Source organism: Streptantibioticus parmotrematis (genome assembly GCF_019890615.1).
GTDB classification, from domain to species: Bacteria; Actinomycetota; Actinomycetes; order Streptomycetales; family Streptomycetaceae; genus Streptantibioticus_D; species Streptantibioticus_D parmotrematis.
In genome coordinates this window covers 1-55118 of sequence record NZ_JAINVZ010000020.1, presented here as the reverse complement: position 1 = coordinate 55118, position 55118 = coordinate 1, and the positions used below count along the sequence as shown (strand labels likewise).

At 73.0% G+C, this 55118-nt stretch carries 56 protein-coding genes and 1 tRNA gene (1 of these 57 running past the window's edge); 37 read left to right on the top strand and 20 right to left on the bottom strand.

The window, feature by feature from the left end:
- Positions 1-990, top strand: partial view of a 4-hydroxyphenylpyruvate dioxygenase gene (hppD, locus tag K7472_RS24540; protein ID WP_222980721.1) — the 3' portion only. It extends 123 nt beyond the left edge of the window; 990 of the gene's 1113 nt are visible here — the last part of the coding sequence; its start codon lies off the left edge, out of view; the stop codon is at positions 988-990.
- A gap of 93 nt (positions 991-1083) precedes the next feature.
- Positions 1084-2451 (top strand): FAD-binding oxidoreductase, encoded by a 1368-nt coding sequence (locus K7472_RS24535; protein WP_222980720.1) that lies wholly within the window; start codon positions 1084-1086, stop codon positions 2449-2451.
- 21 nt (positions 2452-2472) lie between these two features.
- Here the strand turns inward: K7472_RS24535 and K7472_RS24530 are convergent, their stop codons facing one another.
- Positions 2473-2949, bottom strand: coding sequence for an SsgA family sporulation/cell division regulator (locus K7472_RS24530; protein WP_222980719.1), 477 nt, complete (start codon positions 2947-2949; stop codon positions 2473-2475).
- 295 nt (positions 2950-3244) lie between these two features.
- Between K7472_RS24530 and K7472_RS24525 the strand changes: the two genes are divergently transcribed.
- Positions 3245-4624, top strand: a complete 1380-nt coding sequence (locus K7472_RS24525; RefSeq protein ID WP_222980718.1) for an RDD family protein — start codon at positions 3245-3247, stop codon at positions 4622-4624.
- 65 nt (positions 4625-4689) lie between these two features.
- Positions 4690-5343, top strand: a complete 654-nt coding sequence (locus tag K7472_RS24520) for an RDD family protein (RefSeq protein ID WP_222980717.1) — start codon at positions 4690-4692, stop codon at positions 5341-5343.
- Positions 5344-5364: 21 nt separating this feature from the next.
- Here K7472_RS24520 and K7472_RS24515 read toward each other — a convergent pair whose 3' ends face one another.
- Positions 5365-5628, bottom strand: a complete 264-nt coding sequence (locus K7472_RS24515; protein WP_222980716.1) for a hypothetical protein — start codon at positions 5626-5628, stop codon at positions 5365-5367.
- A gap of 325 nt (positions 5629-5953) precedes the next feature.
- Here K7472_RS24515 and K7472_RS24510 point away from each other — a divergent pair, with 325 nt between their 5' ends.
- Positions 5954-6265, top strand: coding sequence for a hypothetical protein (locus tag K7472_RS24510; protein ID WP_222980715.1), 312 nt, complete (start codon positions 5954-5956; stop codon positions 6263-6265).
- Between the two features lie 19 nt (positions 6266-6284).
- Here K7472_RS24510 and K7472_RS24505 read toward each other — a convergent pair whose 3' ends face one another.
- Positions 6285-6875: an isochorismatase family protein gene (locus tag K7472_RS24505; protein WP_222980714.1), complete on the bottom strand. Its 591-nt coding sequence runs from the start codon at positions 6873-6875 to the stop codon at positions 6285-6287.
- A 55-nt stretch (positions 6876-6930) separates the two neighbouring features.
- Complete coding sequence (locus tag K7472_RS24500) at positions 6931-8280, bottom strand: nicotinate phosphoribosyltransferase (RefSeq protein ID WP_372458041.1); 1350 nt, start codon at positions 8278-8280, stop codon at positions 6931-6933.
- 125 nt (positions 8281-8405) lie between these two features.
- Here K7472_RS24500 and clpS point away from each other — a divergent pair, with 125 nt between their 5' ends.
- The 7 genes from clpS to K7472_RS24465 all read left to right on the top strand — a co-directional run bounded on the left by clpS (position 8406) and on the right by K7472_RS24465 (position 13259).
- Positions 8406-8717, top strand: coding sequence for an ATP-dependent Clp protease adapter ClpS (gene clpS, locus K7472_RS24495; protein WP_222980713.1), 312 nt, complete (start codon positions 8406-8408; stop codon positions 8715-8717).
- Positions 8718-8748: 31 nt separating this feature from the next.
- Complete coding sequence (locus K7472_RS24490) at positions 8749-9339, top strand: DUF2017 domain-containing protein (protein ID WP_222980712.1); 591 nt, start codon at positions 8749-8751, stop codon at positions 9337-9339.
- Positions 9340-9624: 285 nt separating this feature from the next.
- The gene (locus K7472_RS24485; RefSeq protein ID WP_222980711.1) at positions 9625-11145 is read left to right on the top strand and encodes an amino acid permease; all 1521 of its coding nucleotides are present in this window, start codon (positions 9625-9627) and stop codon (positions 11143-11145) included.
- An 89-nt stretch (positions 11146-11234) separates the two neighbouring features.
- Positions 11235-11660 carry a M67 family metallopeptidase gene (locus K7472_RS24480; RefSeq protein ID WP_222980710.1) on the top strand — a complete coding sequence of 142 codons (426 nt, stop codon included), beginning with the start codon at positions 11235-11237 and terminating at the stop codon, positions 11658-11660.
- 109 nt (positions 11661-11769) lie between these two features.
- The gene (locus tag K7472_RS24475) at positions 11770-11931 is read left to right on the top strand and encodes a putative leader peptide (RefSeq protein ID WP_358229851.1); all 162 of its coding nucleotides are present in this window, start codon (positions 11770-11772) and stop codon (positions 11929-11931) included.
- A gap of 93 nt (positions 11932-12024) precedes the next feature.
- The gene (locus tag K7472_RS24470; RefSeq protein WP_222980708.1) at positions 12025-12309 is read left to right on the top strand and encodes a MoaD/ThiS family protein; all 285 of its coding nucleotides are present in this window, start codon (positions 12025-12027) and stop codon (positions 12307-12309) included.
- Positions 12309-13259: a PLP-dependent cysteine synthase family protein gene (locus tag K7472_RS24465; RefSeq protein WP_222980707.1), complete on the top strand. Its 951-nt coding sequence runs from the start codon at positions 12309-12311 to the stop codon at positions 13257-13259. Before K7472_RS24470 ends, K7472_RS24465 begins: the two co-directional genes overlap by 1 nt.
- Positions 13260-13373: 114 nt before the next feature.
- Here the strand turns inward: K7472_RS24465 and K7472_RS24460 are convergent, their stop codons facing one another.
- On the bottom strand, positions 13374-13886 hold the full coding sequence (locus K7472_RS24460; protein WP_222980706.1) for a type II toxin-antitoxin system PemK/MazF family toxin: 513 nt from the start codon (positions 13884-13886) through the stop codon (positions 13374-13376).
- A 311-nt stretch (positions 13887-14197) separates the two neighbouring features.
- On the opposite strand from K7472_RS24460, the gene K7472_RS24455 reads away from it, so the two are divergent.
- On the top strand, positions 14198-14950 hold the full coding sequence (locus K7472_RS24455) for an MBL fold metallo-hydrolase (RefSeq protein WP_222980705.1): 753 nt from the start codon (positions 14198-14200) through the stop codon (positions 14948-14950).
- A gap of 98 nt (positions 14951-15048) precedes the next feature.
- Here K7472_RS24455 and K7472_RS24450 read toward each other — a convergent pair whose 3' ends face one another.
- Positions 15049-16350, bottom strand: coding sequence for a PTS transporter subunit EIIC (locus K7472_RS24450; protein ID WP_222980704.1), 1302 nt, complete (start codon positions 16348-16350; stop codon positions 15049-15051).
- A gap of 619 nt (positions 16351-16969) precedes the next feature.
- Between K7472_RS24450 and K7472_RS33275 the strand changes: the two genes are divergently transcribed.
- From K7472_RS33275 to K7472_RS24435, 3 genes are all read left to right on the top strand, one after another.
- Positions 16970-17233: a PTS sugar transporter subunit IIB gene (locus K7472_RS33275; protein WP_275124586.1), complete on the top strand. Its 264-nt coding sequence runs from the start codon at positions 16970-16972 to the stop codon at positions 17231-17233.
- A 108-nt stretch (positions 17234-17341) separates the two neighbouring features.
- Positions 17342-18076, top strand: coding sequence for a ribonuclease PH (gene rph / locus K7472_RS24440; protein ID WP_222980703.1), 735 nt, complete (start codon positions 17342-17344; stop codon positions 18074-18076).
- A gap of 2 nt (positions 18077-18078) precedes the next feature.
- Positions 18079-18465, top strand: coding sequence for a hypothetical protein (locus K7472_RS24435; protein ID WP_308014070.1), 387 nt, complete (start codon positions 18079-18081; stop codon positions 18463-18465).
- Positions 18466-18531: 66 nt separating this feature from the next.
- Here the strand turns inward: K7472_RS24435 and K7472_RS24430 are convergent, their stop codons facing one another.
- Positions 18532-20082 (bottom strand): MFS transporter, encoded by a 1551-nt coding sequence (locus K7472_RS24430; protein ID WP_222980702.1) that lies wholly within the window; start codon positions 20080-20082, stop codon positions 18532-18534.
- A gap of 112 nt (positions 20083-20194) precedes the next feature.
- Between K7472_RS24430 and K7472_RS24425 the strand changes: the two genes are divergently transcribed.
- Both K7472_RS24425 and rdgB read left to right on the top strand, forming a co-directional pair.
- On the top strand, positions 20195-20719 hold the full coding sequence (locus tag K7472_RS24425) for a winged helix-turn-helix transcriptional regulator (RefSeq protein WP_222980701.1): 525 nt from the start codon (positions 20195-20197) through the stop codon (positions 20717-20719).
- Between the two features lie 59 nt (positions 20720-20778).
- A complete protein-coding gene (rdgB, locus tag K7472_RS24420; RefSeq protein WP_222980700.1) occupies positions 20779-21381 on the top strand; it encodes an RdgB/HAM1 family non-canonical purine NTP pyrophosphatase in 603 nt (200 codons plus the stop codon).
- Positions 21382-21422: 41 nt separating this feature from the next.
- Here the strand turns inward: rdgB and K7472_RS24415 are convergent.
- The 5 genes from K7472_RS24415 to bcp all read right to left on the bottom strand — a co-directional run bounded on the left by K7472_RS24415 (position 21423) and on the right by bcp (position 25389).
- Positions 21423-21499: transfer RNA gene (locus K7472_RS24415), tRNA-Leu, on the bottom strand.
- Positions 21500-21525: 26 nt separating this feature from the next.
- Positions 21526-22365 (bottom strand): HNH endonuclease, encoded by an 840-nt coding sequence (locus K7472_RS24410; protein WP_222980699.1) that lies wholly within the window; start codon positions 22363-22365, stop codon positions 21526-21528.
- Positions 22362-23024 carry an HNH endonuclease gene (locus tag K7472_RS24405; protein ID WP_222980698.1) on the bottom strand — a complete coding sequence of 221 codons (663 nt, stop codon included), beginning with the start codon at positions 23022-23024 and terminating at the stop codon, positions 22362-22364. Before K7472_RS24405 ends, K7472_RS24410 begins: the two co-directional genes overlap by 4 nt.
- 113 nt (positions 23025-23137) lie before the next feature.
- A complete protein-coding gene (gene proP / locus K7472_RS24400; protein ID WP_308014069.1) occupies positions 23138-24631 on the bottom strand; it encodes a glycine betaine/L-proline transporter ProP in 1494 nt (497 codons plus the stop codon).
- 290 nt (positions 24632-24921) lie between these two features.
- A complete protein-coding gene (gene bcp, locus K7472_RS24395) occupies positions 24922-25389 on the bottom strand; it encodes a thioredoxin-dependent thiol peroxidase (RefSeq protein WP_222980696.1) in 468 nt (155 codons plus the stop codon).
- A gap of 150 nt (positions 25390-25539) precedes the next feature.
- Here bcp and K7472_RS24390 point away from each other — a divergent pair, with 150 nt between their 5' ends.
- A complete protein-coding gene (locus K7472_RS24390; protein WP_222980695.1) occupies positions 25540-25863 on the top strand; it encodes a DUF3618 domain-containing protein in 324 nt (107 codons plus the stop codon).
- 183 nt (positions 25864-26046) lie between these two features.
- Positions 26047-26349, top strand: a complete 303-nt coding sequence (locus tag K7472_RS24385) for a GroES family chaperonin (RefSeq protein ID WP_109447561.1) — start codon at positions 26047-26049, stop codon at positions 26347-26349.
- A 132-nt stretch (positions 26350-26481) separates the two neighbouring features.
- Here K7472_RS24385 and K7472_RS24380 read toward each other — a convergent pair whose 3' ends face one another.
- Positions 26482-28872 carry a transglycosylase domain-containing protein gene (locus K7472_RS24380; RefSeq protein WP_222980694.1) on the bottom strand — a complete coding sequence of 797 codons (2391 nt, stop codon included), beginning with the start codon at positions 28870-28872 and terminating at the stop codon, positions 26482-26484.
- Between the two features lie 329 nt (positions 28873-29201).
- On the opposite strand from K7472_RS24380, the gene K7472_RS24375 reads away from it, so the two are divergent.
- From K7472_RS24375 to K7472_RS24365, 3 genes are all read left to right on the top strand, one after another.
- Complete coding sequence (locus K7472_RS24375) at positions 29202-29999, top strand: ABC transporter permease (protein ID WP_222980693.1); 798 nt, start codon at positions 29202-29204, stop codon at positions 29997-29999.
- Between the two features lie 127 nt (positions 30000-30126).
- Positions 30127-30891: an ABC transporter permease gene (locus K7472_RS24370; RefSeq protein WP_222980765.1), complete on the top strand. Its 765-nt coding sequence runs from the start codon at positions 30127-30129 to the stop codon at positions 30889-30891.
- Between the two features lie 3 nt (positions 30892-30894).
- Positions 30895-31863: an ABC transporter ATP-binding protein gene (locus tag K7472_RS24365; protein WP_222980692.1), complete on the top strand. Its 969-nt coding sequence runs from the start codon at positions 30895-30897 to the stop codon at positions 31861-31863.
- Between the two features lie 57 nt (positions 31864-31920).
- Here the strand turns inward: K7472_RS24365 and K7472_RS24360 are convergent, their stop codons facing one another.
- Positions 31921-33237: an SGNH/GDSL hydrolase family protein gene (locus K7472_RS24360; RefSeq protein ID WP_222980691.1), complete on the bottom strand. Its 1317-nt coding sequence runs from the start codon at positions 33235-33237 to the stop codon at positions 31921-31923.
- A gap of 286 nt (positions 33238-33523) precedes the next feature.
- On the opposite strand from K7472_RS24360, the gene K7472_RS24355 reads away from it, so the two are divergent.
- The 4 genes from K7472_RS24355 (at position 33524) to K7472_RS24340 (ending at position 37755) form a co-directional block, all read left to right on the top strand.
- Complete coding sequence (locus K7472_RS24355) at positions 33524-35017, top strand: DUF445 domain-containing protein (RefSeq protein ID WP_222980690.1); 1494 nt, start codon at positions 33524-33526, stop codon at positions 35015-35017.
- Positions 35018-35388: 371 nt separating this feature from the next.
- The gene (locus K7472_RS32935) at positions 35389-35691 is read left to right on the top strand and encodes a DUF6412 domain-containing protein (RefSeq protein WP_372458049.1); all 303 of its coding nucleotides are present in this window, start codon (positions 35389-35391) and stop codon (positions 35689-35691) included.
- A gap of 347 nt (positions 35692-36038) precedes the next feature.
- Positions 36039-36797, top strand: coding sequence for a YidC/Oxa1 family membrane protein insertase (locus tag K7472_RS24345; protein ID WP_222980688.1), 759 nt, complete (start codon positions 36039-36041; stop codon positions 36795-36797).
- 100 nt (positions 36798-36897) lie between these two features.
- Complete coding sequence (locus K7472_RS24340) at positions 36898-37755, top strand: fumarylacetoacetate hydrolase family protein (protein ID WP_222980687.1); 858 nt, start codon at positions 36898-36900, stop codon at positions 37753-37755.
- A gap of 100 nt (positions 37756-37855) precedes the next feature.
- On the opposite strand, the gene K7472_RS24335 is transcribed toward K7472_RS24340, so the two are convergent.
- Positions 37856-38035 (bottom strand): hypothetical protein, encoded by a 180-nt coding sequence (locus K7472_RS24335; RefSeq protein ID WP_222980686.1) that lies wholly within the window; start codon positions 38033-38035, stop codon positions 37856-37858.
- 268 nt (positions 38036-38303) lie between these two features.
- Positions 38304-39389 (bottom strand): Gfo/Idh/MocA family oxidoreductase, encoded by a 1086-nt coding sequence (locus tag K7472_RS24330; protein ID WP_222980685.1) that lies wholly within the window; start codon positions 39387-39389, stop codon positions 38304-38306.
- Between the two features lie 56 nt (positions 39390-39445).
- On the opposite strand from K7472_RS24330, the gene K7472_RS24325 reads away from it, so the two are divergent.
- The 6 genes from K7472_RS24325 to K7472_RS24300 all read left to right on the top strand — a co-directional run bounded on the left by K7472_RS24325 (position 39446) and on the right by K7472_RS24300 (position 45561).
- Positions 39446-40582 (top strand): ROK family transcriptional regulator, encoded by a 1137-nt coding sequence (locus K7472_RS24325; protein ID WP_222980684.1) that lies wholly within the window; start codon positions 39446-39448, stop codon positions 40580-40582.
- Between the two features lie 271 nt (positions 40583-40853).
- Complete coding sequence (locus K7472_RS24320) at positions 40854-41615, top strand: hypothetical protein (protein ID WP_222980683.1); 762 nt, start codon at positions 40854-40856, stop codon at positions 41613-41615.
- A gap of 162 nt (positions 41616-41777) precedes the next feature.
- Positions 41778-42551 carry a GntR family transcriptional regulator gene (locus K7472_RS24315; RefSeq protein WP_222980682.1) on the top strand — a complete coding sequence of 258 codons (774 nt, stop codon included), beginning with the start codon at positions 41778-41780 and terminating at the stop codon, positions 42549-42551.
- A 232-nt stretch (positions 42552-42783) separates the two neighbouring features.
- Positions 42784-43893, top strand: a complete 1110-nt coding sequence (locus K7472_RS24310; protein WP_308014068.1) for a TIGR03364 family FAD-dependent oxidoreductase — start codon at positions 42784-42786, stop codon at positions 43891-43893.
- A 12-nt stretch (positions 43894-43905) separates the two neighbouring features.
- The gene (locus K7472_RS24305) at positions 43906-44601 is read left to right on the top strand and encodes a phosphonatase-like hydrolase (RefSeq protein ID WP_222980680.1); all 696 of its coding nucleotides are present in this window, start codon (positions 43906-43908) and stop codon (positions 44599-44601) included.
- Positions 44602-44760: 159 nt separating this feature from the next.
- Positions 44761-45561 carry an HAD-IIA family hydrolase gene (locus tag K7472_RS24300; protein WP_222980679.1) on the top strand — a complete coding sequence of 267 codons (801 nt, stop codon included), beginning with the start codon at positions 44761-44763 and terminating at the stop codon, positions 45559-45561.
- Positions 45562-45604: 43 nt separating this feature from the next.
- On the opposite strand, the gene K7472_RS24295 is transcribed toward K7472_RS24300, so the two are convergent.
- Positions 45605-46777: a PP2C family protein-serine/threonine phosphatase gene (locus K7472_RS24295; RefSeq protein WP_222980678.1), complete on the bottom strand. Its 1173-nt coding sequence runs from the start codon at positions 46775-46777 to the stop codon at positions 45605-45607.
- 175 nt (positions 46778-46952) lie between these two features.
- Here K7472_RS24295 and K7472_RS24290 point away from each other — a divergent pair, with 175 nt between their 5' ends.
- The 3 genes from K7472_RS24290 to K7472_RS24280 all read left to right on the top strand — a co-directional run bounded on the left by K7472_RS24290 (position 46953) and on the right by K7472_RS24280 (position 51494).
- Positions 46953-48404, top strand: coding sequence for a peptidoglycan D,D-transpeptidase FtsI family protein (locus K7472_RS24290; RefSeq protein WP_222980677.1), 1452 nt, complete (start codon positions 46953-46955; stop codon positions 48402-48404).
- A 271-nt stretch (positions 48405-48675) separates the two neighbouring features.
- Complete coding sequence (locus K7472_RS24285) at positions 48676-50175, top strand: M1 family metallopeptidase (protein ID WP_308014067.1); 1500 nt, start codon at positions 48676-48678, stop codon at positions 50173-50175.
- A gap of 197 nt (positions 50176-50372) precedes the next feature.
- Positions 50373-51494 carry a PLP-dependent cysteine synthase family protein gene (locus K7472_RS24280; RefSeq protein WP_222980763.1) on the top strand — a complete coding sequence of 374 codons (1122 nt, stop codon included), beginning with the start codon at positions 50373-50375 and terminating at the stop codon, positions 51492-51494.
- 16 nt (positions 51495-51510) lie between these two features.
- Here the strand turns inward: K7472_RS24280 and K7472_RS24275 are convergent, their stop codons facing one another.
- From K7472_RS24275 to K7472_RS24265, 3 genes are read right to left on the bottom strand one after another with little or no spacing between them, the layout of a single operon-like run.
- Positions 51511-52281 (bottom strand): sulfite exporter TauE/SafE family protein, encoded by a 771-nt coding sequence (locus K7472_RS24275; protein ID WP_308014066.1) that lies wholly within the window; start codon positions 52279-52281, stop codon positions 51511-51513.
- Positions 52278-52679, bottom strand: a complete 402-nt coding sequence (locus K7472_RS24270; RefSeq protein WP_222980676.1) for a rhodanese-like domain-containing protein — start codon at positions 52677-52679, stop codon at positions 52278-52280. Before K7472_RS24270 ends, K7472_RS24275 begins: the two co-directional genes overlap by 4 nt.
- The gene (locus tag K7472_RS24265; RefSeq protein WP_308014065.1) at positions 52676-53524 is read right to left on the bottom strand and encodes a GntR family transcriptional regulator; all 849 of its coding nucleotides are present in this window, start codon (positions 53522-53524) and stop codon (positions 52676-52678) included. The genes K7472_RS24270 and K7472_RS24265 overlap by 4 nt, the downstream gene beginning before the upstream one ends.
- 107 nt (positions 53525-53631) lie before the next feature.
- On the opposite strand from K7472_RS24265, the gene K7472_RS24260 reads away from it, so the two are divergent.
- Positions 53632-54972 carry an MBL fold metallo-hydrolase gene (locus K7472_RS24260; protein ID WP_308014064.1) on the top strand — a complete coding sequence of 447 codons (1341 nt, stop codon included), beginning with the start codon at positions 53632-53634 and terminating at the stop codon, positions 54970-54972.
- Positions 54973-55118 lie beyond the last annotated feature (146 nt).

Sequence of the window (55118 nt, the reverse complement as noted above, 5' to 3'; positions counted from 1 at the left end):
TCGGGACCGGAGAACGGCAGCCGCGAGACCGCCAGTTACGTCCTGGAGTCGGGCAACGCCCGCTTCGTGTTCACCTCCGTCATCAAGGCCGACAGCGACCGGGCCCGCTTCCTGGAGCGCCACGTCGCCGCCCACGGTGACGGCGCGATCGACCTGGCCATCGAGGTGCCCGACGCCCGCGCCGCCTACGAGTACGCCCTCGCGCACGGTGCCACCGGCCTTGAGGAGCCGTACGAGCTCAAGGACGAGCACGGCACCGTGGTGATCGCCTCGATCGCCACCTACGGCGAGACCCGCCACAGCCTGGTGGAGCGCACCGGCTACGACGGCCCGTACCTGCCCGGTTACGTGGCCCGTGAGCCGATCGTGGAGCCCGGCGCGCGCCGCTTCCAGGCCATCGACCACTGCGTCGGCAACGTCGAACTCGGCAAGATGAACGAGTGGGTGGCGTTCTACAACAACGTCATGGGCTTCACCAACATGAAGGAGTTCGTGGGCGACGACATCGCCACCGAGTACTCCGCGCTGATGTCCAAGGTCGTGGCGGACGGCACCCGCAAGGTGAAGTTCCCGCTCAACGAGCCGGCCATCGCCAAGAAGAAGTCCCAGATCGACGAGTACCTGGAGTTCTACGGCGGCCCTGGCATGCAGCACATCGCCCTGGCCACCAACGACATCGTCGCAACGGTGCGCGCGATGCGGGCGGCGGGCGTGGAGTTCCTCAACACCCCCGACTCCTACTACGACACCCTCGGCGAGTGGGCCGGCGAGACCCGGGTGCCGGTCGAGACGCTGCGCGAGCTGAAGATCCTGGTCGACCGCGACGAGGACGGCTACCTGCTGCAGATCTTCACCAAGCCGGTCCAGGACCGCCCGACCGTCTTCTTCGAGATGATCGAGCGCCACGGCTCCATGGGCTTCGGCAAGGGCAACTTCAAGGCGCTGTTCGAGGCCATCGAGCGCGAGCAGGAGCGCCGCGGCAACCTGTGACGCGCCCCGCGCGCCCGGCCCGCCCGACGTGCCGCATCCGGCGCGGGCCTGGGAGTCCTTCCCTGACAGGGCGCACGGTGACACGCTGATCCCATGGGCGATCTGATCTCACTGCTGCGCACCGGACTCCCGGACGAGGCGGTGATGGCCGACCCGGACGTCACCGCCTCGTACGCCACCGACATGGCCAGCTTCTGCGACAGCGGCGCCCCGGCCGTCGTGGTGCTGCCGCGCACCGTGGAACAGGTCCAGCACGTGATGCGGGTCGCCACCGAGCTGCGCGTCCCCGTCGTCCCGCAGGGCGCGCGCACCGGCCTGTCGGGGGCCGCCAACGCCTCCGACGGCTGCGTGGTGCTGTCGCTCACCCGGATGAACCGCATCCTGGAGATCGACACCGTCGACCGGATCGCCGTCGTCGAACCCGGCGTCGTCAACGCCGAGTTGTCCCGCGCGGCCGCCGCCGAGGGCCTGTACTACCCGCCGGATCCCTCCAGTTGGGAGCAGTGCACCATCGGCGGCAACATCGGCACCGGCGCCGGCGGGCTGTGCTGCGTGAAGTACGGGGTCACCAGCGAGTACGTGATCGGGCTCGACGTCGTGCTGGCCGACGGGCGGCTGCTGCGCACCGGGCGGCGCACCGCCAAGGGCGTCGCGGGCTACGACCTGACCCGGCTGTTCGTGGGATCCGAGGGCAGCCTGGGCATCGTGGTGCGCGCGGTGCTCTCCCTCAAGCCCGCCCCACCCGCGCAGCTCGCGCTGGCCGCCGAGTTCCCCTCGGTCGCCGCGGCCTGCGACGCGGTGTGCGCGATCTCGCAAGGGGGCCACGTCCCCTCGCTGCTGGAACTCATGGACCGCACGACCGTGCGGGCCGTCAACGACATGACGCGCATGGGCCTGCCGGAGACCACCGAGGCCCTGCTGCTCGCCGCCTTCGACACCCCCGACCCCGCGGCCGACCTCGGCGCCGTCGCCGCCCTGTGCACCGCGGCCGGGGCGAGCGCCGTGGTGCCCGCCGAGGACGCGGCGGAGTCCGAACTGCTGCTCCAGGCACGGCGCTCCGCGCTGCCCGCGCTGGAACGCGCCACCGGCACCACGATGATCGACGACGTCGCGGTGCCGCGTTCCCGGCTCGCCGAGATGCTGGACGGCGTGGCCGCCATCGCCGACCGCTACGACCTGGTCATCGGGGTGTGCGCGCACGCGGGCGACGGCAACACCCACCCGGTGGTCTGCTTCGACCCGGCCGACGCCGACCAGGCCCGGCGGGCCCGCGCGTCCTTCGACGAGATCATGGCGCTCGGCCTCGAACTCGGCGGCACCATCACCGGCGAACACGGCGTCGGCGTCCTGAAGAAGGACTGGCTGGCCCGCGAACTCGGCCCGGTGGGTCTTGAGTTGCAACGCGGCGTCAAGCAGGTCTTCGACCCGCTCGGGCTGCTCAACCCGGGCAAGCTCTTCTGACATCCGCTTCCCGGCCCGCCGTCAGGCACCCCCCTCCGGCGCGTCGTCACCCGGCCATGGGTCGCGCAACCACAGCTCGTCGCGCGTGGTCGGCGCCAGCAGCCGGCTCAGGCCGTCCTCCATCCCCAGCTGCTCGTGCTCGGAGCCGGGCGGCACGACGCGCAACGTCCGCTCCAGCCAGGCGGCCACCGGCGAGGACGCCGCCTCCAGCAGCGCGTTGCCGTCCGGGGAGCTGAGCGCGAGACACACCACGCTGCGGCCCTCCACCTTCGTCGGCCAGATCCGCACGTCCCCGTGCCCGCACGGCCGGAACACCCCTTCGACCAGCAGCTCCCTGGCGAACGTCCAGTTCACCGGCGAGTCGGAGCCGATGTGGAAGGTGATGTGCACGGCGAACGGGTCGTCGGCCCGGTAGACCAGCCGGGCGGGCACCGGCACGCTGCGCTCGGGGGAGAGCACCAGGTTCAGTTCGAGTTCGCGTTCCACCACGGTGTGCATGAAGAGACGTCCTTTCCTCGGCGACCCCTGGCGGAGTGACGCAGCGGGCGCTGCGGGGGCCGCACCGGGAGAGAGCGCATACTCCCCACACCATTACGCGACTTGCGCGGACTGTGTTGGGTTTTTCCGAACGTCTCCCGGGTCCGGGCCCCAGCGGCTAAAGGGGCGCCCGGCCCGGACGCGCGCCGGGCGCGCGCGTTCGGTGGGCGAACGTCCGATTGATCCGGCTTCCGGGGCGCCCGTTCTTCGTTAGTGTCTTCCCCCGGGTACTTGGCACAGAGGGGAGTTGGGGGCATTGTCGACCTCCGGTGGGGGCGCGGAATCACCTCGCGAGGGGTACTACCCCGACCCGTCGATCCCGGGTTACGTCCGGTACTGGAACGGCTCGGCCTGGGTGCCCGGCACCAGTCGCCCGCAGCCCGCGCCGGGCGAGGTGCTGACCCCGCCGCCCGCGGCGGTCTCCGCGGCCTCTTCCGCTCCCGGTCCCGCGCCCGTGCCTGTCAGGCCGCCCGCGTCGGTCGAGGAGTCCGGCCCGATGTTCCTGGACGAGGACCCCGCCGCGCCGGTCGCCCAGCGCGGCGAGCGGGCCGCGGGGGAGTCGGGCTGGAAGGCGGACCCGGCACGGCAGTCCGGCGTCGGCGAGGACGCGCGGCGGGTGGCGTGGGGCTCGGAGGACGCCAAGGAGGCGGGCGGGGGCGGGAGTCCGGAGGCGGGAGCGGAGACGCCCGCCGGGACCGCGTCGGCCCCGCCTGCCTCGGCCTCCGCCGCGCCCGCGTCGGCCCCGGCCGCCTCCGGGCCCCGGCCCGCCTCCGCCCTGCCCGCGGGCTCTGCGCCTCCGCTCGCGCTGCCCGCGCCCGCCGCGCCGTCGTCCGGAGCCGCGTCCGTCGCGCCCGCCTCCGGTGCGGGGGTCGCTCGTGAGGGTGGTTACGGGTACCCGCGCACCGCGCCGCCCGCCGCGCCCGCCGGAGGCTACGGCTATCCGCAGGGCAACGCCCCGGCCGCGCCCGGCAGTTACGGCTACCCGCAGCCGCAGAGCGCCTCCGGGGACGCCGCCGTGCCGTGGCAGCGCCAGGTGCAGCGGCTGGCGACACCGGCGCAGGACGCGGCGGGCGAGGCCGCCGAGGCGCACCCGGTGCCCTGGCGCCCGCCGGCCGCCCCGAGCAACCCCTTCCTCGCCGCCCAGGAGCCGGACCGCCCCGCGAGCCCCGGCCGCCGCCTGCTCGCCGGGATCGTGGACACCGTCGTGCTCGGCGCGGTCGTCGGCGCCGCCACGTTCCCGCTGGTGACCGCGTCCGTCCAGCACCTCCAGCACAAGATCGACGCCGCCCGGCTCAGCGGTGAGAACGTCCAGATCTGGCTGATCGACGGCACGACCGGCCTCTGCCTCGGCACCGTGCTGGCCGTCCTGCTGGTCGCCGGACTGCTCTACGAGGCGCTGCCGACCGCCCGCTGGGGCCGCACGCTGGGCAAGAAGCTGCTGGGCGTGCGGGTACTGGACATCGAGTCGCAGCTGACGCCGGGCTTCGGCCGGTCGCTGCGCCGGACGCTGGTGCGCCTCGTACTGCACCTGCTGGTGATCGGCGTGGTCAACGACGTGTGGTGCCTGTTCGACCGCCCCTGGCGGCAGTGCTGGCACGACAAGGCCGCCCGTACCTTCGTCGCCGCCGGCAAGTGACCGTCCGTCCCCCGAACGGGCCAGGAGCGCGGGCGGCGGCGCGGCGGCCGGGTTTGACTCGGTGCATGAGCACCGATCAGCCGCCGCCCGGCTCGGGCGACCAGCCGCCCGAGGACCCGTTCCGGAAGCGGCCGGAAGGCGGTGAGGACACGCCCTACGGCTCCGGCGGGCCGTACGGAGCCCCGCCCCCCGGCCCGGCCGACCAGCCCTTCGGCGGCGGCACCGGCACCCCGCCGCCGTACGACCCCTCGTACGGCGCGCAGACCCCGGACCCGCTGGCCGGGATGCCGCCGCTGGCCGCCCGGCCGCGCCGACTGCTGGCCCGGATCATCGACGCGTTGATCGTCGGCATCCCGCTCGGCATCATCCTGGGCTTCGGCTTCGGCGGCTACAACTACAACAACACCGCGCGCAGCTTCTGGGAGGAGCTGATCTACGCCGTCGTCTACTTCCTGTACGACGGCTACATGCTCACCACCCGGGGCCAGACCTTCGGCAAGATGGCGATGAAGATCCGCGTGGCGATGCTGGAGAACGGCACCACCCCGGCCGGTCAGCCCGGCTGGACGCGCGCGGCCGTCTACGCGCTGCCGCCGATCGTGCCGTGCTGCGGCTCGCTCTTCTGGCTGGTGAACGTCCTGTGGTGCCTGTGGGACAAGCCGTACCACCAGTGCCTGCACGACAAGTCGGCGAAGACGGTCGTGGTCTCGACGACCTGAGCGCGCACCCGCGGTCAGGTCTCAGCGGCGCAGCGACACCGGGGTGCGGGCGGTCGGGCGGGACGGCGGGGCCGGTTCGGGGGCCGCGCCCGGCGGCTCGGGGGCCCGCACGCCGCGGGGTGTCGCCACCGTGAGGGCGACGAGCAGGCCGAGCGCCAGCCCGGCCAGCGCTATGACGATCACACCGGGGCCTTCGTGCACTCCGGACAAGAGCAGCATCGCCAGGGTCGACAGGACGACGGTGGCCGAACCAGAGGCGCACTGGGCGCGGGTCGGACGCGGCATGGCGGAATCCGTCCTCGATACGGGGGTGTGGTGCGTACGTCGGTCAGAGCGTGGCGGTGCCGCCCTGAAGACTCTACGAGTCCGCATGCCCGATGGGAACGCCCGGTAAGCGTGAGCTCACTCATGGTGCGATGCACAAGGGGCGCACGGATTCACACAGCCCCGCGCGCCCCAGCCGTCACGGCGGGAGGTGACCGGAACGCGCCCCCCGCCGCCCGGCCGACCGCCCGTCCGGCCGCCCTCCCCTGGCGCGCCCGGGGCGTCCGGCCTGATCATCGAACCGGGGGAAGCGTCGGGGGAACCGGGGGAGAGAGCGGGACGGGCCGTGGCACCTGGTGGATTCAGCAGACTTCCGAGCGGCAGCGTGGTGGTCGCGCTGACGCTGCCGCACCCCGACGCGGCCCGGCACGGCGGAACCGGCACGATACGCGTCCTGGTCCACGCCGCCAACCGCCAGCGCGCCCTGACCCGGGTACGGAACCTGGGCTTCCGCTCGGTCCGCCTCACCGGCAACGCCGAGCCGCCCACCCCTGACGAGATCTCGGCCGTCCTGCACCATCCGGACGGCATGGTCTGGCGCCGCAAGGAGGCGTGCGACACCGACCTGTGGCAGCCGCTGAGCGCCCTGCGCGCGTAGCCGCGGGTCCCCGGAGGCGCTACCCGCCCACCACGGGCTCGCCCACCAGCGTCACCCCGGCCCCGCGCATCTCCTCCAGCGCCCGCGCCGTGGTCCGCGCCGCCACCCCCGCGGTCAGCTCCAGCAGCACCCGCACCGTGAAGCCCTCGCGCACCGCGTCCAGCGCGGTGGCCCGCACGCAGTGGTCGGTCGCGATGCCCACGACGTCGACCTCCGCGACCTCCCGCTCCCGCAGCCACTCCGCGAGACCGGTGCCGTGCTCGTCGGCGCCCTCGAAGCCGCTGTACGCCGCCGCGTACGCGCCCTTGTCGAAGACCGCCTCGATCCCGCCGGACGCCACCGCGGGCGCGAAGTTCGGGTGGAACCCGGCGCCCTCGGTCCCGGCCACGCAGTGCCGCGGCCAGGTGTCCACGTAGTCCGGACGGGCGGAGAAGTGCGCGCCGGGATCCACGTGGTGGTCGCGGGTCGCCACCACGTGCCGGTAGCCCGGCTGCGCCTGGGCGACCAGGTCGGTGACGGCGGCGGCCACGTCCGCGCCGCCCGCGACGGCCAGGCTGCCGCCCTCGCAGAAGTCGTTCTGCACGTCCACCACGATCAGTGCCCGCTGCATGACGCCCGCCCTTCCCCGGTCGTACTCCCGTTCACGCGCCCGTTCATGCCGACGCTCACACGAATTCCGTGGGGATGACCGGCTCACCGCGCGACAGCTGGGTCGCCGACAGCGGCAGCCCGGCCCGCGCCTCGAGATGCCGGGTGCGCGCCGCCTCCAGCGGCTCGCGCCCCACGACCTCGCCGCGCACCACCAGCGGCACCAGCAACCGCCGGTCCTCCAGGTCGGCCGGGACCGGCCCGGTGCCGATCACCTCGGCCTCCGCCACGCCGTCCTCGTCCAGCCTGCGGGCCGCCCACTTGCGGCCGCCCACCGAGGTCTTCGCGCCCATCGACTTCTTGGCGACCGGCACCAGCCCGTCGCCCTCCTCACCGGCCCTGGCGACCAGCTTGTAGACCATCGAGCAGGTCGGGTGCCCGCTGCCGGTGACCAGCGAGGTGCCCACCCCGTACGCGTCCACCGGCGCCGCCGCGAGCGAGGCGATGGCGTACTCGTCCAGGTCGGAGGTGACCACGATGCGGGTCTTGGCCGCGCCCAGGTCGTCCAGCTGCTGGCGGACCCGGTGGGCGAGCAGCAGCAGGTCACCGGAGTCGATGCGCACCGCGCCCAGCTCGGGCCCGGCGACCTCGACCGCGGCCCGCACCGCCTCGGCCACGTCGTAGGTGTCGACCAGCAGCGTCGTGTCGCTGCCCATGGACTGCACCTGGGCGCGGAAGGCGTCGCGCTCGGTGTCGTGCAGCAGGGTGAAGGCGTGCGCGCTGGTGCCGACGGTCGGGATGCCGTAGCGGAAGCCCGCGGCCAGGTCGGAGGTGGTGGTGAAGCCGCCGACGTAGGCGGCGCGCGAGGAGGCGACCGCCCCGAGTTCGTGGGTGCGCCGGGCGCCCATCTCCATCAGCGGGCGCCCCCCGGCGGCCACCGCCATCCGGGACGCGGCCGCGGCGACCGCCGAGTCGTGGTTGAGGATCGACAGCACCACCGTCTCCAGCAGCACCCCCTCGGCGAACGTGCCCTCGACCCGCATGATCGGCGAGCCGGGGAAGTACACCTCGCCCTCGGGGTAGCCGTGGATGTCGCCGCGGAAGCGGAAACCGGCCAGCCAGTCGAGCGTCGCGGTGTCCACGACCTTCTCGCGGGCCAGGAAGCCCAGGACGTCGTCGTCGAACCGGAAGTTCTCCACCGCGTCCAGCACCCGCCCGGTCCCGGCGGCGACCCCGTAGCGGCGGCCCTCCGGCAGGCGGCGGGTGAAGACCTCGAAGACCGAGCGCCGGTGCGCCGCGCCGCTGTGCAGGGCGGCCTGCAACATGGTCAGCTCGTACCGGTCGGTGAACAGCGCCGTGGACGGCACGGCCACCGGCAGTCCCAGGGCGGAGCCGGTCAGCCGGTCGGGCCCGTCTGGAGAGTTCATGGCCGGATCCTACCCCCACTAGTCGTCAGAGTGACGATTTCCCTTCCTGTGATGATCGTACGGCGCGTCGGGCGGTGGGCGCCAAGGCCCCCGCGCGATCGCAACGGCCGCACCGAAGTGGCAGCATGGGGAACGTGAGTGTCGCCCCCGCGGAAATCGAGCAGACCGAGTCGAGCGAAGCGCCTTTCGAGGCGCCTTCCCCCGATGTCCCCTGGGTGACGGTCGTCCACAACGACCCGGTCAACCTGATGAGCTACGTCACCTACGTCTTCCAGGCCTACTTCGGCTACCCGAAGGACAAGGCCAAGAAGCTGATGATGGACGTGCACCACAAGGGCCGCGCCGCCGTCTCGACAGGCACCCGCGAGGAGATGGAACGGGACGTGCAGGCCATGCACGGCTACGGTCTGTGGGCCACGCTCACCCAGGACCGCTGACCCGACCCAGCTGGGAGACTTGACGGGCCTCATGGCCGGATACTTCGAAACCGCCCCCGACGGCGGCGCCGCGATCGCGCTGGACGAGGTGGAGATCTCCATCCTGCGCAGCCTCGCCGTCCAGTTCCTCGAACTCGTCGGCCCCGGCCCCGCCGGGCCCGAGCCGGGCGACGACCCGCTCGCCGAGCTGTTCGCCGAGGGACCCACCGAACGCCCCGCGGACCCCGCGCTGGCCCGGCTCTTCCCGGACGCCTACGTCGACCCCGAGGGCAAGGCCGACGACGAGGCGCTGGCCGCGTCCTCGGAGTTCCGCCGCTACACCGAGAACGACCTGCGCGCCCGCAAGCGCGACGACGCGCTCGCGGTGGTCCGCTCGCTCGACGCCCTCGACCCGGCCCGGGACCGCGCCGCGGTGCTCACCCTGTCCGACCAGGAGTCGCGCCGCTGGCTCGGCACGCTCAACGACCTGCGGCTGACCATAGGCACCCGGCTGGACGTCGACGAGGACCCGGACGGCGACCTGTACCGGCTGCCGGACGAGGACCCGCGCAAGCCGCTGATGATGGCGTACATGTGGCTCGGCGGCCTCCAGGAGACGCTGATCGAGACGCTGACGCCCTGACACCGACGCGGGGGAGTGGGCGTTCGCTCAGCGGACGCTCAACTCCGTATAACGATCGCGTCACTCACGCTGTCCGCCTTTGGTGGCATGCGCCCTTTTCGTCCCACGTGTGGTGTGGTGTCCGCCACCACCACGCTCCGTGGTGACCGAAAAGCCCGTGATAGGACTTCACGACCAGCCGCCAGGACGCCACCCCTGTCCCACGGTGGCGGGCGCTGGGCCGGCCGATCGCCGGCGCGCACTCCATCGGGGGCAGGACAGACGTGGAGAAAGGCGCAGCACACCATGACCTCGAAGCAGGTCACCTCGGCGATCGAAGATGCCGACGACGCCCGCAGCCGTGAGAGCGGCGACACCGACCGGACCGAGGCTCCGGCGGAGGGCTACCAACGCGGCCTGGGCAACCGGCAGATCCAGATGATCGCCATCGGCGGCGCCATCGGCACCGGCCTGTTCCTGGGCGCGGGCAAGGCCATCTCGAAGGCCGGACCCAGTCTCATCCTCGCCTACGCGGTCGTGGGCGTCGTCATCTTCCTCATCATGCGGGCGCTGGGCGAACTGCTCATGTACCGCCCGGTGTCGGGGAGTTTCTCGGAGTACGCGCGCGAGTTCCTCGGCCCGTTCTTCGGCTACGCGACGGGCTGGACGTACTGGCTGTTCTGGGTGGTCACCGGCATCACCGAGGTGACGGCCGCCGCCAACTACGTGGACTACTGGTGGCACGGCGTGCCGCAGTGGATCTCGGCCCTGGTCTTCACCGTCGTGCTCTACCTGGTCAACTTGATCAGCGTGAAGCTCTTCGGCGAGCTGGAGTTCTGGTTCTCCATGGTGAAGGTGACCGCGATCGTCGGCATGATCCTCATCGGGATCGGCGTGCTGACGCTCGGCTTCTCCAAGGCCGGTGACACCGCCTCGGTGAGCAACCTGTGGCAGTTCCACGGGTTCTTCCCGCACGGCGTCGGCGGCACGCTGATGACCCTGCAGATCGTGATGTTCGCCTTCCTCGCCGTCGAACTCGTCGGCGTCACCGCGGGCGAGTCCAAGGACCCGAAGACGACGCTGCCGAAGGCCATCAACACCGTCCCGTGGCGCATCGGCCTGTTCTACATCGGCTCGCTGATCATCATCCTGTCCGTCGTGCCGTGGACCGAGTTCTCGCCCGGCGTGAGCCCGTTCGTGGCCGCGTTCGGCAAGATCGGGCTGCCGCTGGGCGCGGGCATCGTCAACTTCGTCGTGCTGACCGCCGCGTTGTCGTCCTGCAACTCCGGCATGTACTCCACCGGCCGCATGCTGCGCGACCTGGCGCTCAACGGGCAGGGCCCGAAGGCGTTCGCGAAGCTCACCCGCAGCGGCACGCCCCTGCTCGGCACCAGCGCCTCGGCCGCCTTCATGCTCGTCGGCGTCTGGATCAACTACGAGTGGCCGTCGGACGCGTTCACCTACGTCGTCTCCTTCGCGACCATCTCCGGCATGTGGGCGTGGATCATGATCCTCGCCGCCCAGATCCGCTACCGCGCCAAGGCCGACCGCGGCGAGCTGCCGCGCTCCGGGTTCCGGATGCCGGGCGCGCCCTGGACCAGCTGGATCGCGCTCGCCTTCATCGGCCTGGTCATCGTGCTGATGGGCGTCGACAAGGACACCCGCGTCTCGCTGTACGTAGCGCCGGTGTGGGCCGCGATCATGGTCGTGTCGTACTACGTGCTCAAGGCGCGCACGCCGGAGGTCTTCGCGACAGGGGCCGTCGCGGAGGCGCTGCCCACGACGCAGGCGACGGTGGCCGAGGCGGCGGCGGACGCCGAGGCGTGAGCCGCGTCAGCGCGGAGCGTCCCATTCCGCGTTCCGCCTGATGAGACCGCCCCCGGACGGCCGGGGGCGGTCTGCCTATTCTGTCGCCCATGCTGACCCTCACCCAGGCCCTGCGCGACGAGATCGTCGCCCACGCCCGCGCCGACCACCCCGACGAGGCGTGCGGGATCGTCGCGGGCCCGGTCGGCAGCGACCGGCCCGAGCGCTTCGTGCCGATGCTGAACGCGGCCCGCTCGCCCACGTTCTACGAGTTCGACTCTACCGACCTGCTCAAGCTCTACCGCGATCTCGACGACCGCGACGAGGAGCCGGTGATCGTCTACCACTCGCACACCGCGACCGAGGCGTACCCGTCGCGCACCGACATCAGCTACGCCAACGAGCCCGGCGCCCACTACGTGCTGGTCTCCACCGCCGACACCGACGGACTCGGCCCCTTCCAGTTCCGCTCGTTCCGCATCGTGGACGGCGTGGTCACCGAGGAGCAGGTCGAGGTCGTGGAGTCCTACGCCTGACCTGCGCGTTCCGCCCGCGGCCCGGCCTCCTCGCGCCACTGTCCGGCTCAGGTCCCGGATGCTGGGACGGGCGTCTCGGCCCGTTGAGGGGAATCGATACGATGACCCCATGGTTCTCCACGACGTGAGCGAAGAGACGCCGGGCACGCCGCTCGCCGCGTTCGCTCGCGCCCACTGCGCCTCGGCCCTGCTGGGCGCCTTCGGGGGCGGAGCGGCGCGGCTGCACGTCGATCTGTGCCGCCTCGCCAGCGCGGCCTGTCCGCGCGCCTGACCCTGGCGTGACGGAACCGCGCGCCGAGCCGCCGCACGCATCGCCCCTCACCCACGACGATCACCGACGTCACGCACTCACGGGAGCCCACCCATGGCCATCGAGGTCCGCATTCCGACCATCCTGCGCACGTACACCGACGGGCAGAAGTCCGTCGAGGGCAGCGGCGCCACCCTGGACGAGCTGTTCAAGGACCTCGACACGCGCCACGCGGGCATCCGCGACCGCGTGGTCGACGGCGGCGAACTGCGCCGTTTCGTCAACGTCTACCTCAACGACGAGGACGTCCGCTTCCTCGACGGCATCGCCACCAAGCTCGGCGACGGCGACAACGTGACGATCCTCCCGGCGGTGGCCGGCGGCTCCGGCGCCCGCTGATGCGGTACGACAACCCGCTCGCGGCAGTCGGGAACACCCCGCTGGTCCGGCTGCCGCGGCTGTCGCCCTCCGCCAGGGTGTCGCTGTGGGCCAAGCTGGAGGACCGCAACCCCACCGGCTCGGTCAAGGACCGCCCCGCGCTGCACATGATCGAACAGGCCGAGCGCGACGGCACGTTGACGCCCGGCTGCACCATCCTGGAGCCGACCTCGGGCAACACCGGCATCTCGCTGGCGATGGCCGCCCGCCTCAAGGGCTACCGCATCGTGTGCGTGATGCCGGAGAACACCTCAAGCGAGCGCCGCGAACTGCTCGCCATGTGGGGCGCCGAGATCATCTCCTCACCGGCCGCGGGCGGCTCCAACACCGCCGTGCGGGTCGCCAAGGAACTGAGCGCCGAGCACCCGGACTGGGTGATGCTCTACCAGTACGGCAACCCGGCCAACACCGGCGCGCACTACGCCACCACAGGACCGGAGATCCTCGCCGACCTGCCCACCATCACGCACTTCGTGGCGGGCCTCGGCACCACCGGCACCCTGATGGGCGTCGGCCGCTACCTGCGCGAGAAGGTCCCCGGCGTCACGATCGTCGCCGCCGAGCCGCGCTACGACGACGTGGTCTACGGGCTGCGCAACCTCGACGAGGGCTTCGTTCCCGAGCTGTACGACGAGTCCGTGCTGAGCACGCGCTACTCCGTGGGCAGCGAGGACGCGGTGCGCCGCACCCGTGAACTGCTGCGCGAGGAGGGCGTGTTCGCGGGCGTGTCGACGGGAGCCGCCCTCCACGCGGCGCTCGGCGTGGCGGCGAAGGCGGTCAAGGAGGACCGGGACGCGGACATCGTCTTCGTCGTCGCCGACGGCGGCTGGAAGTACCTGTCCACCGGCATCTACACCGCCGAGACCACCGAGGCGGCCATCGAGGCCCTGCACGGCCAGCTCTGGGCCTGAGGGCTGGGGGCTCTGGGCTCCAGGGCTCCGGGCTGAGGGCTTGAGGGCTCCCGGGCTTGAGGGCTCCGGGCCTCAGGGGGTCCGCCTGACGGGTCCGCCTGCCCCTGCCTGTCGCTAGACCCGCTGGACCCGGCTCCACACGGCCGGGTCCAGCGGGCCGACCCGGCGCCGGAAGCCGTGCAGCGGCACCTGCCGGGTCTCCTCGGTCTCCAGGTACGAGATCCGGCCCTGGGCGTCGCCCACCGCGCCGGGCGGCAACGCGATCACGCCCGGCAGTTCGGCGTGGTGCTTGCTGGTGATCTTCACGACCCGGGCGACCTCGCCGCGCACCGACAGCACCAGGCACGGCCGGTCCTTCGCGCCCGGCCCGTCCTCGTACGGCACCTCGGCCCACCAGATCTCACCCGGCCGCGGCCGCTCGCCGACGCCCGTGGCCGGCGGGCCTCCCGCCGCCGGGCCGCGCGCAGGCCGTGCCCGCCCGGCCGGACGCCGCGACCCGGGCCTACCCGCCGGACGCCGCGTCGCCCCCGCGCGCGAACGCCGTCCGCCGTCCCGCAACCGCCCGTCGGCCACCGCCGCGACCAGCGCCAGCGCCACCACGACAAGACCCGCGACCCACCACGCCATCGGGCGCCCTCCCGTCTCCCGCCACCACGTCCGCGAGCCCCGACCGTACCGCCCCGAGCGCCGCGCCCGTCGGCCGCCGTTCACCGGGCGCGGGCGGACACCGACAGTGAGGAGGGGACCACACGTACTGGTGATTCCGCCCACAACGGCGCCTGGTGGAGGGGCGGCGAGGGGCACCGCGGCTTACCCTCGACTGCACATGGCGGCGCTTTCTGTCCACCGCCGGCGCCGTCCCCGCCCGTGGCCTCCGGCATATCGCGCTGCCCCAACCGAACCACGCAAGACCCCCGGACCCCCCTGGAGGCTCCTGCATGAAGCTCACCGTCGTCGGCTGTTCTGGGTCCTTCCCGTCCGCGGACTCAGCCTGCTCGAGCTACCTCGTAGAGGCCGACGGCTTCCGGCTGCTCCTCGACATGGGCAACGGGGCCCTCGGCGAGTTGCAGCGCCACTGCGGGCTGTACGACCTGGACGCGGTCGTCCTGAGCCACCTGCACGCCGACCACTGCATCGACATGTGCGGCTACTTCGTCGCCCGCTACTACCGGCACGACGGGGGAGTGCCCGAACCGCTGCCGGTCTACGGTCCCGAGGGCACCGAGGCGCGCCTGGCGACGGCGTACGGGGACGTGCCGGACGACAAGTGCATGAGCGAGGTCTTCGACTTCCGCACGCTGACGCCGGGGAGCTTCCGGGTCGGGCCGTTCACGCTGCGCGCCGAGCGGGTGCGGCACCCGGTCGAGGCGTACGGCTTCCGCGTCGAGCACGGCGGGCGCACCCTTACGTACTCCGGCGACACCGGCCCGTGCGACCCGCTGATCGAACTGGCCGACGGGGCCGACCTGTTCCTGTGCGAGGCGTCCTTCACCCACGGCAAGGAGGACGTGCCGGACCTGCACCTCACCGGCCGAGACGCGGGCGAGTACGCGGCCCGCGCGGGCGCGGCCCGCCTGGTCCTCACCCACATCCCCCCGTGGACCGACCCCAAGACCAACCTCACCGACGCCCGCACCGCCTACCCGGGCCCGGTCGAACTGGCGCGGTCGGGGGCGGTGTACGAGCTGTGACCGCCTCGCGGCGCCCGGCGGCCCTCGCCGCGGCACCGCAGGCCGAAGCACCGCGGGCCCGCCAGGAGATCCTGGCGGGCCCGCGGTGGTGAGGACGATTACTTCGTGATGTCCTCGATCTCCTCCTCCGGCTCGCGGCCGGGGGTGGGGAGGTTGAACTTGATGATCGCGAAGCGGAAGACCACGTAGTAGATCACCGCGAAACACAGTCCGATCGGGATGATCAGCCATGGCTTCGTCGCGAAGTGCCAGTTGAGCACGTAGTCGATCACACCGGCGGAGAAGGTGAAGCCCGCGTGGACGCCGAGCGCCCACGTCACCGCCATCGAGATCGCGGTCAGGACCGCGTGGATCGCGTACAGCACCGGCGCGATGAACATGAACGAGAACTCGATCGGCTCGGTCACGCCGGTCACGAACGCGGTGAGCGCGACCGAGACCATCATGCCGGTTACTGCCTTGCGGCGCTCGGGGCGTGCGCAGTGCGCGATCGCCAGGGCGGCGGCTGGCAGACCGAACATCATGATCGGGAAGAAGCCGGACATGAACTGTCCCGCGGTCGGGTCGCCCGCGAAGTAGCGGGTCAGGTCGCCGTGGACGATCTGGCCGGCCGAGTTCTTGTAGTCACCGATCTGGAACCACGCGACGGCGTTGACGAACTGGTGCATGCCGATGGGGAGCAGGCCACGGTTGACCAGGCCGAACAGGCCCGCGCCGAGGGCGCCGAGGCCCGTCATCCACTTGCCGAAGCTGCTGATCGCGTCACCGATCGGCTGCCAGCCGAGAGACACCAGCACACCCATGGCGGTGCCGACGAAGGCCATGATGATCGGCACCAGGCGACGGCCGTTGAAGAAGCCCAGCCAGTCGACGAGCTTGGTGCGGTGGAACCGCTGCCACAGCACGGCTGTCAGAAGACCCAGGACGATGCCGCCGAGGACGCCCGGATTCTGGTACGTCGCCGCGGTGACCGTCGTCCCCTGCACGCACGCACCGCTCAGCGAGCCCGTCGACGTGAACGTCTGGCCGGCGCCGCACGAGATCGGGAACTGGTGGATCACCGTGTAGTAGACGAGGAAGCCCACGACCGCGGCCAGCGCGGTGGACCCGTCCGACTTCTTGGCGAAACCGATCGCCACGCCTATGCAGAACAGCAGCGGCAGGCCGAGCGAGGCGTCGAGCAACGCACCACCGGCGCCCGCGAAGACCTTGGCGACGTTGTTCCAGTGCAGGCCCGTCTTGCCGAAGACGTCATCCTGCCCCAGGCGGAGCAGGATGCCGGCGGCGGGGAGCACGGCGATCGGCAACTGCAGGCTGCGGCCGACCTTCTGCAAACCCTGGAACACTCCGGACCCGCGCTTCTTGGCGGGCGCCGCCGGGGTGGCGGTGTCCGAACTCATCAGAGATTCCTCCTGGAGGCAGGCGGGCTCCGGGGGAATGGGGACGGCCCGCACTGTGGTCTACACCACTGAGTGGTGTAGACCAGTTCTAACATGTCAGGGGCGGGTAAAGGAACGCGCGGCCGAGCGCCCGAAGGTCACGCTTGGACAACCATGCGGAGTGCTCTCGTTCCGTCACGCCGTGAGGTCGGTGCGATGTGCGCCACGCCATCGCCCTGGGGCCCTGACGGTGCCCCAGTCGGCCCGTTCCGCTCGGCGCCACGGAGGCCCGGGTTCGCGGAGGTCCCGCCCGCGTGCGAACCAGGAAGTCGCAGTGGACGACAGAAGCATAGATCGGTCGGAATGATCAAATTCGGACTTGTCGTCCGGCTAGCAAGGGCGGGGCATTCCGCGCCGCGCGGGAAACGTGAAGGCTCCGATCCGCCTGGTGCGCCGACCGGCGCGCACCTCGCTTTGCCGGAGCCGTAAAGTGGTGTAGACCAGCTTCGCACGCTTGCGCCCTCGTCAGGACACCACGGCGGACCAGGCCGTTTCGACCGTCGATCGACGTCGTTCGGCACCCGCCGTCCCTCCGCGAAGGCGGGTCATACGTGCGTTACGGTGTGGAACCGTCACCAGCGTGCGCAACAGGACGCGACAGGGAGTGGACATGGCCAGCAAGGCTGAGAAGATCGTCGCCGGTCTCGGCGGGCTCGACAACATCGAGGAAGTCGAGGGCTGCATCACGCGTCTGCGCACCGAGGTCCACGACGCCTCGCTGGTCGACGAGGCCGCGCTCAAGGCCGCCGGCGCGCACGGTGTGGTCAAGATGGGCACCGCGATCCAGGTCGTCATCGGCACCGACGCCGACCCCATCGCCGCGGAGATCGAAGACATGATGTGAGCCCCACCCGCTCACCGACGCGGGGCCCGCTTCCGAAGCCGGAGCGGGCCCCGCTTCGTGCGCCGGGCCCCGCGCCCCGCGTCGGCCGCGACGGATAGGCTCGGTCGCATGTCTCGTATCGACGGCCGTACCCCCGAACAGCTCCGCCCCGTCACCATCGAACGCGGGTGGAGCAAGCACGCGGAAGGCTCGGTGCTCGTCTCCTTCGGCGACACCCGCGTCCTGTGCACCGCCAGCGTCACCGAAGGCGTGCCGCGCTGGCGCAAGGGCAGCGGTGAGGGCTGGGTGACCGCGGAGTACGCCATGCTGCCGCGCGCCACCAACACCCGCGGCGACCGCGAGTCCGTCAAGGGCCGCATCGGCGGCCGCACCCACGAGATCTCCCGCCTCATCGGCCGTTCCCTGCGCGCCGTCATCGACTACAAGGCGCTCGGCGAGAACACCGTCGTCCTCGACTGCGACGTCCTCCAGGCCGACGGCGGCACCCGCACCGCCGCCATCACCGGCGCCTACGTGGCCCTCGCCGACGCCGTCGCCTGGGCCCAGGAACGCAAGCTGATCAAGGCCAAGGCCCAGCCGCTCACCGGCGCGGTCAGCGCGGTCAGCGTCGGCATCGTGGACGGCGTGCCGCTGCTCGACCTGTGCTACGAGGAGGACGTGCGCGCCGAGACCGACATGAACGTCGTCTGCACCGGCGACGGCCGCTTCGTCGAGGTGCAGGGCACCGCCGAGGGCCAGCCGTTCGCCCGCGCCGAACTCGACGCCCTGCTCGACCTCGCGGTGGCCGGCGCCGCCCAGCTCGACGGCGTCCAGCGGGCCGCGCTCGCCGTGACGCGGGGCTGACCGTGCGCGCTCCCGCACTCGCCGCCACCGCCGCGGCCGCCCTGGCCCTGCCGCTGCTGGCCGCCTGCTCGGGCTCCAGCAGCAGCACCCAGGACTGCCCGACCGTCGCGCACACCGTGCAGACCCAGGTCGCCAAGCTCGACGCCGCCGTGAAGAAGAGCGCGAGCGACCCGCGCGACGCGGCGACCGTGCTGAGGCAGATCCAGACCAACCTGGACGACATCGCGGGCCACACCGGCGACTCCGGCACGGCCGCCAGCAAGGCCCTCGGCGACCTCTCGCTCGCGGTCTCCAACGTCAAGAACGAACTGGACAAGGGCCAGCCGGTCGACATCGCCCCGGTCGACCGCGGCGCGTCCGAACTGACCACGGCCTGCCCGAAGAAGTGAGACCGCGCACGACCGGGTGACGGAGCGGGGGCGCGCCGCGCGGGCGCGCCCCCGCCTCTCCTGGCGTCAGCGCGCCGCCGGGGCGCCACTCCCGCACGCCGTACCGCTCTCGTACGCGCCGCCCCTCGCGTACGTGTCGACGTCGCGGGCCGTGCCGCTTTCGTACGCGCCGCCGCCCGCCGCTGCCCGTTCCGGCTCGGGCGCCACCGCCGCCGAAGGCTCCCGCGTCCCGCGCCGGGCGGCCGCGCGGTGGGTCACCGTCACCACCAGCGCCGCGCCGAGCGCCGCGCCCGCCACCAGCGCCCAGCCGCGGTGGAACGCGGCCAGTGCGTGCGGCTGCGGCGCGGCCAGCAGTGCCACCAGCACCGCCACCCCGATCGCGCTGCCGACCTGCCGGGACATGTTGAGCACCGCGCTGCCCGTCGTCGCCCGGTCCGGCGGCAGCGTGCCGGCCGCCGCGAACATCGGTGCCTGCGCCAGCCCCGCCCCCGCCCCGCCCAGGAACAACCCCGGCAGGAAGTGCGTCGCGTACGCGGGATGCGCGGGCGCCAGCACCAGCCAGAAGACGGCCGCCAGCGCCAGCAGCGCCGTACCCGTCGCCGCGGGCAGCACGCGCCCGAACCGGCCCGTGATCCGCCCGCTGTTGACGGCGAACGCGGCCGACGTCAGCGGCCCCGGCACGATCGCCACCCCGGCGCGCAGGGCGCTGTAGTGCCACACGTCCTGGAGGAAGAGCACCGTGATCAGCAGCCACGCGCCGAACGCCACGAAGAACAGCAGCAGCGCCACGCTCGCCCCGGTGAACTCCCTGCCCCGGAACAGGCTCGCCTCGACCAGCGCCCGCGGATGCCGCAGCGAACGCCGCACCGTCACCACCGTGGCCAGCGCCGCCGCCGCGAGCAGCCCCACCACCCCGGCGCTGCCCCAGCCCCAGGCGGGACCCTGCACCGTCGCCAGCACCAGCAGCGTGACGGCCGCCAGCAACGACACCGTGGAGACCGCGTCCGGCAGCCGGGCGCCGCGCCCGGCGCGTATCTCCGGCAGCACCCGCAGCCCCGCGACCACGGTGACCACGCCGATCGGCACGTTGACCAGGAAGATCCACCGCCAGTCCACCGCCACCAGCACGCCGCCCACCGGCGGCCCGGACGAGGCGGCCACCGCCGCGACCCCTGCCCAGACGCCGACGACCAGGGTGTGCTGCCGGGGCGGGAACGACGGCAGCAGCAGCCCCAGCGAGGTCGGCACGATCATCGCCGCGCCCACCGCCTGCACGGCCCGGCCGCCGACCAGCACCGGCAGCGTCGGCGCCAGCGCGCACAGCACCGACGCCAGCGTGAAGACCACGACCCCGGACAGCAGGAACAGCCTGCGCCCGTAGTGGTCGGCGAGCCGCCCGGCCGGGACCAGCAGCGCCGCGAAGACGATCGCGTACGCGTTGAGCACCCAGGACAGGCCCGACAGCCCGGCGCCGCCGAAGGAGCGGCTCATCGCGGGCACGGCGATGTTCACGATGAACAGGTCGAGTTGCGCCATGAACGCCACCGCCGCCAGCACGGCGAGTACCGGCCACCGGCGCGGATGCCCCGCCTCGGACCGTGTCGCCTCAGTCGCCATCACGCACCACCTGGGATGTCGGAGGATTGGTTCATTCACTGAACCAAGCTGATGGTCCGACCGTAGCATGTTCGGTTCGCTGAATGAACCGATCGGGCGATATGCTGGAGCCATGGCACTCCCGCGCGACTACACCGGACAGGCCTGCTCGCTCGCCCGCGCCCTCGAGGTCGTCGGCGAACGCTGGACCCTGCTCGTCGTCCGCGACGCCTTCTTCGGCGTGCGGCGCTTCGGGGACTTCGCCGACCACCTCGGCATCCCGCGCGCCGTCCTCACCGACCGGCTCGCGTCGCTGACCGCGCAGGACGTGCTGGCCCGGGTGCCGGGCGCCGGGCGGCGCTCCGAGTACGAACTGACCGCCAAAGGCGTCTCGTTGTGGCCCGTGGTGCGCGGGCTGATGGCGTGGGGCGACGACCACTACGGCGAGAAGGGCCCGCGCCGGGTCTTCCTGCACGCGCCGGACGGCGGCGCCGTCGGTCCCGGCGGACACTGCGAGGGCTGCGGCGCGGACGTGTCCCCGGCGGACGTCGTCGTGGCCCCCGGCCCCGGACTGCCCCCGGCGTCCCCCGACGACGACCCGGTCACCGCCGCCCTCGCCGCCCCGCACCGGCTGCTGACGCCGCTGCGGGCGGGGTGAGAGGCGGACCGCCCTCGGGCGGACGGGCTCGTGACCGGGGCGGACGGCATAATCGCCCCATGCAGCGTCTAGTCCTCGCCACCCGTAACGCCCACAAGGTCACCGAACTGCGCGCGATCCTCACCGGCGCCGGCCTCGACGTCGAACTCGTCGGCGCCGACGCGTACCCCGAGATCCCCGACGTCAAGGAGACCGGTGTCACCTTCGCGGAGAACGCGCTGCTGAAGGCACACGCCCTCGCCGGCGCCACCGGCCTGCCCGCGGTCGCCGACGACTCCGGGCTCTGCGTGGACGTGCTGGGCGGCGCGCCCGGCATCTTCTCCGCGCGGTGGGCCGGCCGGCACGGCGACGACGCGGCCAACCTGGCCCTGCTGCTCGCCCAGCTCTCCGACATCGCCGCGCCGCACCGCGCGGCACACTTCGCCTGCGCGGCGGCGCTCGCCCTGCCGGACGGCACGTCGCGCGTCGTCGAGGGCCGCCTCGACGGCACCCTGCGCGAGACCCCGGCCGGTGAGGGCGGCTTCGGCTACGACCCGATCCTCCAGCCCGACGGCGAGACCCGCACCTGCGCGGAGCTGACCCCGCAGGAGAAGAACGCCATCAGCCACCGCGGCAAGGCGTTCCGCGAACTGGTGCCGGTGGTACGGGAGTTGATGGGCTGAAGAACGAAGGGCGTGGCATCCGTCGGATGTCACGCCCTCGGTGGTGGGCCCGGTGGGACTCGAACCCACGACACACCGGACCTAAACCGGCGCCCTCTTCCAGCTGGGGTACGGGCCCGCCGCCGTCACTCTACCGGCCACGCCTCACCGGCCGCGCCACCGGGCGAAGTTCCCCGTCTGGCTGTGACAGGAGGGGCACAGGTGACGCAGATTCTCGATCCGGTTGTCGTCGCTGTCCCCGCTGACGTGGTCGATCTCCAGGACGAGACGGCGGCCGTGCCACACCTCTCCCGTGCCGCACTTCGCGCAGCGTGCGGGCACGCCCTTCTCCCGCAGCGCTCGGCGCAGCAGCGCACTCTTCACCCGCGGGGAGCCCGGCGGCAGCGCCCGGAGGATCTCGTCCGCCGACTTCCGTCGTGGCGAGGGCCGACCGCGGTTGTGCGCCTGGCCGAGCAGTCCCCGCACGGGTACGCCGTAGGCGTCGAGGTAACGCTTGATCCGGGCGCGGGAGGCACCGCCCGGCACGAGACCCAGCCTGCGCGTCACCTCGGCCAGGCTGCGCGCTCCGGACACGGCTTCACGCAGTCGTGCCTCGTCCAGTCGGCCACCGCGCCCATCGGCGCCGTCGAAGTGCGAGGTGTCGATGCCGAACCGCTCGATCCTGCGCTTGAGGTGGCCGTACGTGCTCGAGTACGGCGGCACGCCGAACCATTCGACGACCTCGCGGAAGGAGTGGGCCCGCGCCACGGCTTCCTCCAACGCCGCACGGGTGTAGCTGCGCCGTTCCCGGGGCGGCGGGGCCTCGGCGGCGAAGTGACGGGTGTCGATCCCGTGGTGCGCCAGCCTCCGGCGCAGATAACCCAGTGGTCCGGAGCCGAGGGGGCCGCCCAGCCGACGCAGTGCGTCCACCAGGCTGCTCGACTCGGCCGCCACGACGGCCAGGCGGTCGGCGGTCCAGCGAGGGCGGTGACCGTCGCGGCTCACCGGAGCGCTCCGCGTCGTTTGCGGCCGCGGAAGGTGTCCGTGGTGGCATGGCAGTTGGGACACAGGATGCGCAGATTCTCGATCCGGTTGTCCCACCAGTCGCCGTTGAGGTGATCGACCTCCAGACGCAGGGGCTCGCCCATCCACCAGGGACCCGTCCGGCACAGGGCGCAGGCCTCGGGTATGCCGGTGCGCAGCAGCGCCTTGCGGAGTCGGGCGCCTGGTATCCGTCCGTCGCCGGGTGAGCCGAGCACCAGAGGGTCCGCGCGCGCCCGCTTCCGTCGCCGGACCTCGCCATCCCGGGCGCCACTCGTGAAATGGGACGTGTCGATGCCCAGTCGGGCGATCCGGCGGCCGATGTGCGCCTCGTTGCCACCGACCGGGCCGACGCCGAGACGGCGGACGACCTCGGCGATGCTGTGCGACACGGCCACGGCTTCCCGCAGTCGCCGTTCGGTGTGACGGACCGCCCCGCTCCGCAGGTGGGAGGCGTCGATCTCCCAGCGGGCGATGAGCTTGCGCACGTACGCGCGTGAGCCGTTGGTGGGTCTCCCGCCGCACCGGACGATGACCTCGGCCAGGCATTCCGCCTCAGCGACGGAAGCCGCCAACTCCGTCCTGTCGTACGTCGCCGTCCGTCCGGTCCTGATGGTCTCCATGACCCTCCCCCTCCGTTTCACCCGCCCTCGTACCGATGAACGAGTCGAACGGGCGATCGGTTACGGGGGGGTGAGGAACGGAATTCAGCGGGGCCCAAGGCGGGCCGGCCGGGTCAGAAGCGGGGTTCCGGGGACTGGGACTGGACCATCTCGGCCGCTTCCTCCTTCGTGGCGACCGCCGGCGGGGAGCCCTCCAGGGGCTGGCGGGCCGTCTCCCGCATGCAGGCCACCGCGATCACGCCCACCAGCGCCGCCGCCATCGCGTAGTACGCGGGCGTCATCTTGCTCCCGGTGAGGCCGATCAGCGCGGTGATCACCAGCGGCGTCGTGCCGCCGAACAGCGACGTCGAGACGTTGTAGCCGATGGACAGCGCGCCGTACCGGGTCTGGGTCGGGAAGAGCGCGGGCAGCGCCGCCGACATCGTGCCCAGCAGGCACAGCAGCGACAGCCCCAGCATCAGCATGCCGGCCACGATCGCGATGATGCTGCCCTGCCGGACCAGCAGGAACGCCGGCGCGGAGAGCACCAGGAAGCCCAGCATGCCCGCCATCAGCAGCGGCTTGCGGCCGAAGCGGTCGTTGAGGCGGCCCACCTGGTTGATCAGGCACATCATCGCCACCATCACGAGCAGCAGCACCAGCAGGCCGTGCGTCGCGCTGTAGTCGAGCTCGTCGCTGAGGTAGGTCGGCATGTACGACAGCAGCATGTAGTCGGTGACGTTGTACGCCGCGACCAGCGCCACGCACAGCAGCAGCCGCGGCCACTGCTCCACGAAGATCGCTCGGAACTCGCCCTTGGGCAGTGTCTCCACGCCCTGCGCGGCCTCCGTCGCCTTGACCGGCGGCGCGTCGTTCTCCAGGCGCTGGAAGGCCGGGGTCTCGTCCAGCTTCAGCCGCAGGTACAGACCGACCGCGCCGAGCGGACCGGCGACCAGGAACGGCAGACGCCAGCCCCAGGAGGTCATCGCGTCGTCACTCAGCACCGCGGTGAGGAAGGTGACCAGCCCGGCCGCGCCCACGTAGCCGGCCAGCGTGCCGAACTCCAGGAAGCTGCCGAAGAACCCGCGTCGCTTGTCGGGCGCGTACTCGGCGATGAACGTGGAGGCGCCACCGTATTCGCCGCCGGTGGAGAAGCCCTGGATGAGCCGGAAGAGGATCAGCAGGGCGGGCGACCAGAAGCCGATCGCCGCGTAGCTGGGGATCAGACCGATCGCGAAGGTGCCGATGGCCATCATGATCATTGTGACGGCCAGCACGGTCTTGCGGCCGATGCGGTCGCCCAGCGGGCCGAAGAACGTGCCACCCAGCGGCCTGACCAGGAACGCCACCGCGAACGTCGCGAAGGACGACAGAAGGGAGGTGGTGTTACTGCCGGACGGGAAGAAGACGTGACCGAGGGTGGCCGCCAGGTAGCTGTAGATGCCGAAGTCGAACCACTCCATGGCGTTGCCGAGCGCCGCGGCCTTCACGGCACGTTTGACGGCCCGCTCGTCCGTGACCGTGATGTCGGTCCTGCGCAGACGGGGGTTCCTCCGGCGTTCGATGGCCTGGAAGAGCGTCCGGTGGCGGCGGTACGCCGCCGGATCGACGGTCTCCTCGGTCGTCACAGCTGGGTTTCCTTTCGTCGGCCTGCCAGGAGGTGGCCAGGCAAAAGGAACGTCTTTACGTTTTGGCCTCCGGTAAACCCATGTTTTCTGGGGCGGGAAACGGTCGTTCATTAAGGGTGGGTATATGGGTATTTATAGGTCTTGGGCGGGTTTTTGGCTCGTTGTGGGGGCGAAGGCCGTCGGCCGGAAGGTGGCTGTCCTGCGGCCCGCCCCGGGTACCCCAGGGGCGGCGACCGGGGCCGCCCGCCGAGTGCCGGCCGGTGGCCCCGGGCTCGGATGCCTCGGGTACCTCAGATGCCCAGGTCCTTGATGATCTTGGCTACATGGCCGGTGGCCTTGACGTTGTACAGGGCGCGCTCGACCTTGCCGTCCTCGTCGACGACGACCGTGGAGCGGATGACGCCCGTCACCGTCTTGCCGTAGAGCTTCTTCTCGCCGAACGCGCCGTACGCCTCCAGGACCTTCTTGTCCGGGTCGGCGACCAGCGTGACCTTCAGGTTCTCCTGGTCGCGGAACTTCGCCAGCTTCTCCGGCTTGTCGGGCGAGACGCCGATGACGTCGTACCCGGCGCCCGTCAGCAGCTGGAGGTTGTCGGTGAAGTCGCAGGCCTGCTTGGTGCAGCCCGGGGTGAGCGCGGCCGGGTAGAAGTAGACGATGACCTTGCGGCCCTTGTGGTCGGCGAGGGAGACCTGGTTGCCGTCCGCGTCCGGCAGGGTGAAGGCGGGGGCGGTGTCGCCGGGCGTCAGGCGCTCGCTCATGGCTGGACTCCTCGTTCGTGCGCGGGGTACGCGGTAGCGGGTGTACGGCGAAGAGCCTAGACGGGGTGCCGAGGGGCGCGCCGGGACGCGAGCTGACAGACTGTCCGCACGGCAGGGACGGTACGGACCCAAGGTGACGGAGGCAGCGCGGTGTCGGAAGGCAGGACTCCGGCTCAGATCGAGGCGGACATCGTCCGCAGGCGGCAGCAGCTCGCCGTGACGCTGGACGAGATCGGGGTGCGGGTGCACCCGAAGACCATCACGGACAACGCGAAGGCCTCGGTACGCGAGGCCGTGGACCGCACGGCCGGCCGTGCGTACGTGGCGGTGAACCGCGCCGTGTCGGGCGTGCGTGCCGAACTGGTGTCGGAGGACGGCGCTCCGCGCCTGGAGCGGATCGTGCCGGTCGCGGTCGCGGCGGCGGCCCTGGTGGTCGTCGTCGCGGGGTTGTCGTCGCGGCGCAGGAACAAGTAGTCCCGGCGCGGGAACACCCAGCGGCGGGAAGCGAGCAGCGGGGGCGGGCCGGGCGCCGGGGGACGGCGCCCTTCCCGGCGGCCCCCGCCACGTGCGGCGCGGACGCCGGGTAACGTCGTGCCCGTGAGTGCGAACACGTCCATCGACACGCCCGGCAGCGGGCACGACAAGCTGCCCATCCGCATGCTGCACGACCGGGTGCTGGTGCGTACCGACATCCCGGAGGGCGAACGGCGTTCGTCCGGCGGCATCCTGATCCCCGCGACCGCCGCCGTGGGACGCCGTCTGGCGTGGGCGGAGGTCGTCGCCGTGGGGCAGAACGTCCGCACGGTGGAGATCGGCGACCGGGTGCTGTTCGACCCGGAGGACCGCGCCGAGGTGGAGGTCCGAGGGGTCGCGTACGTGCTGATGCGGGAGCGCGACCTGCACGCGGTGGCCGCCGAGCGACTCCAGGGCGCGGACGACTCGACCGGGCTGTACCTGTAACGCGACATCTTTCGCCACGCGACACCTTCGTTAAGCGACGCCTTCCTACGGAAAAGGGGCGGCGGCCGCATCGGCCGCCGCCCCCTCGCACGTCCGCGTCGGCAACAGGTCCGCGTCAGCAACAGGCTCGCGTCAGCCCGCGGGTGGTGGTCCGCCCGCCCCGCCCGGACCGCCGCCGCCCGCGGCGCCCATCGTGGTGCCGCCGTCCGTCCCGGCGATCGTGCCGCCGTTCGTCGTGCCGCCGGAGGGGCCGACCGTGCCGCCGGGGCCGCCGTCGGTGCCGCCGGAGGTGTCCCCGCCGTTGTCGCCCCCGTCGGTGCCGCCGGAGGCGCCCGCGTCCAGGCCGCCGTCGAGCCCGCCGGTGAAGCCGCCGCCGGACGGGCTCATGCCGGGCGGGGAGGACGGTTCGCCGGGCGGGGTGCCCGGGGGCTGGGACGGCGGGGTGTCGGTGGGCGGGCTGCTGTCGGGCGGGGCGCTGGGGGAGGGGCTCGCGCCGGGTTGCAGGTGCAGGTCGAAGTCGGGCACGTTCACGCCCTTGAGGGCGGCGGCCGTGTAGTCGGCCCAGATCTGGGCGGGGAAGCCGCCGCCGTTGACCCGGTCGAGGCCGGTCGCGCCGTACAGCGGTTCCTGGGTGCCGGTGGTGGAGTTCTGGCCCATCACCGCGACGACGGTGACCAGGTCGGGCGTGTACCCGGCGAACCAGGCCGCCTTGTCGTCCTCCGCGGTGCCGGTCTTGCCGGCCGCCGGGACGCCCGCGGCCTGGGCGGCGGTGCCGGTGCCGTCGGGGGCGTCGACCACGTTCTGGAGCATGGAGGTCGTGGTGTCGGCGGCCTGGCGGCTCACCGCGGGCTTCGGGACGCGTTGCGGCAGCCGTACCGTGTGGCCGTCCTTCACGATTTTCGTGACGAGGGTGTACGGCAGGTAGCTGCCGTGGTCGTCGAGGGTCGCGTAGGCCTGGGCCATGTCGAGCGGGCTGGCGGTGGCGACGCCGAGCGCGATGGACGGGTAGGCGCTCAGGTTCGGGGTGGTGGCGGGCAGGCCGAGCGAGACAGCCGTGGACTTGACCTTGGAGGATCCGACGTCCTCGGCCATCTGCGCGTAGACGGCGTTGACGGACTGGTTGGTGGCCTGCGCGACGGTGATGTCGCCGTAGTCGACGTCGTCCTCGTTGTCCGGCGCGTAGCCGATGGGGCCGTTCGGGCCCTGTACCTGGCGGCCGTTGGTGCCGTCGTAGACGGTGTCGGGGGTGATCGGGTCGCCGTCCTGGGTGGTCGAGCCGTTCTGCACGGCGGAGGCGAAGACGAAGGGCTTGAAGGTGGAGCCGACCTGGTAGTCGCGGCGGGTGGCGTTGTCGACGTACTGCTTGGTGTAGTCGACGCCGCCGTAGAGGGCGACCACGTTCCCGGTGGCCGGGTCGATGGAGGCGCCGCCCGCGCGCACGTAGCGGTCGGTGCCGGAGTCGCCGAGTTTGCCGAGGAGTTGGTCCTGGGCAGCGGCGGTGAAGTCGTCCTCCCTGGATTTCTCGATGGTCGTGGTGATGCGGAAGCCGCCGGCGTCCAGGGTCTGCTCGTCGATGATCTTGTTGTCGACCAGGTAGTTCCTGATCGCCTCGACGAGGTAGCCGCGCTGGCCGGACAGGCCGGAGGGCGCGCTGGACTGCACCGGCTGCGGGAAGCGCAGGGACGCACGGGTGGGAGCGGCGAGCCAGTGTTCCTTGACCATGCCGTCCAGCACGTAGTTCCAGCGGGCCACCGCGCGGTCCTTGTTCTGCGGGTTGGCCACCACGTCGTACGCGCTGGGGGCGTTGAGCAGGGAGGCGAGGTAGGCGCCCTGCGCGGTGTCGAGTTGCGAGACGTCCTCGCCGTAGTAGGCGCGGGCGGCCGCCTGGATGCCGTAGGCGTTGCGGCCGAAGTAGCTGGTGTTCAGGTAGCCCTCGAGGATCTGGTCCTTGCTCTGTTCGCGGTCGAGCTTGATGGCGATGAAGAACTCCTCGACCTTGCGCTTCACCGTCTGCTGCTGGTTGAGGTAGTAGTTCTTCACGTACTGCTGGGTGATGGTGGAACCGGACTGGATGCCCTTGCCGGTCACGGTGTCCCACGCGGCGCGCACCATGGCGCGCGGGTCGATCGCGGACTCGTGGTAGAAGTCCCGGTCCTCGGCGGCCAGTACGGCCCGCTGCACGGTCTTGGGCACCGCGCTGAGCGGCACGTTCTCCCGGTTGACGGTGCCGCTGCTGGCGATCTGGGTGGTGCCGTCCGCGTAGAGGTAGATGTTGCTCTGCGCGGTGGCGGAGGCGTTGGCGGGCGGGATCTTCACCAGCAGGTAGCCGGCGGCGAAGGCGCCGCACAGCAGCAGGAGCAGCAGCAGTGCCCCGCCGAACACCATCCGCCAGGTGGGCAGCAGCCGCCGCAGGCCGTGCCGCTTGCGGCGCGCCCTGCGTTCCGCCCGGCGCGCCGCCCGGTCGCGCGGCCGGTCCGCGCCGTCGCCCGCCCCGGGCGGCCCGGCGGGCTCGTCGCTGCTCATGTCTGTACGGACTCCTCGGGTCCCGCGGGGGTTGTGCCGCGGGTGGCGGGCGCGGCAGGCGCTGTGGCGTCCGCCGGGCGGTGGGCTGGTCGACCGGAAAACACTGTTTCATCCCCTTGGGTAACGTTCGCCGGTAACGTCATGTGTCGCGATCCTCGCACGGGTATGTCGCGAAGCCGTGGCAGCGCGGGACGTCACCGCTTCGTGGCAGTCCGAACGGCTGTGTCGTTCCACGACAGGGGCGGGGAAAACCACTGGCGGCCCGTCAGACGCCACGCCTAGGCTTTCGCGCTTCGGCCGGAATCGGACAGGGCGGGAGGCGGAGGGGCATGCGGCTGTACGCGGCCGTGCTGGTGAGGGGCTTCCGGCGTTACGCGACCTACCGTACGGCGACCCTCGCCGGAGTGTTCACCAACACCGTCTTCGGTTTCGTCATCGCCTACACCTACATCGCGCTGTGGCGGGTGCGCCCGCATCTGGGCGGCTACGACCTCGGGCAGGCCGTGACGTTCGTCTGGCTCGGGCAGGCGATGCTGATGACCACGGCGCTCTTCGGCGGCTTCGAGGCCGAGCTGATCGACCGCATCCGCTCCGGCGACGTGGCGACCGACCTGTACCGCCCCGCCGACCTCCAACTGTGGTGGCTGGCACGGGACATCGGCCGCGCCGGGTTCCACCTGCTGGGCCGGGGCGTGCTGCCGATGGCCGCCGGAGGCCTGTTCTTCCCGCTGGTGTGGCCCGCGTCGCCGGGCGTGTGGGCGGCGTTCCTGCTGGCGGTCGCGCTGGGCGTCGTGATCAGCTTCGCGCTGCGCTACCTGGTGGCGCTGGCCGCCTTCTGGCTGCTGGACGGCACCGGGATCGTGCTGCTGGCCTCGCTGGCCGCGATCTTCTTCTCCGGCATGCTGCTGCCGCTCACCGTCTTCCCCGGCGCACTCGGCGTGCTGGCCCGCGCGCTGCCGTGGTCGGCGCTGCTCCAGGTGCCCGCCGACGTCTACCTGGGCCGCGACACCGGTGCGCGACTGGCCTCCGCGCTGGGCTTCCAGGCGGTGTGGGCGGTGGTCCTGCTGGGCGCGGGACGGCTGGTGCAGTCGGCGGCGACGCGCAGGGTGGTGGTGCAGGGTGGGTGAGGTCTCGTACGCACCGGAAACGGAGGCGGTCGGCACCGACGCGGGTCCGTACGCCGCGCGGTGGCCGCTGCGCGACCGGCTGCGCGAGGCGGTCGCCGGTTGCCGCGCGTATCTGCTCATCGCCGGTATGTGGTCGCGTTCCACGCTGACGTATCGCGTCTCGTTCCTGATGACCGTCGTCGGCAACGCGTGCATGACCGCGCTGGATTTCGTCACGATCGCGATCATCTTCGGGCACACCCGCACCCTCGGCGGCTTCACGCTCGCCGAGACCGCGTTCCTGTACGGGAGTTCGGGCGTCGCCATCGGGCTGGCCGATCTGCTGCTGGGCAGCCTGGACGGGCTGGGGCGCAGGGTGCGCGACGGGACGGTCGACGCGCTGCTGGTGCGGCCAGTGCCGATCTTCGCGCAGGTGGCCGCCGACCGCTTCGCGCTGCGGCGGCTGGGACGGCTGACGCAGGCGGCGGTGGTGCTGGTGTGGTCGCTGATCCGGCTGCACGTGGCGTGGACCCCGGGCAGGGCGCTGCTGCTGCCGGTGATGGCGGTCAGCGGCGCGGCGATCTTCGGCGCGTTCTACACCGCGGGCGCGGCGTTGCAGTTCCGCGCGGGCGACGCGGCGGAGGTGCAGAGCTCGTTCACCCACGGCGGCGGCACGATGACGCAGTACCCGCCGACGCTCTTCGCCAGGGAACTGGTGCGCGGCGCGGTCTTCGTCGTGCCCGTCGCCTTCGTCAACTGGATGCCCGCGCTGTGGATCCTGGGCAGGCCGGAGCCGCTCGGGCTGCCCGGCTGGACGGGATGGCTGTCCCCGGCGGTCGCGCTCGCGGTGTGCGCCCTGGCGGGACTGGCCTGGCGCGCGGGCCTGAGGTCGTACCGGAGCACGGGGAGCTGAACGATGGGCACACAGGCACTGATCCGGTTCGAGGACGTGGAGAAGGTCTTCCAGGTGCGCCGCAAGGCGGGCAGGCTGCGCCGCGAACGGCACGAGGTGCGCGCGGTGGACGGCATCTCCTTCGAGGTGCCACGCGGCGAGATGGTCGGCTACATCGGGCCCAACGGCGCGGGAAAGTCCACGTCCGTGAAGATGCTCACCGGCATTCTGATGCCGAGTGCGGGCCGGGTGACGGTCGCCGGGATCGATCCGTCGCGCGAGCGGCTGCGGCTGGCCCGGCGGATCGGCGTGGTCTTCGGACAGCGCACGACGCTGTGGTGGGACCTGCCGCTGCGCGACTCCTACGAGCTGGTGCGGCGCATGTACCGGGTGCCGGACGCCCGTTACCGGGCCAACCTCGACCGCTGCGTCGAACTGCTCGATCTGGCCGACCTGCTGGACGTGCCGGTGCGGCAGCTGTCGCTGGGCCAGCGGATGCGCGGCGACATCGCGGCGGCGCTGCTGCCCGACCCCGAGGTGCTCTACCTCGACGAGCCCACCATCGGCCTCGACGTGATCAGCAAGGCGAAGGTGCGCGACTTCCTGCGCGAGGTGAACGCGGAACACGGCACCACCGTGCTGCTGACCACCCACGACCTCACCGACATCGAGCAGTTGTGCCGCAGGGTGATGGTCATCGACCACGGCCGCCTGGTCTACGACGGCGGACTGGCCGGCCTGCACGCCATCGGCGACAGCGAACGCGTCCTCGTCGTCGACTTCGACCGCGAACTGCCGCCGGTGGAGGTGGACGGCGTGCGGTCGGTCCGGGTGGAGGGCCCGCGCCAGTGGCTGCGCTTCCCCGCCTCGGCGAGCGCGGCCCCGCTGGTGGCCCGACTGGCGGCGCGCTACCCGCTGGTGGACCTGTCGGTGCGCGAACCGGCCATCGAGGACGTGATCGGGAGGATGTGCGCGGGCAGCCAGGGGCTGTAGAGGGCGGTACGGAGGCCGGGCGGGCGCCCTGCGGCGGCTGGTCGGGGCGTGCTCACGTCACACGCCGGCCGGGGCCGCGCCCGTCAGGGTGTCGAGTCCGATCGCGTCGGCCATCGCCCGGTATCCGGCGTCCGTGGGGTGCAGGTGGTCGCCGGAGTCGTAGGCCGGGCGCAGCCGTTCGGGGGCCATCGGGTCGCGCAACGCCCTGTCGAAGTCGGCCACCGCGTCGAACACCCGCCCGGAGCGGATCACTTCGTTGACCCGCTCGCGCACCGCCTCCAGCCGGGGTGTCCAGCCGCGCGTGCCGCCGAACGGCGTCAGCGTCGAGCCGACCACCCGCAGGCCGTGCGCGTGCGCCTCGCGGGTGATCGCCTGGAGCCCGGCGACCACCGCCTCCGGCGTGATGGTGCGCGGGTCCTGGAGGATGTCGTTGATGCCGAGGTCCACGACCAGCACCTTGGCGCCAGGCTGCGACAGCGCGTCCCGGTCCAGCCGCGACAGGCCGCTCGGGCCGTTGCCCGGCATGTCCGGCTGGGCGTTCGACAGCAGGCGGTTGCCGCTGATGCCCTCGTCGACCACGCTGAGCCGGGGCCCGTTCGCGGCCGAACGCAGCCGCTGGGCCAGGTAGTCGGGCCAGCGGTGGTCGGCGCCGACGGTGGAGGTGCGGCCGTCGGTGATCGAGTCGCCGAACGCCACGACGGTGCCGGTGGCGTCCGCCGTCCACACGTCCACACCCGTCACGTAACGCCAGTACGGCGTCTGCTCGGTGAACGCGGTCCCCTCCACGTCCCCCGCGTGGTCGCCGCGCGCCAGGTAGGAGGTCTCGCGGGCCATCGGGTGGTACGTGACCGGGCCGGACGGATCCCGCGTGTAGGTGGTCACCAGCAGGTCGGCGGCGGTCGGCACGCGCAGTCGCGCCGGGTCGCTCAACACGCTGGCCCCGGCCGGGATCGTCACCGTGGGCCGCCCGTCGAAGGCCAGCCGCACCAGCGCGCCGGGCACCGCGTCCGCGCCACCGGGCCCCGCGGCGACGCCCAGCGTCACGTCGGTCAGGGTGAGCGGCGCGACACCGAAGAGGTTGGACAACTGCACGCGGGCGGCGGTGCCTCCGGCGCTGGTGTGCACGACGTTGCGGATCGACATGCCCGGGTAGCCGTGCCGGGTGTTCGGCTCGCCCGCCGCGGGCGACGTCGCCCAGCCGGCCACCCAGTCACCGGCGGACGCGGGGTCGGCCAGGGTGGCGTGCGGCTGCGGGGCCGCGCCGTCGGCCACGGGGGCGGCGGCGTGGTGGAGGCCGACGACGATCACGGCGCAGACGACGGCCATCACCGCCAGCAACGCGGCGGCCAGCGTACAGCCGGACTTCCGGGTCACGCGGCGTTCTCCTCGAATGGAAGGGCGGAGCGAGCGGCTGCGGAAGCGTCGTCGGTCCGGCGGCCTCGTCCGGACTCCCATGATCCCACGCAGATGTACGCGTTCGCCCCTCGGCGGGTACCGCTTTGGCCACAGCGGCGTACGACTTCGGTCTCGTTCCGTCGGGCAGGGCAGGGCAGGGGCCCGTAGGAGACGGCAGGGGCCCGTAGGGGACGGGCCAGGGTCGGGATGGGGGCGTGTTCGCGTGGCGGACGGCGCACCGGGGGCACAATCACGGGGTGGAGGCATGGACGTGGTGAGGGAGAAGCGGGACGGGGCGACTGGTTCCGAGGCGGCTGACGGGACTGGCGGAGCGGCTGGTTCCGGCGGGGCTGGGGCTGGTGGAGCTGGTGCGCTCGATGAGACTGATGCGCCTCGTGCGACCGACGCGGCTGGTGCCGCGGTCGGGGGTGCTGGTGCCCCGGGTGCGGCCTGCGAGGTCGCAGGGACCGGCGGGGCGCGGCTCGGCGGGGGCGGGGGGTTCGCGTTCGGGCCCGCCGACGAGGAACGGCGGCGTGGCGTACGGCGGATGAAGCTGATCGCGACCGGATTCCTGCTGGTCGCGACGGTCGTCTACGGGCTGGCCAAGTGGGCCGGGGCATCTGGCGCCGGCGCCTGGACCGGTTACGTCGCGGCGGCGGCCGAGGCGGGCATGGTCGGCGCGCTGGCCGACTGGTTCGCGGTGACCGCGCTGTTCAAGCGCCCGTTGGGCCTGCCCATCCCGCACACCGCGATCATCCCGACGAAGAAGGACGTGCTGGGCCGCTCGCTCGGCGAGTTCGTGGGCGAGAACTTCCTGTCGGAACCGGTCGTACGGGCCAGGCTGCGCGCCGTCGGGATCGGCCGGCGGCTCGGCCACTGGCTGGCCGACCCCGAACACGCCGACCGCGTCATGGAACAGGCCGCCGCCGCGCTGCGCGGCGCCCTCACCGTGCTGCGCGACTCCGACGTGCAGGCCGTCGTCGGCGAGGCGATCACCCGCCGCGCCGACGCCATGGAGGTGGCGCCCGGACTCGGGCGGATGCTGGAGCGGGTCGTCACGGACGGCGGCCACCGCAGGGTCGTGGACCTGGTGTGCGCGCGGGGGTACGACTGGCTCGTGACGCACGGGGACTCCGTCATGGCGGCGGTACAGGGCGGCGCGCCCGGCTGGACGCCGCGGTTCGTGGACCGGCGGGTGGGGGAGCGCGTCTACAAGGAACTGGTCAGGTTCGTCAGCGAGATGCGCGACATGCCCGAGCATCCGGCGCGCGCCGCGCTCGACCGCTTCCTGGGCGACTTCGCCGGTGAGCTCCAGTCCGATCAGGACACCCGGGAGCGGGTGGAACGGCTCAAGCGCGACGTCCTGGCCCGCGGCGAGGTGCAGGACCTCATCGAGTCGACGTGGAACGCGGTGCGCTCGATGGTCGTCGCGGCGGCCGAGGACGACCACAGCGAACTGCGGCTGCGCGCCCGGGCGTCGCTGCTGTCACTGGGCACGCGGATGGCCTCGGACGAACGGCTCCAGGCGAAGGTGGACGGCTGGCTGGAGGACGCGGCGACGTACGTCGTCACGACCTACCGGGACGAGATCACGCTGCTCATCACGGACACCGTGGCGAGCTGGGACGCGGACCAGACCTCCCGCAAGATCGAGGCCCACGTCGGCCGCGACCTCCAGTTCATCCGCATCAACGGCACCGTGGTGGGCGCGCTGGCGGGGCTGGTCATCTACACGGTGTCGCGGCTGGTGGGGGGTTGAGGCGTTCTGACGGCGGGGCGTCGGCGCGGCGGCGTGCCGATGGCACGGCGGCGGGGCGGCGTAGGCCAGCGGGGCGGCGTAGGCGGTGCGGCGGGGTCGGGGCCTTGAGCCGTGGGAACCGGGCGGCGGACGGGAACCGGGGGCGGGCGCGGGGCGTTGTCAGAGGGCGGGCATAGCATCGTGAGTGACTCGAAGTCCGGTGCGGAGAAGGGCTCTTCGCGGGCGGGGGAAGGGGGTGAGCCGCGATGGCGGGATGTCGGACGGATCGTCGTGACGAAGCGCGTCGTGGTGACGTCCCGCGCGCTCGCGCCCGGGTCGTGCCTTCCGCTTCCTCGCGGGAGGGCCGCGCGTCCCTGAGCCGTCCGGGGCGTATCCCGGGCCGTGGCAGGGCGGGCGTCGTCTTCCTGCTGCTGGTCGCCGCCGCGCTCGGCCTGTTGCTGGTCGACGCGGGGCCCGCCACCGCGGTCGCCGCCGTCACGGCCACGGCCGCCGCGCTGCTGCTGTGCCGCGCGTTCGCGGTCGCCGTCTGCGTGCGGCCCGTTCCGCCCGGGCGAATACGGACCGCGATACGGGACCGTGAGCGGCGTACCGCCTTTCTGGCGCAGCGCGATCCCGACGCGTCCGGCCGGCCCCGGCCCAGGGCACCCGGCCGTCCCCTCAGGACGGCCGCGTAGGGCTCCACCGTGCCCCGAAACCGTGACGTGACGCGTGCGGGGAGCGTGACGCACCCGAATCCGTGAGGCCCGTGGGTGCGGCGCGCCTGAGTGCGAGACGCCCGTGGACGCGTGACGGCCACCGGTGCGTGATGCGCGTGGATGCGTGACGCCCGTGGACGCGTGACGCACGTGGGTGCCTGGGGCGCCGGAGCGTGATGTGCGCGGAAGCGCGTCGACGCGCTCGGATGCCTGGTGCGCGTGAGTGTGCCCGCGCGGCTCGTCCTTGCCGAGATTCCCTCCGGATGCCCGCCCTCACCGGGCCGCGTCCGGACTCCGGCTCGACGAGACCCGCGGAGGGCTCAACCATGTCCGTCTACACACCACTTGTCACTGTCCTGTCTCATCTCGCGGACGGTCTGCGCCCCTTGCTGGGGGCGTCGGCCACGGCCGCCGCGATCGTCCTGTTCACCGTCTGCGTCCGCCTGGCGCTGCATCCGCTGGCCCGGGCGGCCGTCCGAGGGGAGCGCGCCCGGGCCCGACTGGCGCCGCGGATCGCGCGGTTGAACGCGCGGCACCGCGGCGACCCGGAGCGGTTGCGCGCCGCACTGACCGAGTTGTCGGCACGAGAGGGGGTGTCGCCCGTCGCGGGGTGTCTGCCGATGCTGGTGCAGTTGCCGTTCTTCTTCGTGATGAACCGGCTGTTCTGGACCGGGGGTGGCGGGTTGCTCGGTCATGCCACGCTGCTGGGCGTGCCGCTGGAGGGCCGCTGGGCGGAGGCGCTGCGCGACGGCGGGCCCTTCGGGGCACACGGGCTGGTGTTCCTCGCGCTGTTCGCCGTGGTCGCGGTGGTCGCCACGTGGACGTACCGGAGGACGCGCGCGGCGGCGGCAGCGGCGAGCGGGGCCGGGGCACTGGGCGGGGTTGCCGCTGTCGGCCCGGTCGGCGGGGGTGCGGTGGCGCGGATGACGCCGTGGCTGTCGTTCGCGACGCTGCTGACCGTGGCGGTGGTCCCGCTGGCGGCCGGGCTCTACACCGTGACCACGGTGACCTGGACCGCGGTCGAGCGGGCCTGGCTGTCGCGGGAGCGGCAGGTGGCACCGGGTGCCGTGGCGTCCACTGGGTGAGCGGCGGTTGCGGAGCGGGCGGCCGGGCTTGGAGGATCGAACAAGTCGCCCGATGACCGTCCTCGTCGGCGGAAAGCCAACCACGACCACGGGAGGGTGAATGAAGCTGCTGCGTGTCGGACCGGCCGGGGCCGAACGCCCGGCGCTGCTCGACGGCGACGGCGTCGTACGGGATCTGTCGGGGCTCGTGCCCGACGTCGACGGGACGCTGCTGGCCGACCGGGCCGCGCTGGAGCGGATACGGGAGGCCGCGCGGGACGGCGGGCTGCCCGCGGTCGACCCGGCGGGGCTGCGCGTCGGGCCGCCGCTGACCGGGATCGGCAAGATCGTCGGCATCGGGCTCAACTACCACGACCACGCGGCCGAGACCGGTGCGCAGGCCCCGGCCGAGCCGATCGTCTTCATGAAGGCGACGGACACCGTGGTGGGGCCCGAGGACACCGTGCTCGTCCCGCGCGGGAGCGTGAAGACCGACTGGGAGGTGGAGCTGGCGGTCGTCATCGGCCGCACGGCGCGTTCTCTCGGCACGGACGAGGAGGCGTTGGCGGCGGTGGCGGGCTACGCGGTCGCCAACGACGTCTCCGAGCGGGCCTTCCAGATCGAGCGCGGCGGTCAGTGGGACAAGGGCAAGAGCTGCGAGACGTTCTGCCCGCTGGGTCCCTGGCTGGTGACCGCCGACGAGGTGTCCGATCCGCAGGCGCTGGCGCTGCGGCTGTGGGTGAACGGGGCGCTGCGGCAGGACGGTTCGACGGCCGACCAGATCTTCCCGGTGGCCCATGTCGTGCGCTACGTCAGCCAGTTCATGGTGCTGCGCCCCGGTGACGTGATCCTCACCGGCACCCCGGCGGGCGTCGCGATGGGGCAGCCGGAGCCCAAGCCGTACCTGCGGGCCGGGGACGTGGTGGAGCTGGAGGTCGAGGGCCTGGGCCGGCAGCGCCAGGTGCTCGCCGACGCCTGACCGTCAGCGGCGGCTCTTCCGTGCGGAGGAGCCGCTGAACGCGGGACGGCCCCGCCGCACGCTGTGAGCGCGGGGCGGGGCCGTCCTCGAAGGGTCAGGGTCAGGCTGCCGTGACGTAATCCGCGTCTCGCCACGCGGCAAGCCAGGCACGCTGCCAGCGGGCCAGCTCAAGGCGCTGCTCCGGGGTCAGTCGACCACGCGTCGTCAGCGCACGGATGGCGGCCTGCGCCTGCGCTTGGCGCATGGCAGGCGTCGCCTGGGGCTGATTGATGGGGGCCATGTGAAGAAGCATAGGAGAAGGCACTGACAGTCGCGCGGGAGAAAGTTCGCCGCCGCCCGCGTCATTTCCCGTGCTGACCTGGGCAATCGTGCGCATTGCCGGGATTGCCCGAGTGTCGTACGCCATAGTTTGCGTCCGGGATGTGGGCGGGTTTGGCCTGAACTTGTGCGCTGTGCCACACGATTTCCGGTGCGGGGTGGCGTTCGGTGCACGGGTGCGGGACCCGGGGTGACCGGCGTGCGGTGTGACACATGACACCGCGTCAAGATCACTGCTCCAGTGTGACCGTTCGGCGTTCGGCGGCCGAGCGGCGGGCCGCCTCCAGGACGTGCATGGTGTCCGCCGCCTGACGTGCGGTGACCGGCGGCGCGGTGCCGTCGCGCAGCGCCGCCGCGACGGCCGCGTAGTAGGCGGGGTAGTCGCCGGGCAGCGTCCGTACGGGGCGCGACTCGTCGCCCGCGCCCAGGGTGCCCCACGCCGACTCCGGTTCCTCGCCCCACGGCGTGCCGTCGCCGGGCCTGGCGCCGGAGCGCAACGCGGCTTCCTGTGGGTCGAGTCCATACTTCACGTAGCCCGCCTTGGAGCCCAGTACGCGCAGGCGCGGGCCGAGCAGCGGGGTGGTCGCGCTCATCCACAGGTGGGAGCGGACGCCGTTGACGTGCTCGACGGCGACGAACGCGTCGTCGTCCGCCTCGGCGCCCGGGCGGCGCACGTCGGTCTCGGCGTAGACGGTGCGGGCCGGGCCGAAGAGGGTGAGCGCCTGGTCGGCCAGGTGACTGCCGAGGTCGTACAGCAGCCCGCCGAACTCGGCCGGGTCGCCCGACTCGCGCCAGCCGCCCTTGGGCTTCGGCCGCCAGCGTTCGAAACGGGACTCGAAGCGGCGCACGTCGCCCAGTTCGCCGGTGTCCAGCAGGGAGCGCAGGGTCAGGAAGTCGTTGTCCCAGCGGCGGTTGTGGAAGACCGACAGCAGCAGGCCGCGGCGCTCGGCGAGTTCGGCGAGCGCGTCGGCGTCCGCCGCCGTCCCGGCGACCGGCTTGTCGACCACCACCGCGAGCCCCGCCTCCAACGCGGCCGTGGCGAGCGGGGCGTGGGTGCGGTTGGGCGAGGCGATCACCACGAGGTCGAGGTCGTCGGCGCGTCGCCACAGCGCGTCGGCGTCGGGGACGGCACGGGCGCCGGGGTGTTCGGCCTCGGCCTGCGCCTGCCGCTCGGGGTCGCCGGTGACGACGGCGCTCAGCACCAGGCCCTCGGTGGCGGCGATGAGCGGGGCGTGGAAGACGGAACCGGCCAGGCCGTAGCCGATGAGGCCGACCCTGAGGGGGCGGGCGGAGGTGCTGTCGGGGCGGGCGTTCATGCCGCCCACTAAAACAACGCTGTTGCCAAAGTGCAAGCATCCGCCAGAATGGCCTGGTGAACAGCGGAATCCCCGGCGCCGGCCTGCCCGCCCTGCGCGACCACAACGCGGCGCTCGTCCTGGACCTGCTGCGCGTCGCGACCGTGGCGGACGGCGGTGCGGGCATCAGCCGCCAGGAGCTGGCGACCCGCACCGGGCTGACCCCGCAGGCGGTGAGCAAGATCGTCGCCAGGCTGGCCGGGCAGGGCCTGGTGGCGGAGGCCGGCCGGGGCGCGTCCACCGGGGGCAAGCCGCGCACCCTGTTGCGGCTGGTCCGGCAGGCCCGGTACGCGGTCGGGCTGCACCTGGACCGGGACGAGCTGACCGTGGTGCTGGTGGACCTCGCGGGGGAGGCGGTGACGGAGCGCGTCACGCCGTTCGACCTCGGCGCCGGGCCCGGCGCCGTGCTGGAGGCGGTGGCGGAGCGGGTGCGCGAGGTGACGTCGGACGTGCCGGGCGCGGAACGGGTCCTGCTGGGCGCGGGCGCGGCGGCCCCCGGCCCGCTCGACCACGCCGCCGGGGTACTCGGCCGCGTGACCGGCTTCCCCGGCTGGGACGGGTTCGCGCTGGCCGACGCGCTGGCCGGGCGGCTCGGGCTGCCGGTCACGCTGGACAAGGACACCAACGCGGCGGCGCTGCGGGTGCCCGCCGACGGGCCCAGGCCCGCGTCGTTCGCGTACCTCCACGTGGGCAGCGGCCTCGGCGCCGGGCTGGTGCTGGACGGTGCGCTCTACCGGGGGCCGCGGACCGGGGCGGGGGAGTTCGGCCACCAGACGCTGGAACCGGACGGGCCGCGCTGCGCCTGCGGGCGGCGCGGCTGCCTGGAGGCGCTGTGCCTGGCCGCGCTGGCGGACGGCGACACCGCGCGGGCGGCACGGCTGCTCGCGGTCGGCGCGGCCAACCTGGCCGCCCTCCTCGACATCGACCGGGTCGTGCTGGGCGGCCGGGCCGTGACGCCCGCGTTCCGCGACGAGGTGGCGGCGGCGCTGGCACGCGAGGCCGCGCCGGGGACGGTCCGGGTGGCGCGGGAGTGCGCCGGGGCGCGCACGATCGCGGAGGGGGCGGCGTGGCTGGTGCTGGCGCCGTTGTTCGGACGGCGGCGCTTCGGCTTCTGGCGGCGGTTTCTGGCGGCGGTTCCTGACGACGGCTTCTGACGGTGGTTCCTGGCGCTGGTTCCTGACGGCGGGGCTTCGGCTTTCAGGGGCGCGGTGCGTCGGCGTTCGGCCGTTGGGATGGGGTCGGTGGACGCGGCGGAGTGGCTGCGCGATACGGCGGTCTGCTCATGCGATTGTCCGATATGTCTGCACGGGTGGGTCCCCGTCCCGTACGGCGAGCCCGCCGCCTCAGGAGGTCCGACCGCCGACCGTCCGCCGCCGTCGTAGTGCGCCTGTCGTAGAGCCGCCGTCGTAGAAGCGAAGGTGTTCCATGCGTCCCAAGCGTCCGCGCCGCGTTCTCGCCCTCGGGGCCGTCGCCGCCCTGCCGTTCCTCGCCCTCGCGCCTGTCGCCGTCGCCGGGCCCGTCGCCGCCGCGACCGTCCCCGGGCACGCCGCGGCGCCGCCCGCGGACGGGGCGCCTCTGTGCGGCGACCCCGCCGCCACCGGCTTCCCGATCGCCTCCCGGCTGTACGGCGGGCCCGACGCCTACACGGCGGGCGACGATCCGTCCTCGTTCTCGCTGGAGCTGCGCAACACCACGGACGCGGCCTGCCGGGACGTGCACCCGCTGGTCCTCCTGGTGGACCGGTACCGGACGCTGACGCCGGGCGGGTTCCGGCTGGAGTACGCGAGGGCCGGGACGTGGAGCGCGGTGCCGTTCGAGACCACCGACCACGCGGAGAACATCGGCATCCCCGGCGGCGAGAACGGCCCCGGCTACACCCTGCCCGCCGGGGCCACGGTCACCGTTCCGCTGCGGCTGCGCTTCCTCGACGACGCGCCCGCCGACCAGGTCGTGGTCTCCGCGACCGCCATGCAGCGCAGGGGGGCGGACGGCGCCTGGGTCGGGGAGTCCAACCACTACACCCTCGACGTGCTGCGGCCCGCGCCCGAGCTGGCGGCCACCGGCGGCCGGGACCGGCGCGTGCCGCCCGCGGCGCTGTGGACGGTGGGTCTGCTGTCCGTCGCGCTGGTCACGATCGGCGCGGCCCTGGTGGCGGCGTCCCGCAGGAACCCGATGCGGCGGTGGTAGCCCGCTCGCGCCCGGGCCGTCCGGCCCGCGCCTGATCCCCCGCGCCCGGCCCGTCCTCGCCCGGCCCGTCCGTGCCTGGTCCGTCCGCGCCTGGTCCGTTCGCCCCCGGTCCGTGCCGGGCGCGGTCGTGGGCGCGGGCCGGGCTCTGCGAGGATCACTTCCGTGGACCAGCGTCGTGAACCCCGTGACAGCGCCCCCGGCACCCCGGTCAGAGCCGGTGTCCCCGAACACGGCCGAGTGCCCAAGTACTACGCCGTGAAGGGGCAGTTGGAGACCCTCCTCGACGAACTCGGCGAAGGCGGCGCGCTGCCCACGGAACGGGACCTCGCCGCGCGCTTCGGGGTGGCCCGCGAGACGCTGCGCCAGGCGCTGCGCGACCTGCTGATCGAGGGCCGGGTGCGCCGCCGCGGCCGCGGCACGGTGGTCGCCGGGCCGAAGCTGGAGCAGCCGTTGTCCCTGGTGTCGTACACCGAGGGCGTGCGGCGCCAGGGCCGCACTCCGGGCCGCAGCCTGATCGGCCTGGACCGGATCGCCGCGGGCGACGAACTCGGCGACCAACTGGGCATCGGCCCGCACGGCCTGGTCTGGCACCTGGAACGCGTCCTGCTCGCCGACGACGAACGCGTCGGCCTGGAGAGCACGTACGTCTCCGTCGACCGATTCCCGCACCTGGAGCGGGACTTCGACCCCGACTCGTCGTTCTACACGTTCCTGCGCGAGGTGGCCCGGGTGCGCTTCGCCGCCGCCGACGAACGCATCGAGACGGTCCTCGCCACCCCGCGCGAGGCGCTGTTGGTCGGCACCCCGCCCGCGCTGCCGATGCTGCTGCTGCACCGCGTCTCCCGCGACGAGACCGGCACCCCGGTCGAACGCGTCCGCTCCCTCTACCGGGGCGACCGCTTCAGCTTCACCACCCAGCTCTCCCCCCAGGGCTGACACCGTCCGGGGCCGCGCGGGCCCCGGTGGAAATCCCCCCTCCCGGGCGGTCGGCGCGGCGAGTATCATGGCGGGCATGTCACGAGAAAATAACGGGTCTAGTCCAAATGTCGGAGGGGGTGACCGCGCCGGCGCCCCGCGCGATGACCGCGCCCGCTCCCCGCGCGGCGACCGCGCCCGCTCCCCGCACGACGACCACCCCCGCTCTCCGCGCGGCGACCGCGCCAAGGTCGTGATCGTCGGCGCCGGAGCGCTCGGCACGATGCATGCCTGGCACGCCGTCGCCCGCGGACACGAGGTCGTCCACATCGAGCGCGAGGCCGACGCGCGCGGCGCCTCCGTGCGCAACTTCGGGCTGGTCTGGGTCGGCGGCCGGGCCTCCGGTGCCGAACTGGAGACCGCGCTGCGCGCCCGCGCGCTGTGGCAGGAGATCGGCGAGCGGGTACCGGGCACCGGGTTCCGCGCCAACGGCTCGCTCACCCCGGTCACCACCGAGGCCGAACGCGCCGTGGCGCACGAGACGCTGGCCCGGCCGGACGCCGCCGCGCGCGGCCTGAAGTGGCTGGAACCCGGCGAGGTGCGGCAGCTCAACCCGGCGCTGCGCGGCGCCATGCTGGGGGCGCTGTGGTGCGAGCGGGACGCGGCGGTCGAGCCCCGGCTCACCCAGCGCGCCCTGCGCGACCACCTCGCCGCGTCCGGCCGCTACACGTTCCTCGGCGGTCGCGAGGTGCGCCACGTCGGTCCCCGCCGGGTCACCGACGACCGGGGCGAGGTGCACGAGGGCGACGCGGTCGTGCTGTGCACCGGCGCCTGGCTGTCGGGGCTGGTGCGCGAGCTGGCGCCCGAACTGCCGGTGCGCCGCGTGCGGTTGCAGATGGCGCAGACCGAACCGCTGGGCGAGCCGCTGACCACCACGGTCGCCGACGCCGACAGCTTCCGCTACTACCCCGCCTACGCGGGCGACGCGCTCCAGGCGCTGCGGGCCGGGCAGCCGCAGACCCCGGTCGCCGAGGCGCACCGCATGCAACTGCTGATGGTCCAGCGGCTCGACGGCGGCCTGACCATCGGCGACACCCACGAGTACGACGAGCCGTTCGGCTTCGACACGGTCGAGGAACCGTACGAGCACCTCTCCTCGGTGGTCGAAGGGCTGCTCGGACGGCCGATGCCGCGTGTCCGCCGCCGCTGGGCCGGGGTGTACGCGCAGTGCGTGGACGGCACCCGGGTCGTGCACCGGCAGCGGGTGGACGACGGGGTGTGGCTGGTGACCGGGCCCGGCGGGCGCGGCATGACCTGCTCGCCCGCGATAGCCGAGGACACGGCCGACGAACTCGGCTGGTGAGGAAGGAAAGTGATGAGCAGTCAGAACGGAGCGCGGGGCATCGGCCTCGTCGTACTGGACATGGCCGGCACCACCGTGCGGGACGACGGGCTGGTCGAGCGGGCCTTCTCCGCCGCCGCCGAGGCGCTCGGCGTGGAGCCCGGCGGCGACGAGCACGCCAGGATGCTGGAGTACGTGCGGACGACCATGGGCGAGTCGAAGATCACCGTCTTCCGTGCTCTGTTCGGCGCCGAGGACCGGGCCCGCAAGGCCAACGAGGTCTTCGAGGAGTCGTACGCCTCCCTGGTGGACGGCGGCCGCATCTCCCCGGTGCCGGGCGCCCGCGAGGCGATCGAGGGCTGGCGCGCCGAGGGCCGGAAGGTCGCGCTGACCACCGGGTTCGCCCGGGTCACCCAGGACGCGATCCTCGACGCGCTCGGCTGGCGGGACCTCGCCGACCTCACCCTGTGCCCGGCCGACGCGGGCCGCGGCCGCCCCTACCCCGACATGATCCTCACCGCCCTCCTGCGCACCGGCACCGACGACGTGCGCGCGGTCGCGGTGGCCGGCGACACGGCGTACGACATGCTCAGCGGCGTCCGCTCCGGCGCCGCGATCGTGGCGGGCGTCCTCACCGGCGCGCACGACCGCGCCGCGCTCACCGACGCGGGCGCCACCCACGTCCTCGACTCCGTCGCCGCGCTCCCCGCGATCGTCGGCCGGGCGTGAGGCGGACCGCCGCGCGCCGCCGCGGCGGTCGCCGTTGCCCGGCGGTCGCCACCGGCCCCGGTGCGGCACCCGTCCCACCTCGCGGAACGGGTGCCGCACCGGCCGGGTACCGCCGTTAGGCTGGAGCCCCGAAGTCGTGTTCGGTAAGGAGTTCCGTCCGTGGCAGAGCGCAAGCCGATCGAGTCCTGGCTCACCGACATGGACGGGGTGCTGATCCACGAGGGCATCCCGATCCCGGGCGCGCAGGAGTTCATCAAACGGCTGCGGGCCAGTGGCAAGCCGTTCCTCGTGCTCACCAACAACTCCATCTACACCCCGCGCGACCTGCACGCCCGGCTCGGGCGGATGGGCCTGGACGTGCCGCAGGAGAACATCTGGACCTCGGCGCTGGCCACCGCGCAGTTCCTGGACGACCAGCGGCCGGGCGGCACCGCGTACGTCATCGGCGAGGCGGGCCTGACCACCGCGCTGCACGACATCGGCTACGTGCTGACCGACGCCGAGCCGGACTACGTGGTGCTCGGCGAGACCCGCACCTACAGCTTCGAGGCGCTCACCAAGGCCATCCGGCTGATCAACGCGGGCGCCCGGTTCATCGCCACCAACCCCGACGAGACCGGCCCCTCGGCGGAAGGCGCGCTGCCCGCCACCGGTTCGGTCGCCGCGCTGATCACCAAGGCGACCGGCAAGGAGCCGTACTTCGTCGGCAAGCCCAACCCGCTGATGATGCGCGCCGGGCTCAACGCGATCGGCGCGCACTCCGAGACCTCCGCGATGATCGGCGACCGCATGGACACCGACGTGCTGGCCGGTCTGGAGGCGGGCATGGAGACGTTCCTGGTCCTCACCGGTGTGACCGCGCCGGACGCGGTGGACCGGCACCCGTTCCGCCCGTCCCGGGTCGTCGAGTCGATCGCCGACCTGGTCGACCTCGTCGACGAGCCGGACATCGCGGTCTGAGGCTGCCCCGACGGCCCCGCCCCCGACGACGACGCGTGAGCGGTCAGACCCCGGGGCGGGCCAGCAGGAGCAGGACCGAGTCGTCGCCCAGGGTCCCGCCGGTGTGCGCCAGCAGGTCCGCGTAGAGCCGCTCGACGGCGGCCTCCAGGTCGCCGGCCGCGTTCACCAGCAGCGGGCCCGCGCGCTCGGCGAGCGGGTAGAAGCCGCCGCCCTTCGCCGCGCGCGCCTCGATCACGCCGTCCGTGCACAGCACCAGCACCTCGTCCGCGCCCAGCGGCACCCGCCACGGCGTCGGCGCGCCCGGCACGAACGACGTCAGCCCCAGCGGCACCCACGGGTCCGGCGGGTCGAGCGAGCGCACGGTGCCGTCCGCCGAGACGCGCAGCGGCGGAACGTGGCCGTAGTGCAGCAGCACGACGTCACTGTCGAGCGCGGCGTCGGCGAAGACCTCGCCGTCGGCCGACCCGCCCCCGGGCACCGCCTCCCGGCTCGCCGGGAACTCCAGGAACAGCGCCGTGGTGAACTCGCCGTCCGTCACGTGCCGCCGCACGCTCGCGTCGACCCGTTCGGCGACCTTCGCGAGCCCGCCCTCGTCGTACGCCGCCTCGCGGAACGCGCCCATCACCACGGCCGAGGTCTGCACCGCCTCCAGGCCCTTGCCGCGCACGTCGCCGACGAGCGCCCGCACCCCGTGCGGGGTGTCCAGGACCGCGTACAGGTCGCCGCCGATCTGGGCCGCGTCGGCGGCCGAGGCGTAGCGCACCGCCAGCCGCACCCCGCCGACCCGCGGTCCCGGCGGGCGCAGCAGCGCGCGCTGCGCCGCCTCGGCGACCGAGACCACGGCACGGAACTGCGCGGTGCGCTCCTCGCGCCACCACGCCCCGTAGGCGCTGAAGAGCACCACGATCAGGTAGCTGATGGTGATCCCGCCCAGGATCCGCCGGTCGTGATGGCTCCACGAGCCGTCGTACGGGATCAGCGCGGCCTGCGCCACCGCCCCGATCAGGCCGACCAGCAGGGTGCGCCGCCAGGTGGTGGTGGCCACGGCCAGCGCGGGGACCATCACCATCATCGGCGCGAGGAAGTGGTTCCGGCCCGCCAGCAGGTCCGCGGCGACCACGGCGAAGACCGCCGTCAGCGGGATCGTCATCCCCTGGTGCGTGGAGACGCCGCGGCCCAGCGCGTCGAGCGCCCGCCGGAATCCTGAGGTCCTCACATTCAGAACATAACGGGTCGGCGCGCCGCGGCGACCGCGGGATGCGCCCATGAACCCGTGAGACGCGCCCATGAACCCGTGAGATGCGCCCACGATCCCGTGAGACGGGTCCGTGAACCTGTGAGATGTCCCCGTCCAGGAACCGCACCCTCACCCGAACGCGTTGTTGACAGGGATGAACAAGACGATCAGACGCACATCGGTCTTCTGCCTCCTGCTGGTCCTCGCCGTCGTGGCGCGGGTCAGCTGGGTGCAGGTGGCCGACGGACCGAAACTCGCCTCCGACTCGTACAACCGGCGCACCATGATCGCCCAGTGGGCCAACCCGCTGGGCGACATCGTCGTGGCGGGCAAGCCGGTCACCGGTTCGGCGAAGACCTCGGGCAGCGACTTCGCGTACAAGCGCACCTACACCGACGGCCCCGAGTACGCCGCCGTCACCGGCCGCAGCTCGCAGGTCTTCGGCGCCACCCAGCTCGAGGGCATCTACCAGAACGTCCTGAACGGGACCGACGACCGCACCAAGGGCATCCTGGACACCCTCACCGGTTCCAGCGGCAAGCCCGGCGACGTGCTCACCACGATCGACCCGGCGGTGCAGAAGGCCGCGTACGACGGCCTGGGCTCCAAGAACGGCGCCGCCGTCGCCATCGACCCCTCGACCGGCCAGATCCTCGCCATGGTCAGCACGCCCAGCTACGACCCCGGCAGCATCGCCGGCGGCTCGCAGGCCGACGCGAACGCGTGGCAGAAGCTGACCGCCGACAAGAATCAGCCGATGCTCAACCGGGCGCTGCGCCAGACCTATCCGCCGGGCTCTACCTTCAAGCTGGTGGTGGCCTCCGCGGCGCTCCAGGACGGGCTGTACTCCTCGGTAGACCAGCCCACCGACAGCCCCAACCCGTACACCCTGCCCGGCACGAGCGACACGCTCACCAACGAGGAGGCGTCGGCGCCGTGCAAGGACGCCTCCATCCGCGTCGCGCTGGAGTACTCCTGCAACACCGTCTTCGCCAAGATGGCCGTGGACCTCGGGCAGGCCAAGGTCAAGGCGATGGCCGACGCCTACGGCTTCGACGACAGCCACCTGGAGATCCCGGTGAGCGCGGCCACCAGCGTCTATCCCACGAACATGCCGAAGTCCTCCACCGCGCAGACCGGCATCGGCCAGTTCGACGTGCGGGCCACACCGCTCCAGATGGCGATGGTCACCTCCGCGATCGCCAACGGCGGCAAGCTCATGGCGCCGCACATGGTCTCCAAGGTCACCGACGGCGACGGCGACGCCCTCCAGTCCTTCGGACCGAGCGTGAAGTCCACGCCGATCAGCTCGCACACCGCCGGTGAACTGCGCTCCGCGATGGTCAGCGTCATCCAGCAGGGCACCGGCACCAACGCCCGCATCCCCGGCGTCGAGGTCGGCGGCAAGACCGGCACCGCGCAGCACGGCGTCGACAACAGCGGCAATCCGTACGCGTGGTTCGTGTCGTACGCGAAGAACAGCGCGGGCAAGGAGGTCGCGGTGGCGGTCATGGTGGACGACCCGAACGCGGAACGCGCCGAGATCAGCGGCAACGGCTTCGCCGGGCCGATCGCCAAGTCGATGATGGAGGCGGCACTGAAGTAGCGCACAAGTGGCGCACGGGGAACACAGGGAAGGGGAGTCGGCCCCGCCCGGGTCGGCGGCGGGGCGCCGGCGCCGGCGCCGGCGCGATCGTGTCGAGGTGGCGTGGCGCGATCGCGTCGAGACGATGTGGCGCGGTCGCGCCGGGATCACGTGGCGCGATCGCGTCGGCCAACGTGAAGCTCTTGCGACAGCGGGGGCGGAAGCGCTGACAGCGGTCACAGGGTCTGCAAAGGTTCCAGGCGATCCTTCTCCCCGACCAGTTGGAGGACCCGTGCGCTTCAGAACCATCGCGTCCGCCGCGGGCGCGCTCACGCTGCTGCTGGCGATCCCGGCCTCGGCGGCCACGCCCACCCCCGGTGCCCCCGGCATCGGCGACCCGTACTACCCGACGTACGGCAACGGCGGATACGACGTCGGCCACTACGACCTGCGGCTGACGTACCAGCCGAAGACCGACGCGTTGCAGGGCACCGCGACCGTCCTGGCCACGACCACCCAGGACCTGTCCCGCTTCGACCTGGACTTCGCGCTCGGCGTGGACAGCGTGCTGGTGAACAACCACCCGGCGAAGTTCACCGAGTCACCGGCCGCCCACAAGCTCCAGATCACCCCGGACGCGCCGCTGGCCAAGGGCAGCGACGTCACCGTGGTCGTCCGCTACCACGGCGTGCCCTCCAAGGTCGTGGTGGACGGCTTCACGTCCTGGCAGCGCACCCCGGACGGCGCCGTGGCCGCCAACGAACCGGAGTCGGCCTGGTGGTGGTTCCCCAGCAACGACCACCCGCTGGACAAGGCCACCTACGACATCTCCGTCGAGGTCCCCACCGGCGACCAGGTGATCAGCAACGGCGTGCCCACCGGCCAGAGCACCGATATCAAGGGCTGGACCCGCTACGACTGGCGGCAGGCCAAGCCGCAGGCGACCTATCTCGCCACCATGGCGATCGGGAAGTTCGACGTCACCAAGGGCACGACGGCCGGCGGCATCCCGGTCATCAACGCCTACAGCACCGCGCTCGGCGACGCCACCGGCGCCGCCAAGGCCAGTGTCGAGCGCACCGGCGAGGTGATCGACTGGGAGAGCACGTACTTCGGGCCCTACCCGTTCGCGACGGTCGGCGGTTACGTGCCGGACACCACCTCCGACTTCGCGCTGGAGACCGAGACCCGGCCGTTCTACAGCCCGACGATGTTCTCCTCCGGCTCCGACGTCTCGGTGGTCGTGCACGAACTGGCCCACCAGTGGTTCGGCGACTCCGTCTCGCTCAAGCGCTGGCAGGACATCTGGCTGAACGAGGGCTTCGCCACGTACGCGCAGTGGCTGTGGTCGCAGTACCAGGGCGAGGGCACCGCCCAGCAGCTCGCCGACTACGTCTACGCCTCGCACCCGGCCGGTGACGCGTTCTGGAAGATCGAGCCCGGCAACCCCGGCGCCGCCAACCAGTTCGCCGACCCCATCTACGACCGGGGCGCGGCGGCGATCCAGACGCTGCGCGACACCGTGGGCGACAAGGCGTTCTTCACGATCCTCAAGGCCTGGACCGCCCAACACGCCTACGGCAACGCCGACTTCGCGCAGTTCCAGGCGCTGGCCGAGAAGGTCTCCGGCAAGAAGCTCGGCCCGCTGTTCACCACGTGGCTGTTCACCCCGGCCCGCCCGGCGACCGGCCCGGTGGCACCGGGCACGAAGGCGCCCGCCGCCGCGCGTGGTGCCGTGCCGCAGCCGAAGTCGTGGCGCGAGATCCACACGGCGTACCACCTGGCGCGCTGACCGTCGGAAGACCGCCACACGGCGTGGGAACGGTCCGCCCGGCAGCGTGGCCGGGCGGACCGTTCCGTGATCGGGAACGCGCGATCGACAGCGCGCGATCAATGAGGGATTCGCGATCAATAAGCCAGGATGCGCGTTCACCCCAAGTGACCGTTTGAGGGCATCCCGGCGCTATACAGGCGGGCATGACGAACACCATGCCCGCGCAGCGGGAGCCCCTGGAGCCGCTGGAGCTGGACGTCGACCGGCACGACCCCGCCTACCGCCGCTGGCTGCGCGAGGCGGTCGGCAAGGTGCAGTCCGACGCCAACCGCTCCGCCGACACCCACCTGCTGGCGGTGCCGCTGCCCGAGGCGTGGGGGATCGACCTGTACCTGAAGGACGAGTCCACCCACCCGACCGGATCGCTCAAGCACCGGCTCGCCAGGTCGCTGTTCCTGTACGCGCTGTGCAACGGCTGGATCCGGCCGGGCCGCCCGGTGATCGAGGCGTCCAGCGGGTCCACGGCCGTGTCCGAGGCGTACTTCGCCAAGCTCATCGGGGTGCCGTTCGTCGCGGTGATGGCGCGCACCACCAGCCGGGCCAAGATCGCGCTGATCGAGTTCCACGGCGGCCGATGTCACCTGGTCGACAACCCCTGCGAGGTGTACGAGGCCGCCACCGCGCTGGCCGCCGAGACCGGCGGGCACTACATGGACCAGTTCACGTACGCCGAACGCGCCACCGACTGGCGCGGCAACAACAACATCGCTGAGTCCGTCTTCCGCCAGCTGGCCGCCGAGCGCCACCCCGAGCCCGCGTGGATCGTCGCGACCGCCGGCACCGGCGGCACCTCGGCCACCATCGCCCGCTACGTGCACTACACCCAGCGCGAGACCGGGGTGTGCGTCGCCGACCCGGAGAACTCCGCGTTCTTCGGCGGCTGGCGCACCGGCGACCCGGGTGTGACCACCGACCGCGGTTCACGCATCGAGGGCATCGGGCGGCAGCGCGTGGAGCCCAGCTTCGTGCCGGGCGCGGTCGACCGCATGATGCGGGTGCCGGACGCCGCGTCCATCGCCACCATCCGCGTGCTGGAACGGCTGCTGGGCCGCCGCACCGGCGCGTCCACCGGGACCGGCACGTGGGCCGCGTTCCGGATCATCGCCGAGATGCTGGCGCGCGGCCGACGGGGCTCCGTGGTCACGCTGTTGTGCGACCCGGGCGAGCGCTACCTCGACACGTACTACTCCGACGAGTGGCTGGCCGAACGCGGCATCGACATCACGCCGTACGCCGACCGGCTGGAGCGCTTCTGGGTGACGGGCTCGCTGGACTGAACGGACCCGGTGGCGCTCACACCGCGCCCGCCGCGCAGCGCACCACGAGGTAGCCCGCCACGGCGACGGTGAGCGTGGCGAAGGCGCGGCCCAGCACCGGCGCCGGGACGCGGGCGCACACCGCGCGCCCGGCGAGCGACCCGGCGACGGCGGCGACGGTCAGCGGGACGAGGACGTGCCACGGGAAGCGTTCGGCCCCGGCCCTGGCGGCCAGCGCGACGGCCGAGTTGACGGCGATCACCAGCAGCGAGGTGCCGACGGCCACCGGCATCTCGTAGCCCAGCGCGGCCACCAGCGCGGGCACGATGACGAAGCCGCCGCCCACCCCGAGGAAGCCCGTCAGGAAGCCCACGACGGAACCGGAGACCAGGACGCGCGCGACCGGGTGGGCGGGCGAACGCTCCGGGGGCCCGGCGGCGGCGGTCCGGCCGCCACGGTAGCGGCGCAGCATGCCGACCGCCGAGACGACCATCAACGCGGCGAAGCACAGCAGCAGCACGGTGGGGTCCACGCTGCGGTTCAGCGCGGTGCCCGCGAAGCTCGCCACGGTACCGGCGGCGCCGAACGCCAGACCGGCCCGCCACCGCACGTGGCCCGCGCGGGCGTGGCCGACCGCGCCGGTCAGCGCGGTCACACCGACCACGACCAGGCCCGCGGTGGTGGCCTCGCGGGGCGGCTGCCCGAGCACGTAGACCAGCACCGGCACGGTGAGGATGGAGCCGCCCCCGCCGAGCGCGCCCAGGCTGAGGCCGATCAGGGCGCCCAGCACGACGCCCAGGACCGTCACGCCACGATCCCCGGGCGACCGTCCGGCCGCCGCACGGGCAGCCCGGCGCCCGCCCAGGCGCCCATCCCGCCGCGCAGGTTGCGCACCGGCGTGCCGGCCGCCCGCAGCCGCTCGGCGACCAGCGCGGACCGGCGGCCCGACCGGCACACCGCGATCAACAGTTGACCGGCGGTCAACTCCGGTGCGCGGCACGGCCCGGAGAGCGGCGAGAGCACGGCGCCCGGCGCGTGCCCGGCCCGCCACTCGTCCTCCTCCCGCACGTCCAGCAGCACCGCGCGGCCCGCCCGTATCAGCGCGTCCGCTTCCTGCGCGTCGATGTCGCGGCAGCCGTCGTCGGAACTGTCGGCCTCGCGCCCGTCAGCCTCCTCGTCACCCGCGCCCCGTGCCGTCCGCGTCATCGACTCAACTCCCGTCCCGCGCCCGCCAGATCCAGCCGGTAGCCCTCCCGGGCCGAGAACTCCGCCCGCGCGGTGAACCGGTCGCCGCGCACCAGCGTGTGCCGCCACTCCACCGGGCGGTCCCCTGCCAGCCCCAGGCGGTCGACGGCGAACGCGGCCACGTCCGCGTCGATGCCGAGCAGCCGCCGTTCCGCCGCCGTGGGCACCACCGCCCGCAGCACCTCGCGCCCCCCGGTCAGCCGCACGCCGGTGCGCAGCGCCAACTCGTCGTAGAGCGAGGTGTGCGTGAAGTCCGCGTGCAGCAGCGGCGCCGCGAGCCCCGCGGGCAGCCACACGCGGTCCACGGCGAGTGGTTCGTCGTCCGCGAGCCGCAGCCGCTCCAGGTGCAGCAGCGGCGCGGACTCCTCAAGTCCCAGGCGGGCGGCGAAGACCCCGTCCGCCCGCACGTCCAGCACCCGCACCACGCTGCGCTGGGTCCGCCCGGCCGCCTCGACGGAGGCGAACAGGCTGTAGAGCGCGCCGAGCGGCTGCTCTATCTCGGCGGGCACCGCGAGCCGCGGCGGCCTGCCGCGTTCGGCGACCACCAGTCCCTCGGCGCGCAGGCTGCGCAGCGCCTCGCGCACGGTGTGGCGGCTCACGCCGTACTGCTCGACGAGCGCCAGCTCGCCGGGGAAGGGCGCGCCGTCGGCGCCGAACTCGCCGTCCGTCAGCCGCCCGCGCAGGTCGTCGCGGACCTGCGCCCACAGCGGCAGCGGACTGGACCGGTCGGGCCGCGCGGCACCGCGCGGGCCGCCTGCCGGTGAACTCGCGTCCCCCACAGGGGTGTTTGCTCTGCTCGATCGCACGAGAGTTAATGTACGTACATTCGTGCATTGACGGAAGCGCGGCGGTCAAAGTGCCTTGCGGCAAGGGACGTTGGCGGAGCGGCGCATCGACGGAAAGGACGTGTGCGGTGCTTGAGGTCGAGGTGATCCCCACACGGGAGCTGGGCAACCGCAGCTATGTCGTGCACGACGGCCGCACGGCGGTCGTGGTCGACCCGCAGCGGGACCTGGACCGGGTGGAGGAGGTGCTGGAGAAGGCCGGAGCCGCCTGCGGGCTCGTGGTGGAGACGCACGTGCACAACGACTACGTGACCGGCGGCTGGGAACTGGCCCGGCGGCACGGCGTGCCGTACGTGCTCTCGGCCGAGGAGACCGTCTCGTTCACCTGCCGCCCGGTGCGGGACGGCGAGCGGCTGGCGGTCGGCTCGCTCACCGTCGAGGTCGTCGCCACCCCCGGCCACACCGACGGGCACCTGGCCTACGTCGTCACCGACGGAGAGGCCGCGCCTGCCGTGTTCACCGGTGGCTCGCTGCTGTACGGCACGGTCGGCCGCACCGACCTGGTGGACCCCGAACGCACCGAGGAGCTGGCCCGGGCGCAGTACCGCTCGGCGCGGCGGCTCGCCGCACGGCTGCCGGACGACGCGGCGGTCTATCCCACGCACGGCTTCGGCAGCTTCTGCTCGGTCGGCCCGTGCGCCTCCGGGATCGACGACGCGGGCCCGGTCACCCTCGCCGACGAGCGCCGCCGCAACGACGCGCTGACCGAGCCGGACGAGGACACCTTCGCCGCCCGCCTGGTCGCCGGGCTGACCACGTACCCCGCCTTCTACGCCCAGCCGTTGAACCGCAGGGGCCCGGGGCCCGCCGACCTCGCCCCGCCCGAGCCGGTGGACGCGGCCGAGCTGCGGCGCAGGATCGCGGACGGCCAGTGGGTGCTGGACCTGCGCGACCGCACCGCGTACGCGGCCGGGCACCTCGCCGGGAGCGTCGGCATCGAGCTGGGCGACCAGTTCTCCACGTACGTCAGCTGGCTGCTGCCGTGGGGCGAACCGCTCACCCTCGTCGGCGAGAGCGGCGAGCAAGTGGCCGCCGCGCAACGGCAGTTGGCGCGCATCGGGGTGGACCGCCCGGCGGGCGCGGCGGTCGGCGACGTGCCCGGCCAACGCGCCTATCCGCGCGCCACGTTCGCGGAGGCGGCCGCACGCCCCGATGGCGACCTGCTGGTCGACGTACGCCGCGACGACGAGCGCGCGGTGGGCCACATCCTGGGCTCGCGCCACCTGCCCGTCCATCAACTGCTGCCCAGGATCGACGAGTTGCCGCGTGACCGGCGGCTGTGGCTGCACTGCGCGGGCGGCTTCCGCGCGAGCGTCGCGGCGAGCCTGCTGGAGCGCGCCGGGTACGACGTGGTGCTGGTCGACGACGACTACGCGAAGGCGGTGGAGGCGGGGATCGCGACGGGGTGAGGCGGGGCGAGGGGCGCGCCCCGCCCCCCGCCCCCCCGCCCCCCCCCCCCCCCCTCCCCCCCCGCCCCCCCCCCCCCCCCCCCCCGCCCCCTCCCCCCCCCCCCCCCCCCCCCCCCCCCCCCACGGCCCCCGCCACCCCCCAAACC

What these genes read in the sequence shown, in the direction of transcription:
- K7472_RS24460 (WP_222980706.1), bottom strand. Translation starts at nt 13,886, where the DNA reads ATGGCGTGGTGGGTCGCGGGTCTTGTCGTGGTGGCGCTGGCGCTGGTC.
- K7472_RS24270 (WP_222980676.1), bottom strand. Translation starts at nt 52,679, where the DNA reads ATGACGCGGACGGCACGGGGCGCGGGTGACGAGGAGGCTGACGGGCGC.
- K7472_RS24470 (WP_222980708.1), top strand. Translation starts at nt 12,025, where the DNA reads ATGGCCATCGAGGTCCGCATTCCGACCATCCTGCGCACGTACACCGAC.
- K7472_RS24485 (WP_222980711.1), top strand. Translation starts at nt 9,625, where the DNA reads ATGACCTCGAAGCAGGTCACCTCGGCGATCGAAGATGCCGACGACGCC.
- K7472_RS24475 (WP_358229851.1), top strand. Translation starts at nt 11,770, where the DNA reads ATGGTTCTCCACGACGTGAGCGAAGAGACGCCGGGCACGCCGCTCGCC.
- K7472_RS24500 (WP_372458041.1), bottom strand. Translation starts at nt 8,280, where the DNA reads ATGAACTCTCCAGACGGGCCCGACCGGCTGACCGGCTCCGCCCTGGGA.
- rdgB (WP_222980700.1), top strand. Translation starts at nt 20,779, where the DNA reads ATGCAGCGTCTAGTCCTCGCCACCCGTAACGCCCACAAGGTCACCGAA.
- K7472_RS24430 (WP_222980702.1), bottom strand. Translation starts at nt 20,082, where the DNA reads ATGGCGACTGAGGCGACACGGTCCGAGGCGGGGCATCCGCGCCGGTGG.
- clpS (WP_222980713.1), top strand. Translation starts at nt 8,406, where the DNA reads ATGGGGAACGTGAGTGTCGCCCCCGCGGAAATCGAGCAGACCGAGTCG.
- rph (WP_222980703.1), top strand. Translation starts at nt 17,342, where the DNA reads ATGTCTCGTATCGACGGCCGTACCCCCGAACAGCTCCGCCCCGTCACC.
- K7472_RS24355 (WP_222980690.1), top strand. Translation starts at nt 33,524, where the DNA reads ATGGACGTGGTGAGGGAGAAGCGGGACGGGGCGACTGGTTCCGAGGCG.
- K7472_RS24370 (WP_222980765.1), top strand. Translation starts at nt 30,127, where the DNA reads ATGTGGTCGCGTTCCACGCTGACGTATCGCGTCTCGTTCCTGATGACC.
- K7472_RS24530 (WP_222980719.1), bottom strand. Translation starts at nt 2,949, where the DNA reads ATGCACACCGTGGTGGAACGCGAACTCGAACTGAACCTGGTGCTCTCC.
- K7472_RS24405 (WP_222980698.1), bottom strand. Translation starts at nt 23,024, where the DNA reads ATGGAGACCATCAGGACCGGACGGACGGCGACGTACGACAGGACGGAG.
- K7472_RS24345 (WP_222980688.1), top strand. Translation starts at nt 36,039, where the DNA reads ATGTCCGTCTACACACCACTTGTCACTGTCCTGTCTCATCTCGCGGAC.
- K7472_RS24515 (WP_222980716.1), bottom strand. Translation starts at nt 5,628, where the DNA reads ATGCCGCGTCCGACCCGCGCCCAGTGCGCCTCTGGTTCGGCCACCGTC.
- K7472_RS24305 (WP_222980680.1), top strand. Translation starts at nt 43,906, where the DNA reads ATGAGCAGTCAGAACGGAGCGCGGGGCATCGGCCTCGTCGTACTGGAC.
- K7472_RS24455 (WP_222980705.1), top strand. Translation starts at nt 14,198, where the DNA reads ATGAAGCTCACCGTCGTCGGCTGTTCTGGGTCCTTCCCGTCCGCGGAC.
- K7472_RS24320 (WP_222980683.1), top strand. Translation starts at nt 40,854, where the DNA reads ATGCGTCCCAAGCGTCCGCGCCGCGTTCTCGCCCTCGGGGCCGTCGCC.
- K7472_RS24330 (WP_222980685.1), bottom strand. Translation starts at nt 39,389, where the DNA reads ATGAACGCCCGCCCCGACAGCACCTCCGCCCGCCCCCTCAGGGTCGGC.
- K7472_RS24535 (WP_222980720.1), top strand. Translation starts at nt 1,084, where the DNA reads ATGGGCGATCTGATCTCACTGCTGCGCACCGGACTCCCGGACGAGGCG.
- K7472_RS24280 (WP_222980763.1), top strand. Translation starts at nt 50,373, where the DNA reads ATGCCCGCGCAGCGGGAGCCCCTGGAGCCGCTGGAGCTGGACGTCGAC.
- K7472_RS24290 (WP_222980677.1), top strand. Translation starts at nt 46,953, where the DNA reads ATGAACAAGACGATCAGACGCACATCGGTCTTCTGCCTCCTGCTGGTC.
- K7472_RS24375 (WP_222980693.1), top strand. Translation starts at nt 29,202, where the DNA reads ATGCGGCTGTACGCGGCCGTGCTGGTGAGGGGCTTCCGGCGTTACGCG.
- K7472_RS24335 (WP_222980686.1), bottom strand. Translation starts at nt 38,035, where the DNA reads ATGGCCCCCATCAATCAGCCCCAGGCGACGCCTGCCATGCGCCAAGCG.
- K7472_RS24505 (WP_222980714.1), bottom strand. Translation starts at nt 6,875, where the DNA reads ATGCAGCGGGCACTGATCGTGGTGGACGTGCAGAACGACTTCTGCGAG.
- K7472_RS24450 (WP_222980704.1), bottom strand. Translation starts at nt 16,350, where the DNA reads ATGAGTTCGGACACCGCCACCCCGGCGGCGCCCGCCAAGAAGCGCGGG.
- K7472_RS24385 (WP_109447561.1), top strand. Translation starts at nt 26,047, where the DNA reads ATGCTGCACGACCGGGTGCTGGTGCGTACCGACATCCCGGAGGGCGAA.
- K7472_RS24365 (WP_222980692.1), top strand. Translation starts at nt 30,895, where the DNA reads ATGGGCACACAGGCACTGATCCGGTTCGAGGACGTGGAGAAGGTCTTC.
- bcp (WP_222980696.1), bottom strand. Translation starts at nt 25,389, where the DNA reads ATGAGCGAGCGCCTGACGCCCGGCGACACCGCCCCCGCCTTCACCCTG.
- K7472_RS24465 (WP_222980707.1), top strand. Translation starts at nt 12,309, where the DNA reads ATGCGGTACGACAACCCGCTCGCGGCAGTCGGGAACACCCCGCTGGTC.
- K7472_RS24425 (WP_222980701.1), top strand. Translation starts at nt 20,195, where the DNA reads ATGGCACTCCCGCGCGACTACACCGGACAGGCCTGCTCGCTCGCCCGC.
- K7472_RS24340 (WP_222980687.1), top strand. Translation starts at nt 36,898, where the DNA reads ATGAAGCTGCTGCGTGTCGGACCGGCCGGGGCCGAACGCCCGGCGCTG.
- K7472_RS24520 (WP_222980717.1), top strand. Translation starts at nt 4,690, where the DNA reads ATGAGCACCGATCAGCCGCCGCCCGGCTCGGGCGACCAGCCGCCCGAG.
- K7472_RS24480 (WP_222980710.1), top strand. Translation starts at nt 11,235, where the DNA reads ATGCTGACCCTCACCCAGGCCCTGCGCGACGAGATCGTCGCCCACGCC.
- K7472_RS24380 (WP_222980694.1), bottom strand. Translation starts at nt 28,872, where the DNA reads ATGAGCAGCGACGAGCCCGCCGGGCCGCCCGGGGCGGGCGACGGCGCG.
- K7472_RS24490 (WP_222980712.1), top strand. Translation starts at nt 8,749, where the DNA reads ATGGCCGGATACTTCGAAACCGCCCCCGACGGCGGCGCCGCGATCGCG.